This window comes from Methylobacterium sp. E-046 (assembly GCF_022829625.1).
Classification (GTDB): Bacteria; Pseudomonadota; Alphaproteobacteria; order Rhizobiales; family Beijerinckiaceae; genus Methylobacterium; species Methylobacterium longum.
The window spans coordinates 113,787-154,808 of the sequence record NZ_JAKSYP010000159.1 but is presented as its reverse complement, the minus strand read 5'-3'; the positions used below and the strand labels follow the sequence as shown (position 1 = coordinate 154,808).

33 protein-coding genes (1 of these 33 cut by a window edge) are annotated in these 41,022 nt (G+C 71.6%); 20 read left to right on the top strand and 13 right to left on the bottom strand.

The window, feature by feature from the left end:
* A partial coding sequence (locus tag MKK82_RS14025) for a carbonic anhydrase (protein ID WP_279602991.1) occupies positions 1-283 on the top strand: 283 nt, incomplete at its 5' end.
* A gap of 96 nt (positions 284-379) precedes the next feature.
* Here MKK82_RS14025 and MKK82_RS14020 read toward each other — a convergent pair.
* A complete protein-coding gene (locus tag MKK82_RS14020; RefSeq protein WP_243986076.1) occupies positions 380-1,084 on the bottom strand; it encodes a DUF4142 domain-containing protein in 705 nt (234 codons plus the stop codon).
* A 442-nt stretch (positions 1,085-1,526) separates the two neighbouring features.
* Between MKK82_RS14020 and MKK82_RS14015 the strand changes: the two genes are divergently transcribed.
* The 5 genes from MKK82_RS14015 to nudC all read left to right on the top strand — a co-directional run bounded on the left by MKK82_RS14015 (position 1,527) and on the right by nudC (position 5,679).
* Entirely contained in the window at positions 1,527-2,675 is a 1,149-nt protein-coding gene (locus MKK82_RS14015) for an acyltransferase family protein (RefSeq protein WP_238287523.1), read from the top strand.
* Positions 2,676-2,699: 24 nt separating this feature from the next.
* Entirely contained in the window at positions 2,700-3,563 is an 864-nt protein-coding gene (locus MKK82_RS14010) for a universal stress protein (RefSeq protein WP_238287525.1), read from the top strand.
* A gap of 101 nt (positions 3,564-3,664) precedes the next feature.
* Positions 3,665-4,270, top strand: a complete 606-nt coding sequence (locus MKK82_RS14005; RefSeq protein ID WP_238287527.1) for a hypothetical protein — start codon at positions 3,665-3,667, stop codon at positions 4,268-4,270.
* Between the two features lie 79 nt (positions 4,271-4,349).
* Positions 4,350-4,769 (top strand): HIT domain-containing protein, encoded by a 420-nt coding sequence (locus tag MKK82_RS14000; protein WP_238287529.1) that lies wholly within the window; start codon positions 4,350-4,352, stop codon positions 4,767-4,769.
* Between the two features lie 7 nt (positions 4,770-4,776).
* Entirely contained in the window at positions 4,777-5,679 is a 903-nt protein-coding gene (gene nudC, locus MKK82_RS13995; RefSeq protein ID WP_238287538.1) for an NAD(+) diphosphatase, read from the top strand.
* Positions 5,680-6,023: 344 nt separating this feature from the next.
* Here the strand turns inward: nudC and cysG are convergent, their stop codons facing one another.
* The 7 genes from cysG to MKK82_RS13960 all read right to left on the bottom strand — a co-directional run bounded on the left by cysG (position 6,024) and on the right by MKK82_RS13960 (position 17,539).
* The gene (cysG, locus tag MKK82_RS13990; protein ID WP_238287540.1) at positions 6,024-7,496 is read right to left on the bottom strand and encodes a siroheme synthase CysG; all 1,473 of its coding nucleotides are present in this window, start codon (positions 7,494-7,496) and stop codon (positions 6,024-6,026) included.
* A gap of 108 nt (positions 7,497-7,604) precedes the next feature.
* Entirely contained in the window at positions 7,605-10,301 is a 2,697-nt protein-coding gene (locus tag MKK82_RS13985; RefSeq protein WP_238287549.1) for a nitrate reductase, read from the bottom strand.
* A 174-nt stretch (positions 10,302-10,475) separates the two neighbouring features.
* The gene (locus tag MKK82_RS13980; RefSeq protein WP_238287551.1) at positions 10,476-12,080 is read right to left on the bottom strand and encodes a sulfite reductase subunit alpha; all 1,605 of its coding nucleotides are present in this window, start codon (positions 12,078-12,080) and stop codon (positions 10,476-10,478) included.
* Complete coding sequence (locus MKK82_RS13975) at positions 12,077-13,894, bottom strand: NirA family protein (protein WP_238287552.1); 1,818 nt, start codon at positions 13,892-13,894, stop codon at positions 12,077-12,079. The genes MKK82_RS13980 and MKK82_RS13975 overlap by 4 nt, the downstream gene beginning before the upstream one ends.
* Positions 13,895-13,904: 10 nt before the next feature.
* Complete coding sequence (locus MKK82_RS13970; RefSeq protein ID WP_238287553.1) at positions 13,905-15,173, bottom strand: NAD(P)/FAD-dependent oxidoreductase; 1,269 nt, start codon at positions 15,171-15,173, stop codon at positions 13,905-13,907.
* 780 nt (positions 15,174-15,953) lie between these two features.
* A complete protein-coding gene (locus MKK82_RS13965) occupies positions 15,954-16,955 on the bottom strand; it encodes a CmpA/NrtA family ABC transporter substrate-binding protein (protein WP_243986075.1) in 1,002 nt (333 codons plus the stop codon).
* Positions 16,952-17,539, bottom strand: coding sequence for an ANTAR domain-containing response regulator (locus MKK82_RS13960; protein WP_238287555.1), 588 nt, complete (start codon positions 17,537-17,539; stop codon positions 16,952-16,954). The genes MKK82_RS13965 and MKK82_RS13960 overlap by 4 nt, the downstream gene beginning before the upstream one ends.
* A gap of 257 nt (positions 17,540-17,796) precedes the next feature.
* Between MKK82_RS13960 and MKK82_RS13955 the strand changes: the two genes are divergently transcribed.
* The 7 genes from MKK82_RS13955 (at position 17,797) to MKK82_RS13925 (ending at position 28,848) form a co-directional block, all read left to right on the top strand.
* On the top strand, positions 17,797-18,453 hold the full coding sequence (locus MKK82_RS13955; protein WP_238287556.1) for a hypothetical protein: 657 nt from the start codon (positions 17,797-17,799) through the stop codon (positions 18,451-18,453).
* A gap of 161 nt (positions 18,454-18,614) precedes the next feature.
* A complete protein-coding gene (locus MKK82_RS13950; RefSeq protein WP_238287558.1) occupies positions 18,615-20,504 on the top strand; it encodes a glycoside hydrolase family 15 protein in 1,890 nt (629 codons plus the stop codon).
* Positions 20,501-22,576 (top strand): transketolase, encoded by a 2,076-nt coding sequence (gene tkt, locus MKK82_RS13945; protein WP_238287561.1) that lies wholly within the window; start codon positions 20,501-20,503, stop codon positions 22,574-22,576. Before MKK82_RS13950 ends, tkt begins: the two co-directional genes overlap by 4 nt.
* A 235-nt stretch (positions 22,577-22,811) precedes the next feature.
* On the top strand, positions 22,812-25,658 hold the full coding sequence (locus tag MKK82_RS13940) for a bifunctional transaldolase/phosoglucose isomerase (protein WP_238287562.1): 2,847 nt from the start codon (positions 22,812-22,814) through the stop codon (positions 25,656-25,658).
* 277 nt (positions 25,659-25,935) lie between these two features.
* Positions 25,936-26,913, top strand: coding sequence for a phosphogluconate dehydrogenase (NAD(+)-dependent, decarboxylating) (gene gnd, locus MKK82_RS13935; protein WP_238287572.1), 978 nt, complete (start codon positions 25,936-25,938; stop codon positions 26,911-26,913).
* Between the two features lie 11 nt (positions 26,914-26,924).
* Positions 26,925-27,650, top strand: coding sequence for a 6-phosphogluconolactonase (gene pgl, locus MKK82_RS13930; RefSeq protein WP_238287574.1), 726 nt, complete (start codon positions 26,925-26,927; stop codon positions 27,648-27,650).
* Between the two features lie 493 nt (positions 27,651-28,143).
* Positions 28,144-28,848 (top strand): HD-GYP domain-containing protein, encoded by a 705-nt coding sequence (locus tag MKK82_RS13925; RefSeq protein ID WP_243986074.1) that lies wholly within the window; start codon positions 28,144-28,146, stop codon positions 28,846-28,848.
* A gap of 47 nt (positions 28,849-28,895) precedes the next feature.
* On the opposite strand, the gene MKK82_RS13920 is transcribed toward MKK82_RS13925, so the two are convergent.
* Entirely contained in the window at positions 28,896-30,035 is a 1,140-nt protein-coding gene (locus tag MKK82_RS13920) for a 2'-deoxycytidine 5'-triphosphate deaminase (protein ID WP_243986073.1), read from the bottom strand.
* Between the two features lie 274 nt (positions 30,036-30,309).
* On the opposite strand from MKK82_RS13920, the gene apaG reads away from it, so the two are divergent.
* From apaG to speG, 3 genes are read left to right on the top strand one after another with little or no spacing between them, the layout of a single operon-like run.
* Positions 30,310-30,702 carry a Co2+/Mg2+ efflux protein ApaG gene (gene apaG, locus MKK82_RS13915; RefSeq protein ID WP_238287582.1) on the top strand — a complete coding sequence of 131 codons (393 nt, stop codon included), beginning with the start codon at positions 30,310-30,312 and terminating at the stop codon, positions 30,700-30,702.
* A 36-nt stretch (positions 30,703-30,738) separates the two neighbouring features.
* Positions 30,739-31,908, top strand: a complete 1,170-nt coding sequence (argE, locus tag MKK82_RS13910; protein ID WP_238287584.1) for an acetylornithine deacetylase — start codon at positions 30,739-30,741, stop codon at positions 31,906-31,908.
* A 14-nt stretch (positions 31,909-31,922) separates the two neighbouring features.
* Positions 31,923-32,474, top strand: coding sequence for a spermidine N1-acetyltransferase (gene speG / locus MKK82_RS13905; RefSeq protein WP_283206434.1), 552 nt, complete (start codon positions 31,923-31,925; stop codon positions 32,472-32,474).
* Between the two features lie 194 nt (positions 32,475-32,668).
* Here speG and MKK82_RS13900 read toward each other — a convergent pair whose 3' ends face one another.
* The 4 genes from MKK82_RS13900 to MKK82_RS13885 form a co-directional block, all read right to left on the bottom strand.
* Entirely contained in the window at positions 32,669-33,946 is a 1,278-nt protein-coding gene (locus MKK82_RS13900) for a hypothetical protein (protein WP_243986072.1), read from the bottom strand.
* Between the two features lie 169 nt (positions 33,947-34,115).
* On the bottom strand, positions 34,116-35,147 hold the full coding sequence (locus MKK82_RS13895) for an Hsp33 family molecular chaperone (RefSeq protein WP_238287589.1): 1,032 nt from the start codon (positions 35,145-35,147) through the stop codon (positions 34,116-34,118).
* Between the two features lie 344 nt (positions 35,148-35,491).
* Positions 35,492-36,472 (bottom strand): ornithine carbamoyltransferase, encoded by a 981-nt coding sequence (gene argF / locus MKK82_RS13890; protein WP_238287592.1) that lies wholly within the window; start codon positions 36,470-36,472, stop codon positions 35,492-35,494.
* Between the two features lie 169 nt (positions 36,473-36,641).
* Positions 36,642-37,832 (bottom strand): aspartate aminotransferase family protein, encoded by a 1,191-nt coding sequence (locus MKK82_RS13885; protein ID WP_238287593.1) that lies wholly within the window; start codon positions 37,830-37,832, stop codon positions 36,642-36,644.
* Between the two features lie 334 nt (positions 37,833-38,166).
* On the opposite strand from MKK82_RS13885, the gene MKK82_RS13880 reads away from it, so the two are divergent.
* The 4 genes from MKK82_RS13880 to MKK82_RS13865 all read left to right on the top strand — a co-directional run.
* Positions 38,167-38,640 (top strand): RidA family protein, encoded by a 474-nt coding sequence (locus MKK82_RS13880; RefSeq protein ID WP_238287595.1) that lies wholly within the window; start codon positions 38,167-38,169, stop codon positions 38,638-38,640.
* 2 nt (positions 38,641-38,642) lie between these two features.
* Positions 38,643-39,392: a glycerophosphodiester phosphodiesterase family protein gene (locus tag MKK82_RS13875; RefSeq protein WP_238287598.1), complete on the top strand. Its 750-nt coding sequence runs from the start codon at positions 38,643-38,645 to the stop codon at positions 39,390-39,392.
* A 363-nt stretch (positions 39,393-39,755) separates the two neighbouring features.
* Positions 39,756-41,018, top strand: a complete 1,263-nt coding sequence (locus tag MKK82_RS13870; protein WP_243986071.1) for a GNAT family N-acetyltransferase — start codon at positions 39,756-39,758, stop codon at positions 41,016-41,018.
* 3 nt (positions 41,019-41,021) lie between these two features.
* Position 41,022, top strand: partial view of a M20 aminoacylase family protein gene (locus MKK82_RS13865; protein WP_238287602.1) — a 1-nt sliver only. The gene runs 1,160 nt beyond the window's last position; a 1-nt sliver of its 1,161-nt coding sequence is all that appears in the window; only part of the start codon is in view: it crosses the right edge, with 1 base visible at position 41,022; its stop codon lies beyond the right edge, outside the window.

Genomic DNA, 41,022 nt, shown 5'->3' with positions numbered 1-41,022 from the left:
GGTGTCGCTGGTGGCGCCGGCCGAGGCGAAGGCGGGCGATTCCAGCGCGCCCGACTACCTGACCCGGATGGAGCACGCCATGGTCAGCCAGAGCATGGAGAACCTCCTGACCTTCCCGTTCGTGAACGAGCGGGTCGCGGACGGCCGGCTCCAGATCCACGGCGCCCATTTCGGCATCGGCAACGGCGTGCTGCTCGTGCGCCAGCCGGAAACCGGCGATTTCCACCCGGCCATCGACACGGCCGGCCGCCGGATCCTCCCCACGGCGGTCGCCTGCAGCTGACCGGGGCGGACCGGGCATGAAAAAGGCGGCGGGCTCGCACCCGCCGCCGGTCATCCGGCCCGGCGTGGGCCGGGCCGTTCGCTGTCGGGATTCCGCTTACATCGCGCCCGGCAGGCGCTGGGCGTGGTCGTAGTGCATCTGCAGGGCCGGCAGGGCCTGCTGCGCGTAGTTGCGCAGCGCCGGGTTCGGGCCACCCTGGGCGTAGGCCTGAGTCATGGCGATGATCATCTGGTGCGCCTGGAGCTGCTGGGTCGCGTACAGACGATCGAAGCGCGGCCCGGCCGGGGTCGCCGACAGCTCGGCCAGCATCGCCTGCTGCTCGGGGTTCGGCTGCACCATGGTCGCGCCGCCCGTGGCCGCCACGTCGCCGCGACCGATCTGGCCGCCCGCCGCGGCGCCGCGCGCCGCGCCGGCACCCGCGCCCTCGAGGCCGCCGACCGGGCCGCCCGACAGGGTGCCGCCGACGACGCCCGTCGCCGCGCCGACACCGGCACCCACGGCGCTGCCCGCCACTGCGATCGGCGCGGTGATCAGGCCGCCGAGGCCCGGGTCGCCGCCGGCCATCGCACCCGGCTGGCCGCCGGCCAGGGCCACGTTGGCGGCGCGGTGGTCACGCATCGCCTCCTGGGCGTAGGACCGGACCCGCGGGTTGCGCGACTTGGACAGGGCGATCTGCGAGGACTGGATCTCGAAGGCGTTCGCCTGCATCGACTGGAGGCGGAAGTCGTTGGCGCCCTGCGCGAGCGCGGGGCTCGACAGCGCCAGGACCAGCGCGGAGGCGGCAGCATAATTCTTCAGCATCGGAACCTCTGGTTCGAAAGGGATGCGCGAACCGGCATGGTGCAGTCCATGCGGCGCGGCGAGACGTCCCGCCGGCGCGTTCGCCAATTGGTGCGTCAACGAGGCCATGAGCTTATGGTTCCTGCGGTTTTCGCTTCGAACCGGGCCGGGACCGACGTGGAGTGCGGGGTTTGGTGAGCCTGTATCCCCCTGCGGATCCCCGTCCTCGACCGAACGGCGGGGCCGCGTGCCGCCGGCCGAAACCCGCCGATGGGCGCCCGGCCCCGGGCCGTTCCGAACGCCGCCGCGCCACCGCCCCGGACTCACGCAGGGGAGCCCCGGATCCCGATTGGCCGGCGCGCCAAGGGCCTTCCCGCGGGCGCCGAGTCCGGCGCCAAGTCCGGCGCGAGGTCCGACAGCAAGTCCGGAACGGGGGAAGCCGGCCGGCCGGCACGGCCGCCCCATGATCCTCGTCGGAATCCAGATCCTGCGTGCCGTCGCCGCCCTGATGGTGGCGTGGCACCACGCGCGGCACGAGGCGGAGCTGCTGGCGAGCCGCGGGGCCGGGGCGGCCCTCGATCCCCACGCGCTCCTGCCCTGGTGGGGCGGCGTCGACCTGTTCTTCGTGATCTCCGGCCTCGTCATCGTCCACGCGAGCGGCCGCCTGTCCGGGATCCCGGGCGGCCAAAAGCGGTTCCTCGCCCACCGCATCGCCCGCATCGCGCCACTCTACTGGCTGGTCAGCCTCCTGTTCCTGATCCTCGCGCTGGCGCGCCCCGAACTCCTCGGGGACGCCGCGCGCCTCGTGCACGATCCCGGTGCGCTGCTGGCCGGGTTCCTGTTCTGGCCGTCGGCCCGGCCGGACGGCACCGTCCAGCCGCTCTACGGCCTGGGCTGGACCCTGAACTACGAGGCGTTCTTCTACGTCCTCTTCGCCCTCGGCCTGGGCTTCGGCCGGCGCGGGGCCGTCGCGTGGCTGGTCGCGGTCCTGACGCTCCTCGTGGCCGCCGGGGCCGTCGCGGCGGACCTGCCCGTGCCGCTCCGCTTCTGGGCGGATCCGATCGTCCTCGAGTTCGCCGCCGGCGCCGGGCTCGCCCTCGCCTACCGGGAGGGCTTCCGGCCGTCGGCGGCAATCCGGATCGCGTCGGCGATCCTCGGCGCCCTCGGCCTGCTGCTCTCGGCCCGCACCCTGGCGGGCCTCGACGGCGCCGACGGGTTCCTGCGCCCGCTCCTCGTCGGCGTGCCGGCGGCCCTGCTGGTGGCCGCCGCCCTCGGGCCGGAGCGCGCCGCGGGGCAGGTCGCGCGGCTGCCCGCCCCGGTGCGCGGCCTCGTGGTCCTCGGGGACGCGTCCTACGCCCTCTACCTCGTGCATCCCTTCGCCCTGCGCCTCGTGCGGGAGGCCCTGCTCCGGTTCGGCCTCGCTCCGGCCGCGCACCCCTGGACCGGCATGGTGCTGATGCTGCTGGCGAGCGTCGCGGCCGCCCTCTTGGTCCACCGCTGGGTGGAGCGGCCCCTGACCCGTCGGGCCCGGGCCCTGCTCGCTCCGGGCGGCGGGCAAAACCGTGTGGGCGCGGCCGCTTCCCCGGTTCCCCAGGGGCGCCGCCCGGATTAGCCTGCGGGCGAGGAGGACGCCGCCATGAAGACCCTGCTCGTACCCGTCGCGATGCACGATGCCCTGCCCTCCGTCTTCGAGACGACGCGGCTGGCGGCGGCGCGCTTCGGCAGCCTGATCGAGGGCGTCTCCCTGCGCCCGGCGCTGGCTGAATACGTCCCCGTCGACATGGTCGGCGGCATGACGTGGCTGCGGGACGAGGAGGCCGACCGGGCCGAGGCCGAGGAAGCGGGCGGCCGCTTCGTCGCGTTCATGGACGCGGCCGGCATCCCACGCCACGCCCGCGACGGCCTGTGCATACCGGACCGGGTGGCCGATGCGGGCCCACGCTACCGCTGGCGCCAGGACGTGCCCACGGGCGACGCGTTCCTGGGCCAGTACGCCCGGCTGTTCTCGGCCACCGTGGTGGGACGCCCGGGCACCACCGACAACGCGCCGCGCATGACCACCTTCGAGACCGCCCTGTTCGAGAGCGGCCGGCCGATCCTGCTCGCGCCGCCGGAGCCGCCCGCGAGCCTCGGCACGGCGGTGCTGATCGCCTGGAACGGATCCACCGAGACCGCCCGGGCCGTGGCCTTCGCCATGCCGTTCCTGCGCCGGGCCGAGCGGGTGCTGGTGCTGAGCGTGGAGGGCGGCATGGTGCCGGGCCCGACCGCACAGGATCTCGCCCAGGCGCTCGCCTGCGAGGGCGTGGACGCGACGTACCGGGCCCTGCCGTCGGGCCGGCGCGTCCCCGGCGAGACGTTCCTGGCCGAGGCCAAGGCCTTCGGCTGCGACCTGCTGATCAAGGGCGCCTACACCCAGAGCCGCCTGCGGCAGATGATCTTCGGCGGCGTCACCAGCCACGTGCTCGCCCAGGCCGACATGCCGGTGCTCATGGCGCATTGACGGGGGCGCACCCGCGATGGCCGGCCTGCCGGCCTCGGGGGCGCGGGAACCGCGGCGCCAGCTTGGCGTTCGGCACCCGGACCCGAGCGACGAGGAGCCCCGTGACGAGCCCCGTGAAACGTCTACTTCTGGCCGCCCTGCTGTCGATGTCTGCCACCTGCGCCGTCCAGGCGGAGCCGGTGCAGGTGCGTTTCCGGGGAACCGTCGTGCGCGCCGAAGCCGACCGCCTCGAGATCCGGCGGCCCAGCGGCAGCACCCTCGCGATGCGGATGACGCCGAAGACCCGCGTCTATGCCGTCAACGAGGCGACCGTGCGGGCCATCAAGCCGGAGAGCTACGTCAGCGTGGTCGGCATGCCCGGCTCGGAGCCGCGGCGTGCCCGGGCGGTGACGCTGTACTCCCCCTCCGAACGGGGCTTCGAGGCGGGCAGCCAGCCCTGGGACAGCGAGCCCGGCGCGACGCTGACGGCCGGCTGGGTCTCCGATCTGCGGGCCGGCACCCCGCTGCGGCTGGCGCTCGCCTATCGCGACGGTCAGTCGGCCTTCGAGATCCCCGCCGGCACCCCGGTGACCCAGCTCTCGCCCGGCGAGAAGGCGCTGCTCGAACCCGGCGCCGCCGTGACGGTGTTCGCGCGCTCGGACGGGGACGGCGCCCTCGACGCCGGAACGGTCGCGGTGGGCCGCCGGGGGGTCGTCCCGGGCCTCTGATCCCGGCGGCTCGGGCTGCGTCACCGTTCCCGACGCCGGACCGCGCGCCGGCGCGCGAGCTGCGCTAAACCGGTGCGCGATGAGCGACTCGGATTTCACCCTCGACCCGCGCCTGGCCGCCGACACCGTCGAGGTCGGCGACCTCGCCCTGTGCCGCGTGCTGCTGATGGACGATGCCCGGTTCCCCTGGCTGATCCTGGTGCCGCGCCGCCCCGAAGTCAGCGAGATCACCGACCTGTCCGAGGCCGATGCCGCGGCCCTGTGGCAGGAGATGCAGCTCGCGACGCGCGTGATGCAGGCTCTGGCAAAGCCCGACAAGGTGAACGTCGCCGCCCTCGGCAACGTGGTGGCGCAGCTCCACGTCCACGTGGTCGGCCGCTTCCGCTCGGACCCCGCTTGGCCCGGCCCGGTCTGGGGCTTCGAGACGCGCAAGCCCTACCCGCCCCACGCCCGCGCCCAGCTCCTGGAGCGCGCCGGTGCCCTCTTCACCGCGGCCTGACCCTCGCATGACCGATCCCCGCGACACCCTCGGCTTCGTCAGGAACCGCCTCGACCGGCACTCGGCCGAGCAGCCCGAGGAGGCTGTGCCCCCCTTCGATGCGCCGGACACCCGCCTCGTCCTGATCTGCGGCGACCGGATCGTGCTGCGCGGACCGACCGCGCTGATCGCCCCCGCGGACGCTGCCGGCGCCACGGACGGGACCCGCATCTTCCTCGGCCGCCGGGACGGATGCCCGGTCTTCGCCGCCGCCGCGCCCGCCGAGACCGCCGAGCGGTTCTCCGACGACCGGTCCCGCACCCTCGACCTGCGGTCGATCGCGACCGAATCCGCCGTGGAGCCCGAGGAACTCGGCCTGCTGGCGGTTGCCAAGTCGATGCTCGACTGGCACGCCCGCCACGGCTTCTGCGCCGCCTGCGGCACGGCCACCGTGGCGAAGGCCGGCGGCTTCCGGCGCGAGTGCCCCAGCTGCTCGGCCCACCATTTCCCCCGCGTGGATCCGGTGGTCATCATGCTGGTGCGCCGGGCCGATTCCTGCCTGCTCGGCCGCGGCCCGCACTTCCGGCCGCACATGTACTCCTGCCTCGCGGGCTTCCTCGAGCCCGGCGAGACGATCGAGGACGCGGTGCGCCGGGAGGTGTTCGAGGAGACGCGGATCCGCGTCGGCGCGGTCACCTACCGGACGTCGCAGCCCTGGCCCTTCCCGTCCTCGCTGATGCTCGGCTGCGCCGCCGAGGGTCTCGACGACGCCATCGTCACCGATCCGAGCGAGCTGGAGGATGCCCGCTGGTTCACCCGGACCGAGGTCGCCGCCATGCTGGAGGGCACGCATCCCGAAGGTATCCAGGCACCGCCGCCCATGGCGATCGCCAATTACCTGATGCGGGCGTTCGTGGCCGGGGAAACTTGATCCTGAGCGGCGAGCCGGGCTAGCCCGCGCCCGAACGGGCCGGAGCCGTCGACCGGACGCGCCGCCGGCGCGTCGGTCGTCCGGAGCGAGTGCGGCATATGTCCTCGGGGCGGTCGACGAAGCCCCCGCCCTCAGCGCCGAACCCTCAGCCTTGTCCGGTTGCGCCCATGCGCGTGGTGGACGGACCCTGCGAGGACCGTCAGGGGCTTGGGGTGCGTGTGCGGCGCGGTCACCGTGTTGGCCGGGCCCTTCAACCGCCGCGCGACCGCGCTCCCGGGCATCGCGCCGCCCTGGACCGCTTCGGATCGTGCGTGAGGGCGGAGCAGGTGCTTCCGGACCCCCGGTCAGACCGCCACGCGGCTTCGCTCGACCTCGGCCTGGACGGCCCGCCGCGTCTCGGAAAACGCCTCACCCACCATCAGGAGCGCCGGGCCGTCGAGGCCCGCCGCCTCGACGCGGTCGGCGAGGTCGGCGGCCGTACCGCGCAGGGCCTGCTGGTTCGGGCGGGTGGCGTTGAACACCAGCAGCGCCGGGGTCTGGGGTGCCAGCCCCTCCTCGACCGCGCGGGCGAGGAGCGCGCGCAGGGTCCGCTTGGGCATGTAGACGACGGTCGTCACGCTCGGATCGGCGAGCGCCCCCCAGTTCAGGTCGTCCGGCAGCGCCCCCCTGCGGTCGTGCCCGGTGACGAACTGGAGGCGCCGCGCCGCGTCGCGGTGCGTCAGCGACACGCCGAGGGCCGCCGCCGCTCCCTGCGCGGCCGAGATCCCCGGCACCACGGTGACCGGGATGCCGGCGGTCCGGCAGGCCTCGATCTCTTCGCCGGCCCGGCCGAAGACCAGCGGATCGCCGGATTTCAGCCGCACCACCTGCTTGCCCGAGCGCGCGAGCTGAACCATCAGCGCGTTGATGTCGTCCTGGCGGCAGGACGGGCCGTGTCCGGTCTTGCCCACCAGCATGGTGCGGGCCTCGCGGCGGGCGTAATCCAGGATCTCGGGGGCGACGAGGTCGTCGTACAGGATCACGTCGGCGCTGCGCAGCGCCCGCAGCGCCTTCAGGGTCAGAAGCTCGGCGTCGCCGGGACCGGCCCCGACCAGGGTGACCGCGCCGCCCCTGGGCGCGGCTTCCGTCTCGCCGAGCAGCTCCGCGAGATCCGATTCGGACGGCGCCCGGTCGGGCTCCGCGAAGGCGCGGTCTGTGAAGCGTTCCCAGAAGATGCGCCGTTCGGAAAATCCATGGAAGCGGGCCGTGACGCCGTCGCGCCAGTCGCGGGCCGCCGCGACCCAGCGACTGAACCCCCGCGGCAGCATCGCCTCGATCCGGGCGCGCACGGTCTGTCCGAAGACCGGGGCGGCGCCCTCCGTGGAGATGCCGACCACGAGCGGCGAGCGGTTGACGATGGCACCGAACTTCACGTCGCACAGGTGCGGCCGGTCCACCGCGTTGACGATGGCGCCGGCCCCGCGGGCGGCGGCCACGAAGGCGACGCACTCCGCCTCGTCCTCCAAGGCGCCGATGCAGAAGGCCGCGCCCCAGAGGTCGTCGGGGGTCCAGGAGCGTTCGTGCAGGATCACCTGCCCGTCGACGATCTCGCCCGGCACCCCGCGCAGCTCCTCGCCGGGCTCGGGGGCGTAGACGTCGACATGGGCGCCGGCCGCGGCGAGGACCTTCACCTTCCAGGGGGCACCGCCGGACGAGCCGGCGAGCACCACCCGCTTGCCGCGCAGGGGCACGAAGACGGGCAGCACCGCCAGCGGCTCCAGGCCAGCGGCCTTGGTCTCGCGGGGCGCGCGGGCGGCGCGCAGGGGTGTATCGGTCACGGGTGCGTCCTGAATCGTCCTGCTCCGGCTCGTTCCCCCGAACCCCCTCATCCGGAAGGGATCTGGATGGCGACGCCGGTCTGTCTTCTGCCGGGAGTGTATCAGAAATCAGGCGGCGCAGGCTGTCTGACCGGCCAGCATCTTGCGGATCTCTGGGATGCACGAACCGCAATTCGTGCCGGCCTTGCAACCGGCGCCCACGGCCTCCACGGAGCCTGCCCCCCCGGCGATGGTCGAAGCGATCACGTCGGCGCCGACGCCGTGGCAGGCGCAGACCACTGGACCGGCCGAGGCCGTGGCGGCGCGACCCGAGAGCAGCGCCCGGCGCTCGGCGGCCTCCGGCGCCTCGGTGGCGAACAGGATTTTGGCGGCCTCCCAGTCGGGCCTCGCCTCCGCGGGTGCGTAGGCGAGGCAGGCGACCAGCCGTGTGCCGTCGTACACGGCGCAGCGGTAGCGGTCCCGGGCATGGTCGGCGTACTCGGCCAAGTCGCAGCCCGGCAGCGCCGCGCTCTGGATCAGGCCACGGACCATCAGCGCGACGCCGCGGGAACTCGCATCCGTGGCGAATTGCAGGCCCCAGCCCCCCGTGACCGCCGCCCGCGCCCACCACCAGCCGTCCGGCAGCGCCACCTGCCGCCGCGACAGCAGGAAGCCCCGGGCCCGGTAGGCGACCGACGCGATGGAAGCCGGCGTCGCCTTCAGCTCGGGCTGGCCGGATACCGGGTCCGGCATGCCCCGCACCAGGGCGCCGACCCGGGCCTTCGACGCGAAGGCGCCGCCCCAGTGCATCGGCATGAACAGGCTGCCCGGCACCACCGCGTCGGTGACCGTCACCTCCAGTTCGGCCTCGCCGTGCGCGGTCGTCACCCGGGCGAGGCCGCCGTCGGTGAGGCCCTGGGCGGCGGCGTCCTCCGGGTGAACCTCCACGAACGGAACGGCCCGGTGCGCCGACAGGCGCTGGCTCTTCCCGGTGCGGGTCATCGTGTGCCAGTGGTCGCGGACCCGGCCGGTGTTCAGCACGAAGGGGAATGCCTCCGAGACCGCCTGGGCGAGGCCCGGCGGCTGCACCGCCACGAAGCGGGCGCGCCGGTCGAAGGTGTAGAACCGGCCGTCCCCGAACAGGCGCGCCCTGCCCTGTTGCCCCCCTCGGAAGCCGGAGCGCTTCGGCAGAGGCCACTGCACCGGCGGGGCGGCGTCGTAGGCGGCATCGCTGAGATCGGTCAGGGCCCCGAGGTCGAAGTCGCGCGTGCCGTTGTTCTCGTAGGCCGAGAGCCCGGCATGCTCGCGGAAGATCGCCGCGGCGGAGTCGAACGCGAAGGCCCGGCCGTGCCCGAGGCGGCGGCCGACCTCCGCCAGCGCCGCCCAGTCCGGCCGGGCCTCCCCGGGGCTCGCGAGGAAGCGGCGCTGGCGCGTGATCCGCCGCTCGGAATTGGTGACCGTGCCGTCCTTCTCGCCCCAGGCCTGGGCGGGCAGCAGCACGGTGGTCCTGGCCCGGCCCTGGGCCGTGTCGGAATCCGCAACCGCCTCGGACACCACGTAGAGGTCGAGGCCGGCGAGGGACTCGCGGATCGCGTCGGCCCGCGGCATCGAGACCAGGGGGTTCGTGCCCATCACCCAGAGGGCCCTGATCTTGCCCCGGCTGACCGCCTCGAACAGGGCCACCGCCTTCATGCCCTCGCCGGTGACGATCCGCGGGGCGCCCCAGTAGCGGCGCACCCGGTCCACCTCCTCGGGGCTGAAGTGCATGTGGGCAGCCAGCATGTTGGCCAAGCCCCCGACCTCGCGCCCGCCCATGGCGTTGGGCTGTCCGGTGAGGGAGAACGGCCCCATCCCGGTCTCGCCGATGCGGCCGGTGATGAGGTGGCAGTTGATGATGCTGTTGCCCTTGTCGGTCCCTTGAGCCGACTGGTTCACCCCCTGCGAGAAGGCCGTGACCACCCGGCGGGTGCTGGCGAACAGGGCGTAGAAGGCCGCGATGTCGGCCTCCGGCACGCCCGTCGCGGCGGCGACCGCGGTCACGTCCGGGGCGATCTGGCGGGCGCGGTCGAGGGCGGTGTCGAGGCCGGCCGTGTGCGAATCGATGAAAGCGCGATCGCGAAAACCGGTGTCGGACAGGTAGACCAGCAGGCCCGAGAACAGGGCGGTGTCGGTGCCCGGCCGGATCCCGAGGAACAGGTCGGATTCCTGCGCAGTCTGGGTCCGGCGGGGGTCGATGACCACGAACTTGGTGCCGCGGCGCTCCTTCGCGTCGGCCATGCGGCGGAACAGGATCGGGTGGCACCACGCCGTGTTCGAGCCGACCAGCACGATCAGGTCGGCCTCATCGAGATCCTCGTAGCAGCCCGGGACCGTGTCGGAGCCGAAGGCCCGGCGATGAGCCGCAACCGCGCTTGACATGCACAGCCGGGAGTTGGTGTCCACGTGCGGCGTGCCGATGAAGCCCTTCGCGAGCTTGTTGGCGACGTAGTAATCCTCGGTGAGGAGCTGGCCCGAGAGGTAGAAGGCGATGGCGTCCGGCCCGTGCTCCGCGGCGACCGCACGCAGCTTCTCGGCCACCGTCTCGAGCGCCGCGTCCCACGAAACCTGTGCGCCGTCGACCTGCGGGTGCAGCAGGCGGTTCTCCAGCGACAGGGTCTCGCCCAGCGCCGAGCCCTTCGAGCACAGGCGGCCGAAATTCGCCGGGTGCTCGGTGTCGCCCGCGATCGCGGCGCCGCCCTGCCCGTCCGGCGTCGCGAGCACGCCGCATCCGACCCCGCAATAGGGGCAGGTGGTCCGCACCGTCGGCGCCGCCACTGGCTGGGTCATGGCTCGAATCCTCGAAGGGTCGTCCCGGGCAGGAGCAAGCTTCGCGCCGCCGCTTCCCCCCCCTGTGGGGAGGGGTTCGGGGTGGGGGTGGTGCAGAAGGCACCGCCCGAGCCCCATCCAGCGCCACCCCACCTCCGGCTCCTCCCCACAAAGGGGAGGAGAGCACGTTGCGGTTCAGTACACGTCGGCCTGATACCGCCCGGCCTTCCTGAGCGCGGCGAGGTAGGCCACCGCGTCCTCGGGGCTCTTGCCGCCGAACTGCGCGGCCACGTCGATGATCGCCCGCTCGACATCCTTCGCCATGCGCTTGGCGTCGCCGCAGACATAGAAATGCGCGCCGCCCTCGAGCCACTTCCAGAGCTCGGCGCCGTTCTCGCGCATCCGGTCCTGGACGTAGGTCTTCTCCTTGCCGTCCCGGGACCAGGCCAGCGACAGGCGGGTGAGCACCTTGTCGTCCTTCAGGCTGTTCAGCTCGTCCTTGTAGAAGAAGTCCGAGGCCTGCCGCTGGTGGCCGTAGAACAGCCAGTTGCGGCCCTTCGCCTGCGTGGCGGCGCGCTCGCGCAGGAAGGCCCGGAACGGCGCGATCCCGGTGCCGGGGCCGCACATGATCACGTCCTTCGACAGGTCGGCCGGCAGGCCGAAGCCGTGCGCCTTCTGGAGGTAGACCTTCACCTTGGTCTGCTCGGGCAGGCGCTCGCCGAGATGGGTCGAGGCGACGCCGAGCCGCAGTCGCGAGCGGTGGTTGTAGCGCACCGCGTCCACGGTCAGCGCCACGCGGCCGACATCCATCTTGGGCGAGGAGGAGATCGAGTAGAGGCGCGGCTGCAGCTCGTCGAGGGCTTCGAGGAAGACCTCGGCGTCGGGCCGCGCCCCCGGGAACTTGTGGAGCGCGCCCAGCACGTCGAGATAGGCGGCGTCGCCGTCCGGATCCTCGCCGGAGGCCAGGGCCTGCGCCTTCTTGCGGGCCGCGCCCGAGGTGAGCAGCGACAGGAGCTGGTAGAGATTGTCGGGCGCCGCGCCCAACGCGTAGTTGATCAACAGGTGTTCGCGCAGGGTCTTGTCGCCGATCACCCGCTCCGGACGGGCTCCCAGCTCGGCGATCACCGCGTCCACCAGCGCCGGGGCGTTGGCGGGGAACAGGCCGAGCGAGTCTCCGACGTCGTACTGGATGGGCGTGCCGTCCAGCCCGATCTCGACGTGCCACGTCTCCTTCTCGCCGCCCGGATCGTTGAGGCGGCGACGGGACAGGAACAGCGCCTCCACCGGGTTCTCGCGGCAATAGCCGAGCGGACCGAGATCGGCCGCCGCCCTCGGGGCTTCGTCGTCCGCCTTCGGGGAGGCGGGCGTGCCGCCGGCGGCACCGAACTCCTCGTCCAGCTTCTTGAGCATGCGCAGGGTCTCCTTGCCACCGGGCTGGCAAAGATTCAGGCGCGCTTCGCTCTTCAGGAAGATCGCGTTGGCGTAATCGGCGCAGTTGTAGCCGCATTGGCCGCAATCCTGCTGGGCCATGGCGGCCATCAGCTTCTGCGGTTCGGGCCGGTCCTTGGCCATCGCCATCCGTTCGCCGATCGGAACGGAGGGATCGTGCCAGGGGGCGTCGTCGTTGTCGGCGAGCTTCGGGCCGGTCGCCGGCGCCTCGCCGGGCGCGAGTGCCGTGGCGCCCCCGACGGCGGGGCCCAGCAAAGCCGCGAAGTAGCCCGAGAGCCAGGCCCGCTGGTCGGCGTCGAAGGGCGCGGTCTCGGGGATCAGGACGAGGGGCGGCGGGACGTGCTGGGTCATGCGGCGGCCTTCAGGGCGGGCTGTTCCTCGGCGGCGTCGCGGAGCGCCTCCGCGCCGGTGCGGCTGGTGAAGGCCTGGAAGCTCTCCTCGGGCCCCTGGCGGCGGGCGAGGTAGGCGCGCAGCAGCGCCTCGACGCGGGAGGGGGCGTCCTCGGCCTTGACGGCCTTCCAGATCTCCGTCCCGATCTTCGGGTTCTCGGCGAAGCCGCCGCCGACCACGATGTCGTAGCCCTCGACGGTGTCGCCCTCTTCCGAGACGATCACCTTGGCGCCGATCAGCCCGATGTCGCCGATGTAGTGCTGGGCGCAGCTGTGGTGGCAGCCGGTGAGGTGGACGTTCACCGGCACGTCGAGGTTCGGCAGGGCCGTCTCGATGTGGTCGGCGATGATCAGGGCGTGGCCCTTGGTGTCGGAGGCGGCGAACTTGCAGCCCCTCGCGCCCGTGCAGGCCACGAGGCCGGAGCGGATGCCGGCGGCCTTGGTGGTCAGGCCCAGCGCCTCGACCCGCGACTCGACCTCCGCCACCTTGGCGTCCGGCACGCCCGAGAAGATGAAGTTCTGCCAGACGGTGAGGCGGATCTGGCCGTCGCCGCACTCGGCCGCGATCGTGGCCAGCGCCCGGACCTGATCGCTCGTCATCTTGCCGACCGGCAGGACGACGCCGATCCAGTTGAGGCCCGGCTGCTTCTGGGCGTGCACGCCGACATGGGCGAAGCGGTCGGTGGGCTTGCGCGGCGCCACGTGCTCCGGCGCGACGCGGTCGAGCGTGCGGCCGAGCTTCGCCTCGACGGCGGCGAGGTACTTGTCGAAGCCCCAGGCGTCGAGGACGTATTTCATCCGGCTCTTGTTGCGGTTGGTCCGGTCGCCGTTCTCGATGAACACGCGGATGATCGCGTCGGCGACTGCGTTGCAATCCTCCGGCTTCAGGACGATGCCGGTGTCGCGGGCGAGATCGCGGTGGCCCGAGATGCCGCCGAGCACGAGGCGCATGTAGATGCCCGGTGGCACGGATGCGCCGTCCAGCACCTCCACGGCCTGGAAGCCGATGTCGTTGGTCTCCTCCAGGGTCGGCATCACGCCGCTGCCGTCGAAGGCGACGTTGAACTTGCGCGGGAGGCCGTAGAGCGACCGGTCGTTGAGGATCCAGTTGTGCCAGGATTTGGCGAGCGGGCGCGTGTCCAGCAGCTCCTGCGCGTCGATGCCGGCGGTGGAGGAGCCGGTGACGTTGCGGATATTGTCGGCGCCCGCCCCCCGGGCCGTGAGGCCGATATCGGTGAGCCCGTCGAGGAAGGGCTGGGCGTGCTCGGGGCTGATCTCCCGGACCTGCAGGTTCGCCCGGGTGGTCACGTGGACGTAGCCGCCGCCGTGTTCATCGGCGAGGTCGGCGACGCCCGCGAACTGCCAGTGGTGCAGGATCCCGTTCGGGATGCGCATCCGGCACATGTACGACATCTGGTTCGGCGCGACCCAGAACAGGCCATGGTAGCGCCAGCGGAAATTGTCCTCGGGCTTCGGTTGCTTGCCGGCGGCCGCCTCCTGGATCAGCCGGTTGTGACCGTCGAACGGATTTTCGGCCCGCTTCCACTTCTCCTGCTCGCAGAGCTTGCCGCCGTCCTTGACGGTCCGGTCCTGCGCCTTGATGTGGGACGCCTCCGGCCCGGTAGGCTCGGCGGGCGGCCCGGCCGCACCGGCCCCGCCGGTCGAGAGGCCGCCGGTCAGGCGGACGGCGGCGATGCCGGAGGCGAAGCCTTCGAGGTAGCGCGTCTGCTCGGCGTCGAAGGCGCCCGCGCCGGTCTGGGTGAGGGTCTCGGACATCCGTGCCTCCTTAAGCCGCCAGCGGTTGGGGCGCGGTGCGCCCGAACATGAGGTCGTCCACGTTCTCGATGGGGTCGCCGGAGCGGATCAGGCCCTTGCAGGCGCCCTGCTCGGCGATGTCGCCGACGAACACCGCGCCGATCAGCCGATCCTCCCGCACCAGCAGCTTGCGGTAGAGGCCGGCGCCGGGGTCGGAGAGCACGATCGCCTCGGCGTCGTCCGGCGTGTCGACGATGCCCGCCGAGAACACGGGCAGGCCGGACACCTTGAGGCTGGTGGACAAGGCCGTGCCCCGGTACTCGGCCGGCTGTCCGGCGAGATGACGCGCCAGCGTGTCGGCGTGCTCGTAGGCGGGCTCGACCAAGCCGTAGATCATGCCGCGATGCTCGGCGCATTCCCCGAGCGCGAAGATGCCCGGGTCCGAGGTGGTCATCCGGTCGTCGACCGTGATGCCCCGTCCGATCGACAGGCCCGCCGCCTGGGCCAGCGCCACCGACGGACGCACGCCCACCGACATCACGACGAGGTCGGCGGCGAGCACGGTTCCGTCCGCCAGGACGAGGCGTTCGACCCGGCCGTCGCCCTCGACCCGAGCGGTGTCGGCCTGAAGGATCACCTTCACGCCGCGGGCTTCCATGGCGCGCTTCACCAGCCCGGCGGCGTGGTGGTCGAGCTGGCGCTCCATGAGCCGGTCCATGACGTGGAGCAGCGTCGTGTCGACGCCGAGGCGCGCGAGGCCGACTGCGGCCTCAAGCCCGAGCAGACCGCCGCCGATGACGATCGCCCGGGCGTGCTGGACGGCAGCCCTCCGGATCGCCGCCACGTCGGCGAGGTCGCGGAACGTGATGACGCCCGGGAGGTCTATGCCGGGCTTCGACAGGCGGATCGGTACGGATCCCACCGCCAGGACCAGCTTGTCGTAGGGCAGGACGTGGGTCTCACCGACTCCGACCAGAGCGTTCGCCCGGTCGATCTCCGTGACCGGTGCGCCGGTGATCAGGCGGATGCCGTGGGCGGCGTACCAGTCCAGGTCGCGGAACTCGCAGGCCGCCTCGTCGACCTCGCCACCGAGCAGCGACGAGAGAAGGACCCGGTTGTAGGCAGCCCGGGGTTCGGCGCCCACACAGGTGACGTCGTAGCGATCGGGGCAGCCTTCGGTCAGCCGCTCCAGGAAGCGCAGCGAGGCCATGCCGTTGCCGATGACGACGAGCCTCTCGCGCGGGAGGCTGGTCTCGGCGCGTGCATCGTGCACGCGGAGGTCGATAGAAGATGTCGCCATCGCTCGATCGCGTCTGGAACCTCGAGTGCAGGATCGTCGGCGGACCGCCCACGAAAAAGCCGCTGCCGGTCGTCTCCCGGCGGGCTTCAGCCTCAGGAGAACCGGATCAGCGGCCTCGCTGACGGCGCTGCCCGTCGCCGTTGACGGACTTCAAGACCCGAGCAGGTTCTGTGCCACGCCGGCATGTCAGGATGAAGTCGTTGCTGTTGTTCGGGAAAATGACGGTCGCCGCGTGGCCGCGCGGCGGCTGGGGACGACAAGTGCGCTGCACAAAAATGAGGCTTCAGACTGACAAAACATCAGTCCAGGGGCGTCAGACTGGCTTTATGGGCAGGCGTTTCGGGAGCGAGGAGGCTGCGGAAGGTTCACGCAGGCATGCGGCACGGGCCGGTGCAGGCCTTGGCGGCCGCGCGGGCAGACCGCACGCCGCAACGCCTGCCCCGCGCGGGGTGAGCACTCGGAGGGGTGAGCGCTCAGATCAGGGAGGACAGAGCCGCCAGAAGACCCAGCGTCGGTACCGCGCCGACCGCGAGGACCCAGTACCAGGCATGCCTGGCGCCGGGTCGGCGATTGTCGTTGCAGGCGCGGGGAACCCGCCCTCCGCGACAGACATAGCGTCGAAGTTCGATCCGCGTGCGCGGATGCGACGTCAACGATCCAGTATCGAGTCTACGGCATCCGGGCATGGCGGAATCATAACGAGCGAGGCCGGTCGTCGTTCCGGCCTTCTCCCGGCCGCCGCAGCGAGACGATGACGAAAGTTTTGAGCTGTTTTCGGCCTCAGAGATCCGTCGTCGCGTGGCGATACAGGTCGGGCCGGAAGACGGTCGCGACCCCCGCGTCCTGAACGTCCGGCGCGGCGATCTGCTGGGAGAGCCGCATCTGCCGCAGGATCCAGCGTCCGCAGCGCAGGTCGGGCTCCTGGATGGCGGCGCCGAACCTCAGGTGCACGCCGGCCGTCGTCTCCGCGGATGCGTCCTGGGCGAACGCCGCGCCGACCAGCGTCGCGTCGAGGTCGAGGTAGTTCCGCCGGATGAGGCGGTGGACCAGCTCCGTCCGGTTGTCCGGATCGGCGCACCAGCGTCCGGCGCGGGCCACCGCCCGGATCAGCGGCGGCAGGGCCCCGTCGAGCCGCTCGGACACCGCCAGAACCTTCTCGGGTGCGTCCGGAGCCAGCAGGCTCCCGAGCACCGCGACGTGCCCATGGCCCGCCGCGGCCGCGACCGCGTTCCACGGGGCGCCGGCGCAGAAGCCGTCCACGAGATTCCGCGCGAGGGCCTCGACGCTGTGCTGGGGCGGGACCACCACGGTGCGGAACGCCGACGGGTCCAGTCCGCCGGCCTCGGCGAAGAGCCTCAACTGGTAGGTGTGGCACGAGAAGGGATGGACGGTGCCGAGCGTCAGGGGTCGACCGGCCTCGCGCCGGACCTGGGCCACCCGTGCGAAGGCGCGGGCGATCGCGTCGAGCGTCGTGCCGGCGGGCTCCATCTCCGCCCAGAGGCCGTGCGACAGGGTGATCGCGTTGCCGTCGCGGCTCAGCTGCAGCGGCACGATCAGGTCGGAGGGCGGCCCCGACAGAGCGAACCGGCTGGCGAGCGCCAGCGGCGCCAGCATGTGGGCGCCGTCGAGATGCCCGAGTGCCAGACGGTCGCGCAGGGTCGCCCAGGACGGCTCAGCGCTCAGATCGAGATCCAGCCCTTCGGCGCGGGCGAAGCCGAATTCGTGCGCGACGATCAGGGGCGCGGCGTCGCAGAGCGGGACGTAGCCGAGCTGGAGCCTCATCCGAGCAGATCCGCGGTCGTCACGATGGCGCGGGCGATGTCGGCGATCTTGCGCTTCTCGTTCATGGCCTTCCGGCGCAGCTGCTTGTACGCCTCGTCCTCGGAGAGGCCCTTCAGGCTCATCAGGATGCCCTTGGCCCGCTCGATCAGCTTGCGGTCGGCGAGTTCGCCACGCGCCTCCGAGAGCTCGCGCTGGAGGCGCGCGAAGGCGTTGAAGCGCAGGATCGCGATGTCGAGGATCGACTTGATCCGCTCCGCCCGCAGCCCGTCGACCACGTAGGCCGAGATCCCGGCATCGACGGCGGCCTGCATCATGGTCGTGTCCGAGCGGTCGACGAACATCGCCACCGGCCGCTCGACCTGACGCGAGACGCCCGACATCTGCTCGAGGATGTCCCGGCTCGGGCTCTCCAGGTGGATGACGACCACGTCGGGCTTCAGGGCGGTCACGCGTTCCGTCAGGTCGGCGGTGTCCGGCAGGACCACGACGCGGCCGACGCCGGCCGCGCGCAGGCCCTCCTCCAGAATCGCCGCGCGGGCGCGGCTCGGATCGATCACGGCGACGGTGAGGTTGGTTTCGGTCATCTGAGCCCGGTTCGGGGCGGATCATCGCGGCGGACGCCCCGGTTCGGGCATCCCAACCGAAGCACCGGACCCAAGCAAGGGATATGCCCCCCGCCGGCAGGTGCCGGGAAGCCCGCCCGCGGTTCCATCCCGTCCCGTGTTCATCCCGTCTCACGCCGGCATTCGGCAATCGGCGCGAAAAGAAACGGTCCAGCTTCCGCCGCAATGCTGGCCGCATCCTGCGGATCTCGGAGCGGTCAGGGAGATCGGTGATTCGGATGCGCAGGCCAGGTCAGCCCGCCTTCACGGACGCCGGCACCGGCCGCGTCTCCATGCCGTTCCTGCCGACGCTGGGCGTCGTCGCCCTGCTGGGCGTGGCCTCGCTCTACTGCCCGTCGTCGAGCCCGCCGAAGTCGCGGCCGCCGCTCGCGCAGCTGGATCCGCTCACGACGGCCTCCCTCGCGGCCGCACCGGTCACAGCTCCCTCTCTGGCAGCCTCCCCGACCGCCTCCCCGACCGCCTTCGCGCGGGCGGCGACCGGCCCGGCTGTCCCGGGCCGCATGCCCGCCTCCCTGGCCTTCGCCGAAGCTTACCCGCTCGACGGTTCGGCGCCGAAGGCCCCCGCAATCCACGCCGGAGGTCCGGTCCGGGCGGCACCGCGGCTGGCCGTCGCGAGCCGCCGCCCCTGCCCGGGCCGTCGATGCCCGGAGGCCCCGCAGCGCGCCGCCGATCCGTTCGCCGCCGCGCACGCCGACACCGCGGAGCCGGTCGAGGACGGGGCGGTACCGCAGCCGGCCCTGCCTTTCGCCGACACGGTCGCCCAGACCCTGGCGCCCGCCGCCCGGGTCGTGGGCGATGCGGCCGACCTCGTGCGGACCGGCGCCGCGGCAGTCCGGGGCACGGTGTCCCTGGCGGTCGCCGACTGCCTGCGCTGACCGCAGGCTGACCCGGAGCCCCGGCTGTCATCCCGCTTCCCGCCACCGCCTGGTGGAACGCGCGGTCCCGGCGGCGTTCCTCTGGATCTCCCGACCGGCCGTCCTAGGTGCGTTGCAGCGGACGGTCCGGGCAGCCGGCCGCCGACCGGAGTCGGGACCGGATGGCTGCACGCATCGAGGATTACGCGCTCGTCGGGGATTGCCGCAGCGCCGCGCTGATCAGCCGGCAGGGCAGCGTCGACTGGCTGTGCTGGCCGCGCTTCGACGCGGCAGCCCTGTTCACCAACCTGCTCGGGACCGAGGCGCACGGCTTCTGGAAGATCTTTCCCGAGGCCGAGCACGTCGAGACCCGCCGGTCCTACCGTCCGGGAAGCCTCGTCCTCGAGACCCGGCACACGACCCGGCAGGGCGAGGTGCTGGTCACCGACTTCATGCCGGTCGGCGACGGATCGCACCTCGTGCGCCTCGTCGAGGGCGTGCACGGGCGGGTCGCCATGCGGATGGAGATGGCGGTCCGCTTCGATTACGGCTCGGCCGTACCGTGGGTGTCCCGCTCGGAACTCGGCGACCTGCGGGCCGTATCGGGTCCCCACAAGGTGGTGCTGCGCACCGATGTCCACCTGAAGGGCTCCGACGCGCAGACGACCGTGGCCGAGTTCACGGTCCATGCCGGGGACCGGCACCGCTTCGTCCTGAGCTACGGCCCCTCCCACGAGGACGATCCCGTGGCGATCGAGCCCCGCAAGGCGCTCGAGGCGACGGATCAGCACTGGTGCGACTGGTCGAGCCGCTGCGCCGGCGGGACCGCCTGGGACAGGATGCTTCAGCGCTCCCTGCTGACCCTGAAGGCGCTGATCTACGAGCCCACCGGCGGCATCGTGGCCGCGCCCACCGCCTCCCTGCCGGAGGGACTCGGCGGCGAGCGCAACTGGGACTACCGCTACTGCTGGCTGCGCGACTCGACGCTGACGCTGATCGCCCTGATGGATGGCGGCTACATCGACGAGGCGCGCAACTGGCTCGACTGGCTGCAGCGGGCAGTGGCCGGGAACCCCGAGCAGGCGCATATCCTCTACGGGATCGGCGGCGAGCGGCTGCTGCCGGAGATCGAGCTCGACTGGCTGCCCGGCTACGAGAATTCCAAGCCGGTCCGCATCGGCAACGCGGCGGCCAACCAGTTTCAGCTCGACGTCTACGGCGAGCTGTTCGACGCGCTCTATCAGGCCCATGCCCGCGGCTTGCCGGTGAGCAAGGACGGGTTGAGGGTCGGGCTGGCGATACTCGGTCACTTGGAGCAGGCGTGGCGCCGGCCCGACGAGGGGATTTGGGAGGTGCGCGGCGGCCCGCGCCACTTCACGCACTCGAAGGTGATGGCCTGGGTGGCGTTCGACCGGGCACTGCGCATGCACGAGATGCACGAATCCGGTGCCACCGAGGAGCACGCCAGGCGCTGGCGCGCAGTCCGGGACGCGATCCACGCCGAGGTCTGCGAAAAGGGGTTCGATCCCGACCTGAACAGCTTCGTCCAGTCGTACGGCTCGAAGGCGCTCGACGCGAGCCTGCTGCTGATCGCCCATACCGGCTTCCTGCCGCAGGACGATCCGCGGGTGGTCGGTACGGTCGAGGCGATCGGCAAGGGGCTGATGCGCGACGGCTTCATCCTCCGCTACGAGACGGAGGGGCAGACGACCGACGGACTGTCGGGCAATGAGGGCGCGTTCCTGCCCTGCACGTTCTGGTACGCGGACAACCTGATCGGCCTCGGACGCCGGGACGAGGCGCGGGCGATCATCGAGCGCCTCGTCGGCATCTGCAACGATCTCGGCCTCGTCAGCGAGGAATACGACGTGCAAGCCAAGCGTCTTGTGGGTAACTTCCCCCAGGCGTTCACGCATGTCGCGCTCGTCAACACGCTCCTCAGCTATACGCGCGGCGAAGGGCCGGCGGATCGGCAGGGTGGTAAGGCCAACGGAGCTCCTCCCGCCGTCCTACGGCAGCGCGAAGCCGCGAAGCGGACCGCGAGAGGCGAACTGGAAGACGCAAAATCATGAGCGGTGCTGACACTCCCGCCAAGGCGGCCCTGGCTGAGATCGATACGCTCAGCATCAACACGATCCGCACGCTGGCGATCGACGCGGTGCAGAAGGCCAATTCCGGCCATGCGGGTGCGCCCATGGCCCTCGCGCCCGTCGCCTACACCCTCTGGAACCGCTACCTGCGCTTCGATCCGGCGCATCCGCACTGGCCGAACCGCGACCGGTTCGTCCTGTCCTGCGGCCACGCCTCGATGCTGCTCTACGGGCTCCTGCACCTCGCCGGCGTCGCCGAGAACGACGGCGGCAACGCCCCGGCGGTGTCGCTGGAGGACATCAAGAAGTTCCGCCAGCTCGACAGCCGGACCCCGGGCCATCCGGAATACCACTTCACCACCGGCGTCGAGACCACAACGGGTCCGCTGGGCCAGGGCGTGGCCAACTCGGTCGGCATGGCGATGGGCAGCCGCTTCCTCGGCCAGCACCTCAACCGGCCGAACCTGGCGCTGTTCGACTACAACGTCTACGCCGTCTGCTCGGACGGTGACCTGATGGAGGGCGTGGCCTCGGAGGCCGCCTCGCTCGCCGGCCACCTGCGGCTCGCCAACCTCTGCTGGATCTACGACGACAACACCATCACCATCGAGGGCCACACGGAACTCGCCTTCGGTGAGGAGGTGGCGACCCGGTTCCTGGCCTATGGCTGGCAGGTGCTGCGCGTCGCCGACGCCAACGATCTGCACGCGCTGGCGGGCTCCATCGAGACGTTTCTCGCCACGAACGACCGGCCGACGCTGATCATCGTCAAGTCGGTGATCGGCTACGGCGCGCCGAACAAGCAGGGCACCCCGAAGGCGCACTCGGACGCGCTGGGCCCGGACGAGGTCAAGGGCGCCAAGCGCGCCTATGGCTGGCCGGAGGACGCGCAGTTCCTGGTGCCGGACGGGGTGCTGGAGAACTTCCGCGACGGCATCGGCAAGCGCGGCGCCGCCCTCCACGCTGCGTGGCAGGGCCTGCTGACCCAGGCCAAGGAGGCGGATGCCGGCCACGCCGAGGACCTGGACGCCCTGCTGGAGGGCCGCCTGCCGGAGGGCTGGGACAGGGATATCCCGGTCTTCGAGCCGGACGCCAAGGGCCTGGCCACCCGCGAATCCTCCGGCAAGGTGCTCAATGCCATCGCCCAGCACGTGCCGTTCCTGCTCGGCGGCTCGGCGGATCTGGCGCCGTCCAACAAGTCGAACCTGACCTTCGAGGGCGCGGGCTCCTTCGGGCCGTTCTCGCCGGGGGGGCGGAACCTGCATTTCGGCGTCCGCGAGCACGCCATGGGCTCGATCGTGAACGGGCTGGGCCTCTCCGGGCTGCGGGCCTACGGGGCGACCTTCCTGGTCTTTGCCGACTACATGCGTCCGCCGGTCCGGCTGGCCTCGCTGATGGAACTGCCGATCTTCCACATCTTCACGCACGATTCGATCGGCGTCGGCGAGGACGGACCGACCCACCAGCCGGTGGAGCAGCTCCTGTCGCTACGCTGCATCCCGGGCCTCGTGACGCTGAGGCCGGGCGACGCCAACGAGGTCGCCGAGGCCTACCGGGTGATCTTCTCGCTCAAGAACCAGCCGGCGGTGCTCGCCCTCTCGCGCCAGCCCCTGCCGACCCTCGACCGAACGAAGTACGGCGCCGCCTCCGGAACCGCCAAGGGCGGCTACGTGCTGGCGGAGAGCGACGGCACGCCCGACGTCATCCTGCTGGCCTCCGGCTCCGAGGTTCAGCTCTGCGTCGGCGCCTACGAGGCGCTGAAGGCCGAGGGCGTGAAGGCCCGAGTCGTGTCGATGCCGTCCTGGGACCTGTTCGAGCGGCAGGACGAGGCCTACCGCGACTCAGTCCTGCCGCCCGCCGTGAAGGCGCGGGTGGCGGTCGAGCAGGGCAGCGTCATCGGCTGGGACCGCTACGCCGGCTCCGAGGGCGCGATCATCGGGATGCACACTTTCGGGGCTTCGGCGCCGATCAAGGATCTCCAGACCAAGTTCGGTTTTACCCCTGAGAAGGTGCTGGAGGCCGCGAAGGCGCAGGTGGCCAAGCACAAGCGGTAACGGCGGATACGCGACGGTTCCCTCCCCTCTAGGGGAGGGTGGCCCCCAGAGGGTCGGGTCGAAACCCCGCAAGGGGGAGCGACGGTGCGGAAGAAGGCGGTGGCCTTCATGAGGCTCGCGCCCCTCCCCCAGGCCCGGCTCCCCTCGCCCGACCCTCGCTGACGCGAGGGCCACCTCCCCCGCAGGGGAAGGGAGGGCGCCCGGCAAGTAGCGGCACGTGAGACGAGGATACGACATGAACGCGCTCAAGGCCCTGCACGACGAACAGGATCAGGCGGTCTGGCTCGACTTCGTGGCCCGCGGCTTCGTCCAGAAGGGTGAGCTGAAGCGGCTCGTCGAGGAGGATGGCCTGCGGGGCGTCACCTCGAACCCGTCGATCTTCGAGAAGGCGATTGGCCATTCGGACGAGTACGACGACAGCCTCAAATCCGTGCAGGCGACCGGCGACAGCCGCGTCATCGACCTCTACGAGGGTCTGGCCATCGCCGACATCCAGGCGGCGGCCGACGTGCTCCGCCCGGTCTACGAGGCGAGCGACGGCGCCGACGGCTACGTGAGCCTGGAGGTCTCGCCCTACCTCGCCCTCGACACCGAGGCGACGCTGACCGAGGCGCGGCGCCTGCACAAGGCGGTCTCGCGCGACAACCTGATGGTCAAGGTGCCGGCCACCCCGGAGGGTATCCCGGCGATCCGGCAGCTTACGGCCGAGGGCATCTCGATCAACGTCACCCTGCTGTTCTCGCAGGAAGCCTACGAGGCGGTGGCCCGCGCCTTCATCGACGGCCTCGACGCGCGGTCGAAGGCCGGCCACGACGTGTCGCGGATCGCCAGCGTCGCGAGCTTCTTCATCAGCCGCATCGACGTGCTGGTCGACAAGCTCCTCGACGAGAAGATCGCCCAGGCGAACGATCCCGACGAGAAGTTCGCCCTGGAGCAGCTCAAGGGCAAGGTGGCGATCGCCAACGCCAAGCTCGCCTACCAGCGCTACCGGCGCATCTTCGCCGAGTCGAAGTGGACGGCGCTCGCCGAGAAGGGCGCGAAGGCGCAGCGGCTGCTCTGGGCCTCCACGGGCGTGAAGAACAAGGCCTATTCCGACGTCCTCTACGTCGAGGAGCTGATCGGGCCGAACACCGTCAACACCATGCCGCCCGCCACCATGGACGCGTTCCGCGACCACGGCGTCGTGCGGGCGACGATCGAGGAGGACGTGCCCGGCGCCGAGGCCGTGATGGCCAAGCTCGCCAGGACCGGCATCGACATCGAGACGATCGCCGAGCAGCTGGTGCGCGAGGGCGTGCAGCTCTTCATCGACGCGGCCGACAACCTGCTCGGCGCGGTCGCGGGCAAGCGCGCGGCCCTGCTCGGCCAGCGCCTCGACGGTCAGAGCCTCGTCATGGACGACGCCCTCGCGGCCGAGGCGAAGAAGGCGGTCGAATCCTGGCGCGCGAGCGGTTCGATCCGCCGGCTCTGGGCGGGCGACGCCTCGGTCTGGTCCGGCCATGACGAGGCCAGCTGGCTGGGCTGGCTGCACATCGTCGAGGAGGAACTGGAGAAGGCCGCCGATTACGCCGCCTTCTCCGACTGGGTGAAGGCGGAAGGCTTCACCGACGCGGTGGTGCTGGGCATGGGTGGATCGAGCCTCGGCCCGGAGGTTCTGAGCCTCACCTACGGCCAGCGCGAGGGATTCCCGAAGCTCCAGATCCTCGACTCGACCCACCCGGATCAGGTCCGTGCCCTGGAGGCGAGCGTCGACCTGGCCAGGACGCTGTTCATCGTCGCGTCGAAATCGGGCTCGACTTTGGAGCCCAACGTCTTCCGCGACTACTTCCTGGCCCGCGCCAGGGCGGTGCTCGGCGACCGGGCCGGCGACCACTTCGTGGCCGTGACCGATCCGGGCTCCGACATGGAGCGCGCCGCCAAGGCGGATGGGTTCAAGAAGATCTTCTACGGGGTGAAGCAGATCGGCGGGCGCTACTCGGTGCTCTCGGCCTTCGGCCTCGTTCCGGCGGCCGCCATGGGCCTCGACGTCAAGGCGCTCCTGGAGACGGCCCGCGTCATGGTCCGTTCCTGCGGCCCGGCCGTGCCGCCGGCCGTGAACCCGGGCGTGCTGCTCGGGACTGCCATGGGGGCGGCGGCGCTCGCGGGCCGCGACAAGGTGACGATCGTCGCCTCCCCGGCGATCGCCAGCTTCGGTGCCTGGGCCGAGCAGCTGATCGCCGAATCGACCGGCAAGCAGGGCAAGGGTCTCGTCCCGGTCGACGGGGAGCCGGTCGGCGTGCCGGCGGTCTACGGTCACGACCGGTTCTTCATCTACCTGCGTCTCGACGGCGGCGCCGAGGCGGCGCAGGACGAGGCCCTGCGCGCCCTGGAGCGGGACGGCCACCCGATCGCCCGCATCACCCTCGACCGGGTGGAGCAACTGCCGCAGGAGTTCTATCGCCTGGAGATGGCGACCGCGGTGGCGGGTGCGGTGATCGGCATCAACCCGTTCGACCAGCCCGACGTCGAGGCCAGCAAGGTCGAGACCAAGAAGCTGTTCGCGGAGGCCGAGGCGAGCGGCGCCCTGCCCTCCGAGGACCCCCTCTTCGCCGACGAGGCGATCGCCCTCTACGCCGATCCGCGGAATGCGGACGGGTTGAAGCAGGCGTCCGACGGCCTGGAGGTCGCGCTCAAGGCGCAGCTCGCCCGACTCAGGGACGGCGACTATCTGGGGCTCCTCGCCTACGTGCCGCGCGACGCGACGACGGCGGCGATCCTTCAAGAGGCCCGGATCGCCGTGCGCGACGCGCGCAAGGTGGCGACCTGCCTGGAATTCGGTCCGCGGTTCCTGCATTCCACGGGGCAGGCCTACAAGGGCGGCCCGGATAGCGGCGTGTTCCTTCAGATCACCGCGGATCCGACCCAGGATCTGCCGATTCCCGGCCGGAAGCTCGGCTTCGCCACCGTGGTGGCCGCGCAGGCGCGGGGCGATTTCGCGGTGCTTGCCGAGCGCGGCCGGCGGGCGCTGCGGGTCCACATCAAGGGGGACCTCGAGGCCGGGCTGAAGCGCATCGCGTCGGCGCTGAAGGCGGCGGTGGCCTGACACGAGGGACGGCGGGGCGGTCATCACCGCCCCGTTCGCGTTCGGGGGAGCGTCGACGGAATGCGACCCGAGATCTGCCGCGAGGGGACGCACAGCGTCCGAAGGGATGTCGCTGAGCGTCGGTGCCGCGTTGCGGCACCGCCCTCGCAGGGTCCCGGATCACCGGCCACGGCGTTCCCGGTATCCGGGCAGGGGTCGCGTCTCGTGTGCGCGTCGGCGGTGAAGCCGTAGGGAGCCGGACCTCGTCCGCGGGGTCGATCGGGAAGGAAGGGCAGCAATGCAACTCGGCATGATCGGCCTCGGCCGGATGGGCGGCAACATCGTCCGGCGTCTCCTGCGGGATGGGCACACAGCCGTGGTGTTCGACCAGAACCCGGAGGCCGTCGCGGCCCTGGTCGAGGCCGGGGCCGTCGGCGCGTCGAGCCTGGAGGATCTCGTGTTCAAGCTGGAGGTGCCGCGCGCGGCCTGGGTGATGCTCCCGGCGGGCGCGATCACCGAGGAGGCCGTCCAGACGCTCTCGGGGCTGATGCAAGCCGGCGACTGCGTCATCGACGGCGGCAACTCCTTCTACGGCGACGACGTCCGCCGCGGCATCGCGCTGAAGGCGCAGGGCCAGCACTACGTCGATGTCGGCACCTCCGGCGGCGTCTGGGGCCTGGAGCGCGGCTACTGCATGATGATCGGCGGCGACCCGGAGACGGTCGATCGCCTCGACCCGATCTTCAAGACCCTGGCGCCGGGCATCGGCGACATCCCGAAGACCCCGAACCGCGACGGACGCGACCCGCGGGCCGAGCAGGGCTACATCCATGCCGGGCCGACCGGCGCCGGCCATTTCGTCAAGATGATCCATAACGGCATCGAGTACGGCCTCATGCAGGCCTACGCGGAGGGCTTCGACATCCTCCGCCATGCCAATTCCGAGTCGCTGCCGGCCGAGCGCCGGTTCGACCTCAACATGGGCGATATCGCCGAGGTCTGGCGCCGCGGCAGCGTCGTCTCCTCGTGGCTCCTCGATCTCACCGCCCAGGCCCTCGCGGGCGACGAGCAGCTCACCGACTTTTCCGGCTACGTGGAGGATTCCGGTGAGGGCCGCTGGACCATCAACGCCGCCATCGAGGAGAGCGTACCGGCGACGGTGCTGTCCGCGGCGCTGTACCGCCGCTTCCGCTCCCGCGAGCACGAGAGCTACGCCGACAAGCTCCTGTCGGCGATGCGCAAGGGCTTCGGCGGCCACCAGGAGCCGAAGACGTAGGGGCGCGTCCCATGAGCCTTCCCGCCGGCACCCACGTCCTGAAGGACCCGGAGGCGGTCGCCCGCGAGGCGGCCGAGCGGCTGATCGTGGCCTGCGGCGAGACCCGATCCGAGCGGATCGCGATCTGCCTGTCCGGCGGTTCGACCCCGAAGGTGCTGTACGGCCTCCTCGCGGGGCCGGACTATGCGAGCCGGATGCCGTGGGAGCGGGTTCACTGGTTCTTCGGCGACGACCGAGCCGTCCCCTGGGACGACGAACGCAGCAACGTCCGCATGGTCCGTGAGGCCTTCGGCCATGGCGGCCGGGTCCCGCCGAGCCACCTGCACTTCATCCCGTCGGATGAAGGCGCGGAGGCGGGGGCCCGCGCCTACGAGCGCACGCTCCTGGACTTCTACGGGGCCGACCGCCTCGATCCCGACCGGCCGCTGTTCGACCTCGTGCTGCTCGGCCTCGGCGAGGACGGCCATACCGCCTCGCTGTTCCCGGGCAAACCGGCCGCGGGGGAGATCCGCCGTCTCGTCGTTCCGGTGCCCGAGGCCGGCCTCGCCCCCTTCGTCCCGCGGATCAGCCTGACCCTGACGGCGCTCGCCTCCTCCCGGCACGTGCTGTTCCTGGTCACCGGGGCGGGCAAGCGGGCAGCCCTGACCCGCCTCGCCGCCGGAGAGGATCTGCCGGCCGGCCGGGTGACCAGCACGGGCGCGGTGGCGTGGCTGCTCGACGAGGCCGCGGCGGGCTGACGGCCCCGGGGACGCGACGGGCGCGTTACGGTCTGGCAAGGTCGACGTGCTAACCGGAGCCATCGCTCGCGCCGGTCGGACGTGCCGCGGCGGGGACGTCGCTAAAAGAGCCAGATGCCTGCGGGTACCCTCGTCCTCTACACCGACCAGCCCGCGCGCCGCGCCGATCTGCTGCGCGCGCTTGAGCAGATCGCCCCGTGCACGACACTGGGTGCCGCCGAACCGCCGCCCTCGGCCACCTGCATCGCCCTCGTCGCCGACCTCGACCTGCTCGTGCCCGCGCCCCTCACGGGGCTGCGGTCGCTGATCGCTTCGACGCCGGACCTGCCGCGCGTCTTCCTGATGCGCAGCATGGGCACGCGCAGCCTGTCCGCCGCGCGCGGGCTCGGGGGGGCGCCTCTGCCTGCCGGCCGAAACCCCGGTCGGGACCGTCGTCGAGGCGCTGCGGGCGCAGATCCGGCCACCGGCCGCGCCGCCGAAGCCCACGGCGCCGGTGGCCGGCTCCGCGCCCGGCGTCCCGCTCGTCGCCCAGGCGGCCGACCGGGCGGGCGCCGTCATCGCCAGCCTCCTCGAATCCGCGCGGGCATCCGGTACCGTCGACGCGGCGCTGGTGAATGAGAGTCTCGATCCGATCCTCGGCGCGATCGGCGTGGGTGGCCTGACCGCGTGGCTCGAGACCGTGCGTGCCTACGACGACGCCACGTACCAGCACTGCCTGCTGGTGGCGGGCCTCGCCGCGACCTTCGCGATCGACCTCGGCTTCTCGGCGACGGATCGTCAGCTGCTCGTCCGCGCCGCCCTCGTCCACGACGTCGGCAAGGCCAAAATCCCGCTGGCGATCCTGAACAAGCCCGGCCCCCTCGACCCGGCGGAGCGGACGGTGATGTGCACGCACGCGGCCCTCGGCCATGAGATCCTGGTCAAGGCCGGCGGGTTCGACGAGACGGTCCTCGCCGTGGTGCGTCACCACCACGAGATGCTCGACGGCTCGGGATATCCGGACGGGCTGAAGGGCGACGCCATCCCGGACATCGTCCGGCTGATCACCGTCTGCGACGTCTACGCGGCGCTCGTGGAACGGCGTCCCTACCGGCCACCCCTGCCGGCCGCGGAGGCCATGCGGATCCTCCACGGCATGAAGGGCAAGCTCGACGGATACCTCGTGCGCGCCTTCGAACGCTCGGTTGCGGGCACCTGAACCGAGGGCACCGCGGCTGCGGTCGCGCCTGGTCCTCCGCGTCCCGGCTAGAGGACGAAGTGCTTGGAGAGTTTCAATCCCTGCGCCTGGTAGTTCGAACCCGCGCCGGCGCCGTAGAGCGTCTCGGGCAGGTCGAGCATGCGCTCGTAGACGAGGCGGCCGACGATCTGGCCGTCCTCCAGCAGGAACGGCACGTCGCGCGAGCGGACTTCCAGGACGGCGCGGGCGCCCGCGCCGCCGGCCCCGGCATAGCCGAAGCCGGGATCGAAGAAGCCGGCGTAATGCACCCGGAATTCGCCCACCAGGGGATCGAACGGCACCATCTCGGCGGCGTGGTCGGGCGGGACCTGGACGGCTTCCTTCGAGGCCAGGATGTAGAACTGGCCGGGATCGAGGATCAGGCTGCCCGATCCGTCGGCCGCCAGGGGCTCCCAGAAATCCGCGGCCCGGTGCCGGCCCGGCGCGTCCACGTCGACGAGGCCGGTGTGGCGCTTCGCCCGGTAGCCGATCAGCCCGTCGAAGCCGGCGAGGTCCACCGACACCGCCACGCCGCCCTGGAAGGACGGGCTCGGCGCATCGACCAGGGCCGAGCGGGCGTGGAGCTGGCCGAGTTCGGTCTCGGTCAGACGCGGCGCACCGCGGCGGAAGCGGATCTGCGACAGTCGTGAGCCGGTCCTGACGAGGACCGGGAAGGTGCGGGGTGAGATCTCCGCGTAGAGCGGTCCGGTATAGCCGGGCTCGACCTGATCGAAGGCTTCGCCCCGGTCGGTGATGACCCGGGTGAACACGTCGATGCGTCCGGTGGAGCTCTTCGGGTTCGCCGCGGCCGCCAGATCGCCCGGCAGGGCCAGGCTCTCCTGGAGTTCGGCGATGTAGACGCAGCCCGTCTCCAGGACCGCGCCGGGGCGCAGGTCGATGGTGTGGAGCGACAGCCGCTCGACGCAGGCCTGAACCGTGCGCCCGGCGCCGGGCAGGAAGCTGGTGCGCACCCGGTACGCGGTATCGCCCAGGCGCAGGTCGAGGCTCGCGGGCTGGATCTGGTCGGCCGCGAAGGGCCGCGCGATCTGGATGCCGCCCGCCTCCGCGAGGGCGGCGATCGCCTGTGCCGGCAGGATCCCGATGCGGCTTGCTGCGCCCGAATCGGCGCCCCCCTTGCCTGCGCCCCCCTTGCCTGCGCCCGCGTTCATCGCGCCCCTGCCTCCTCCGCGCGCCACCGGCCGGTCCGCGTCCGCGATCCGTTCTCGCCGGGACTGGCTAATGCCGGCTTAACCGGCCCGGAGGCCGACGTCATGTCGCGCTCGGCGTCCAGGTCATGGCCGGGGGCCGGATGGGCGGATCGGGGTCCCGCGAGGTAGTCAGCCGCAATTGACGGCGATTCCGGCGCCTACTACCACCGCCCGTGAGACGCGTTCCATTCGGCTTCACCGAGTCGTACCGTCCGAAGAAGGGCCTTATAGGGCGATGTACAAGGCCGAGACGCGAGGAATTAGCGTGACGGTTCAGTCCCGCTTCGTCGAGGAGGAGTCCTCGCCGAACGAGAGCCGATACTTCTTCGCCTACACGGTCGAGATCGTGAACAACGGCAGCGAGCAGGTGCAGCTGCGCGCCCGGCACTGGCGCATCATCGACGGCTACGGATCCTGCCAGGAGGTCCGCGGGACCGGTGTGGTCGGCAAGCAGCCGGTGCTGGAGCCCGGGGAGTCGTTCTGCTACACGAGCGGCTGCCCGCTCAACACGCCCGACGGGCTGATGGCCGGTAGTTACACCATGGCGACGGTGGCCGGTGAGAGCTTCGAGGCCGAGATCCCCGCCTTCTCCCTCGACAGCCCGCACGTCCGCCGCAGCCTGCACTGAGGTCCCGGCAACCCGGGCCTCGTCCCGGAGGAAGTCATGTCCGCGACCGGCGAGCGGCTGAGCCCGCTCGACATGCTCGCCCGCCTCGTGTCCTTCGACACCGAGAGCGACAAGTCCAATCTCGCCCTGATCGACTCCGTCTGCGCCTATCTGGACGGCTGGGGAATCCCGTACCTCCGCCTGCCGAACGCCGTGGGCGACAAGGCGGCCGTCCTCGCCACCGTTGGCCCGATGGTCGACGGCGGCGTCGTGCTCTCCGGCCATACCGACGTGGTGCCGGTGGCCGGACAGGCGTGGTCCAGCGACCCGTTCACGCTGCGCGTGGCCGACGGCCGGGCCTACGGGCGCGGCGCCGTCGACATGAAAGGCTTCGACGCCCTGGCGCTGGCGCTGGTGCCCGACATGCTGGCCGCCGGCCTGAAGAGGCCGATCCACATCCTGCTCTCCTACGACGAGGAGACGACCTGCCTCGGCTCGATGGACGGGATCGCGCGGTTCGGCGTCGACCTGCCGCGGCCGGGCGCCGTGATCGTCGGCGAACCCACCGGCATGGAGGTGGCGGACGCCCACAAGAGCATCGTCACCTGCCTGACCACCGTCCACGGCCACGAGGCCCACTCGGCCCGGCCCGCGCTCGGAGCGAACGCCGTGACGGCCGCCTGTGATCTCGTCGCGGGCCTCAACCGGATCGCCGATCTGATGATCGAGCGCGGCGATCCCTCGGGCCGGTTCGATCCGGCGGCCACCACGGTCCATGTCGGCACGATCAACGGCGGCACCGCCCGCAACATCCTGGCGAAGGTCTGCCGCTTTCATTGGGAGTACCGCAGCCTGCCGGACCTCGATCCGGGCGAGATCCCTCGGCTCTTCGCCGCCGAGGTCGAGCGGGTGACGCGCGAGCGCCTGAACCGCTACGGCGCGTTCGGGCGGATCGAGACGCTGGAGGAGGTCGACATCCCCGGCCTCGCCCCCGAGCCCGGCTCGGAGGCCGAGCGGCTCTGCCTGCGGCTCGCCGGGCGCAACCGCACCGTCGCGGTGCCCTACGCCACCGAGGCCGGGCAGTTCCAGGCGGCCGGCATCCCGACCGTGGTCTGCGGGCCCGGCGACATCGCGCAGGCTCACCAGCCCGACGAGTTCATCACCCTGGATGCCTTCGGCCAGGGTGAGCGGTTCCTGCGCAAGCTGATCGAGGCGTACGCGTCATGAACGCAATCACCGGAATCACCATCAAGCTGCGGCCGCTCGAGCGGGAGGACCTGCGCTTCGTCCACCAGCTCAACAACAACGACAGCATCATGCGCTACTGGTTCGAGGAGGCCTACGAATCCTTCGCCGAACTTCAGCAGCTCTACGAGCGCAACATCCACAACCAGACGGAGCGCCGCTTCATCGTGGCCGATCCGGGCGGCGAACCGGCCGGGCTGATCGAGCTCGTCGAGATCAACCATCTCCACCGGCGCTGCGAGTTCCAGATCGCCATCCATCCGAGCTTCCAGGGGCGCGGCTACGCTTGGCAGGCCACCCGGATCGCCATGGACTACGCCTTCAGCGTGCTCAACATCCACAAGCTCTACCTGCACGTGGACCGGGACAACGCCCGGGCGGTGCGGATCTACGAGCGCTGCGGCTTCCGACCCGAGGGTGTCCTCAAGGACGAGTTCTTCGTGAACGGGCGCTACCGCGACGCCGTGCGCATGTGCCTGTTCCAGCCCGATTACCTGCGGGCGCGGGGTGGCGGCGGCGACATCGCCGAACCCGTGCTCAAGGTCTGAACCGCTCGTGGGGCACGGCGGCGCGGATCCGGCCGGCTGCTTCGTGACGAGCGCCGCCGCGTAACTCCGGACAGGGCGCCATCGACCGGGGTGGTGCTGCCCCATCCCTTCGGTCTGGTCGCAGAGGCAACCCAGCAGCACCCGGCGAGATGCGGTGCGGGGAGGAGCCCGACGGCTCCTCCCCGCGCATCCACTCAGTTGCGGCCGGCACCCGGCTGGCCGCCGGCCCGGCCGGCACCCTGGGCGCCGCCGCCCATGCTGCCGTTGCCGCCGCCATTCGCGCCACCGCTCATGCCACCGCTGGCGCCGCCGCGCTCGCCGCCGCCCGCCCGGCCGCCTTCGGTACCGGCCTTCATGCCACCCTGCATGTTGCCGCGATCGGAGGCGTTGCGGATACCGTCCTGCTGGCCGCCGCGCATGTCGCTGTTGCGCATGCCGTCGGTCTTGCCACCGCTCTTGGCGTCGGTCCGGCCGGCCGTCCGGTCCATGTTGCGGTCGTTGGCGCGATCCATCCGGCCCTCATTGCGGTCCTCATGGCGGCCCTCGGTGCGCGAGGTGTTCCGGATGCCGTCCCGGCCCCCGCGATTGTCGAAGCGCGCACCGGCGCGCTGCTCGGAGCGGAAACTCGCGCTGACCGCACCTCCGCCGCTCAGGCGACGATACTCGTCGGATCCGTAGCGGACCCGTTGGCCCCGGATCGTGACGAAGCGGTCTTCCTGGACCGTGACGAGGCGGCGGTATTCGGGCGAGCCGTACCGCACGCGCTGGCCGCGGACGACGACGTAGCGCTCGCGCGGGCCCGTCTCACGGACGCTGACGAGGCGGCGGTATTCGGGCGAGCCGTACAGGACGCGCTGGCCACGGATCACGACGTAGCGCTCGCGCGGACCGCGGTTCTCGGTGACGATCAGGCGGCGATACTCGGGCGAGCCGTAGACCACCCGGCGGCCGCCGATGACCACGAAGCGGCCCTCGCGGCGGAAGCCGCCCTCGACACGGTTGCTCCGGATGTCGGTCCGGCTGCTGACATCGGTACGCCCGCGCCCGTCGATGCGATCGCCACGGCGGTCGCCGCGCTCTGCACGGTCGCCGCGCTCTGCACGGTCGCCGTTCCGGTCGCCGCGCTCGTTCCGCTCGGCCCGCGCGCCGTCTCGGGCCCCGTCACGATCCCCGCGCTCTGCACCGGCGCGACCGCGATCCTGCGCCATCCGGCCCTCGCCACCGGCGTCCCGACCTTGAGCCGAGCGATCCTGGCCGGACCGACCCGTCTCGGATCCGCCGCGCTCCGTCGCCGCCTGGCTGCCGCCCTGCATGTTGCCGCGCTCGCCCCCGCCGGCCTTCATGCCGGACTCGGCGCCGCCCTGGCCGCCGCGCCCGCCCATTGCGGCTCCGCGCTCGGCGCCACCCTGCTGCTGCGCATAGGCCGAGGTGCTGATCAGCAGCGCGGCCAATCCGATCGATAGTCTCCGCATGGCGAATCCTCCAATGTTGAATCTGCCACGCAACGTCGAAAGTCGCGGAACGGTTCAGCCTGGAGGATTCAAAAATTTACGCAACGAATACCGAGCGGACCGCGTTTCGCGCGGACAATCTTGGCCGTAAGGCGGGTTATACTGGTCGCAGGGTCGCGTGGCCGCCGCTCTACTGGCGTGGCTGCCCGGCGATCTCGGCTTCGACCTCCTGCGGATCAAGGTCGTAGCGCCGGGAGCAGAATTCGCAGGTGATGACGATGCGCCCGTCATCCGCAACCATGTCGCGCCGCTCCTGCGGGGCGAACGAGCGGATCATGCCCATCACCCGCTCGCGCGAGCAGCGGCAGGTTTCCTGGACCGGCTGCCGGTCGAAAACCCGGACCCCCCGTTCATGGAAGAGGCGGTAGAGCAGGGTCTCGCTCGACACGTGGGGATCGACCAACTCGTGGTCCTCGACCGTGGACACCAGAGAGCGCGCCTCGACCCACGCATCGTCCTCCGGGGCTTCTCCGGAGAGATGCCGGTGCCCCTCGGGGATGTCCCCCGGCGGCAGGTCGGCGAGGCGGGCCCGGTCCACCGACTGGGGCAGGAACTGCACGATCAGGCCGCCGGCCCGCCAGCGCCCGTCCCCCTCCTCCACGGCTTCGGCCACGGCGAGGCGCACCTGCGTGGGGATCTGCTCCGACTGGCGGAAATACTGGTGTGCCGCCTCCTCCAGGCTCTGGCCTTCCAGGGCGACGACGCCCTGGTAGCGGCTGGCCGCAGTGCCCTGGTCGATGGTCATGGCCAAGTGGCCGGTGCCGATCAGGTCGGCATCCTTGAGCGGACCGGAGCCGAGGGCGGCCACCCGCTCCGGCTCGAACCGCGCGGTGGCGCGCAGACGGTCGGGCGCCTCGAAATCGACCACGATCATCGCCACCGGACCGTCGGTCTTGGTCTGAAGCTGGAACCGGCCCTCGAACTTGAGGGAGGAGCCGAGCAGCACCGTCAGTGCCGCCGCCTCGCCGAGAAGCCGCGCCACCGGATCCGGATAGCCATGGCGGCGCAGGATCGTGTCCACGGCGGGACCGAGCCGGACGATGCGGCCGCGCACGTCCAGCGCCTCGACGGCGAAGGGCAACACGGTGTCGTCCGCGCCGGCGTGGCCGTTGCCGCCGGACTGGGTCTGCGGCTGGGATGGCGACTGAGTTCCTGAGGACATGCCCGCTCCGATCGATGCGTCCGGCGCCCGAGGCGATCCGTCTCCGGATCAGGCGCCGACCCGGTGCGGCAGGGAACCGTCTTCCGGACGGGCCGGCCGGCGTGAGGGACTGACCGTGATGCGGCGATCGGATCCCTCACCCCGCCCGCGCCCATGCGGGAGAGGCGGCGCAGCGCGCCACGTCCGTCGCCGGGATGCCGCCCGCCGGCGGCCGTGATAGGGAGACGGACGGCGTCGGCCGTCCGCTCACACCTATATGGGATAGGGAGCCCAAGTTCGCGAGCCCAAGTTCGCCAGCCCAAGTTCGCGAGCCCAAGTTCGCGGGCTCGGACGCGAAGACCGGATCAGAGCCCGCCGGCGCGCAGGCACCAGGCCAGGATGCCCTTCTGCGCGTGCAGGCGGTTTTCGGCCTCGTCGAACACCACCGAGCGCGGCCCGTCCATCACCTCGGCCGTGACCTCCTCGCCCCGGTGCGCCGGCAGGCAATGCATGAAGATCGCGTCCGGGTTGGCCGCCGCCATCAGCTTGGCGTTGACCTGATAGGGGCTGAGCAGGTTGTGCCGGTGGGCCTCGTCGTCGTCGCCCATCGAGACCCAGCAATCCGTGACCACGGCGTCCGCGCCCTGAACGGCCGCGAACGCATCCGTGGTGACGTTGATGTCGGCACCTTCCTGCTTCGCCCAGGCGAGCAGGGCGGGCGGCGGCGCCAGCTCCGGCGGGCTCGCGACGTTCAGGGTGAAGTCGAAGCGCGCGGCGGCGTGAACCCAGCTCGCCAGCACGTTGTTGGCATCGCCGGACCACGCCACGGTGCGGCCCTGGATCGGCCCGCGATGCTCCTCGAAGGTCAGCACATCGGCCATGATCTGGCACGGGTGCGAGACCTTGGTCAGGGCATTGATCACCGGGATGGTGGCGCATTCGGCCAGCTCCAGCATCTGGCCGTGGTCGAGGATGCGGATCATGATCGCGTCGACGAAGCGCGACAGCACCTGCGCGGTGTCGCCGACGGTCTCGCCGCGCCCGAGCTGCATCTCGGAACCGGTGAGCATCAGCGTCTCGCCGCCGAGTTCGCGCATCGCCACGTCGAAGGAGACGCGGGTGCGGGTCGAGGGCCGGTCGAAGACCATCGCCAGGGTCTTGCCGGTGAGCGGGCGCTCGGCGGCGACTTCGCCCTTGCGGCGGCGCGCCTTGATGGCTGCGCTGGCGTCCAGCACCCGGCGCAGCTCCGCGCCCGAGAGATCCTTGAGATCGAGGAAATGGCGAGGGCCGACACCGTTCAGGTGCCTGGCCGGGGCCTGGGCCCGGCCGTCAATCTGGGCTTTCATCGCGTCACAATAACTAGAGTCTGCTCAACGATCACCTGATCATGAACGGTACTCTACCTCCTGGCAGGGGCATTTCCGTCACGCGCGGCGGGACGAGCCGCACCCGGAAACGCTTCGGGCCACCCGCCGGAACCCGGAGGGCGGTGTTCGGAACTCTGGGGTTGAAGCGTTACTCGGCAGCGCCCCGCACGCCCTCGAAGCCGAACGCGGCCGCGTCCAGGCGCTGGACCGCCGCGTCGATCTCGGCCTCGCCGATGGTCAGGGGCGGCAGCAGGCGCACGATGTTGTCGCCGGCCGGGATCACCAGCAGATGCGCGTCCCGCGCGGCGGCCGCGAAATCGGTGTTCGGCACTGCGAGCTTCAGGCCCAGCATCAGCCCCTCGCCGCGGATCTCCTCGAAGACGTGCGGGTGCCGGTCGCGCAGGGCGGCGAGCTTCTGCTTGAGCAGCAGCCCGGAATGGGCGACGCGGTCGAGGAACCCGTCCGCCAGAACCACGTCCAGCACCGCATTCCCCACCGCCATGGCCAGCGGATTGCCGCCGAAGGTGGTCCCGTGCGTGCCGGCCGTCATGCCGCGGGCAGCCTCGCGGGTCGCCAAGCAGGCGCCGAGGGGGAAGCCCCCGCCGATGCCCTTGGCGGCGCTCATGATGTCGGGCGTGACGCCGGACCACTCGTGGGCGAACAGCCGGCCGGTGCGGCCGACGCCGGTCTGGACCTCGTCCATGATCAGCAGCAGGCCGTGCGCGTCGCAGATCTCGCGCAGCCGGCGCAGCTCCCCGTGGGGAATCACGCGCACGCCGCCCTCGCCCTGGATCGGCTCGATCATCAGGGCCGCCGTCTCGGGCCCGATCACGGCCTCCAGTGCGGCGAAATCGCCGGCGGCGACCTGATCGAAGCCCTCCACCTTCGGACCGAAGCCCTCGATGTATTTCTGCTGGCCGCCCGCCGCCAGCGTCGCCAGCGTCCGCCCGTGGAAGGCACCCGCGAAGGTCACGATCCGGTAGCGCTCCGGATGGCCGCCTGCCGCGTGGTACTTGCGGGCGATCTTGATCGCCGCCTCGTTGGCCTCCGCGCCCGAATTGCAGAAGAACACCACGTCGGCGAACGTCGCCTCGACCAGCCGCTGGCCCAGGCGTTCACCCCCGGGAATCTGGAACAGGTTCGAGGTGTGCCAGATCCGATTCGCCTGCTCGGTCAGCGCGCCGACGAGGTGCGGATGGGCATGCCCGAGGGCGTTCACTGCGATTCCGGCGCCGAAGTCGAGGTATCGCTCCCCGCCCTCGGTCACGAGCCAGGCGCCCTCACCGCGCTCGAAGGCGAGGGGCGCGCGGACGTAGGTCGGCAGCAGGGCTGAGGTCACAGGTCCCAACTCCGTTTCTCGCAGGAGCCCGGAGCTGGCGTGAGCCGGCTCCAAATGAAAGTGCCGCCTCAGTCAGGGGCGGCACGCGCGCGATTACTATGAATGCGCCGCGCCCTGTCAACGTTTCGATGAACCCCCGGCGCGCGCGGCAGCTCTGCGCGATGATCCGGCGACCGCCTCTGCGGACGTCGCCGGCCTCCCGGCCTCTCGCCCGACTTTCTCGCCCGACCCTCTCCCCTGATCCTCTTGCACGACCCTCTTGCGCGACCCTCTTGCGCGACTTGGGGTGCCATGCTCCTGCTCCGGCCGATCTGAGACGCCGAGGGAGAACCCGATGAGCACGGTCAAGGAACGTCTGGAGGCGCTCGGCCTCGCCCTGCCGAAGGCCGCCGCGCCGGTCGCCAACTACGTGCCGTTCGTGCGCACGGCCAACCTCGTGGTGATCTCCGGGCAAATCTGCTTCGGCGCGGACGGCAAGATCGCGGCCGAGCACACGGGCAAGGTCGGCGGCCCCGTCTCGGCGGAGGCCGGCAAGGCCGCGGCCCGGCTGTGCGCACTCAACGTCCTCGCCCAGCTCGAGGCGGCGGTGGGCGACCTCGACCGCGCGGTGGTCCAGTGCGTGCGGCTCGGCGGCTTCATCAACGCCGCCCCGGGCTTCTCGGCGGTGGCCGGGGTGATGAACGGCGCCTCCGACCTGATGGTCGAGCTACTGGGCGATCGCGGACGCCATGCCCGCTCCACCGTCGGCGTCGCGGAACTGCCCCTCGACGCCGCCGTCGAGGTCGAGGCGATGTTCGAGGTCCGCTGACCATGGCCGCACCCGACTGGCTCACCGCGCGGCCGATCGCCCATCGTGGTCTGCACGACCGGGCGGCGGGCCGGCCGGAGAACACGCTGGCGGCGGCCCGGGCGGCGGTCGCGGGCGGCTTCGCCATCGAGTGCGACGTCCAGATGAGCGCCGACGGCGAGGCGATGGTGTTCCACGACGCCGCCCTCGGACGTCTGACCAGGGCGAGCGAGGCCGTGGCCGACAGGTCGGCGGCAGAACTCGGGGCGCTCACTGTCGCCGGATCCGCGGAGACGATCCCGACGCTGCCGGCATTCCTGGCGGCGGTGGCCGGGGCCGTGCCGGTGGTGATCGAGGTGAAGTCCCGCTACGACGGGGACCTGAGGCTCGCCACTCGCGCCGCCGCGGTCGCTGCGGCCCATGCCGGGCCGGTGGCGGTGAAATCCTTCGATCCGCAGGTGGTCGTGGCCCTGCGCGATCTCTGCCCGCCGACGATCCCGCGGGGCATCGTCGCGGAGACCACGCAGGACGATCCGGTCTACGCGGCGCTGCCGCCGAGCGCGCGACTCGCCCTGTCCGACCTCCTGCACTTCGCCGAGACCCGTCCGGACTTTCTGTCCTGGCGGGTGGACGACCTGCCCTGCGCGCCCACCTACCTCTGCCGGCTGCTCGGGCGGATGCCCGTGATGGCCTGGACGGTGCGGACCGAGGAGCAGCGCGCTCGCGCGAGCGCACACGCGGACCAGATGGTGTTCGAGGGGTTCACCCCGTAGGTCGTCGTGCGAGGCGACCGTCGGGGACGGCCCCGGGTTTCAAAGGCCGGACTCCGGAGACCCCCGCGGCCTCTATCCCTGCCGGCCCGGCGCGGTGACGGGTTTCGTCCCGGGCACGTTTTCGCCCGGCGCGTCGCGGTTTCGCGCCTCGCAGCGAGCCGCTTCCGCGAACGCGTCCGGCCGACGTCGGTCGGCGGCCGTGCCGATCCCCGGGGCCGCACCGCGTCGCGCGATCGTGATGCGTCCCCTCCCCGGATCCGGCGACCGGACGGTGTGACGATGGCGGCCGTCTGACAAGGCGATCAGGGCGGCCGCGCGCATCCGCCCGCTTGCTCCTCCCCGGGCACCGGCTAGACTCGAACCATGAAGCAAGCACCCGGGCCGACGCCGGACTCCCCCACGCTCACCGTGCGGGCTCTGCCCGGATTGAAGGAGATCGGCGCGGCGGACTGGGATGCCTGCGCCTTCTCTCCCGAAACCCTCGCGGCCGGCGACGAGACCCACAATCCCTTCGTGTCGCACGCCTTCCTGTCGGCGCTGGAGGATTCGGGCTGCGTCTCACGCAAGACCGGCTGGCTGCCCCTCCACGTCTCCGTCGAGCGCGACGGCGCCCGCCTCGGAGTGGTGCCCTGCTACCTGAAATCGCACAGCCAGGGCGAGTACGTGTTCGATCACGGCTGGGCCGACGCCTACGAGCGGGCCGGCGGCTCCTACTATCCCAAGCTGCAGGTGAGCATCCCGTTCACCCCCGTGACCGGCCCGCGCTTCCTGATCGCCCCGGGCGCCGATCCGGACGAGGCGACCGCGGGGCTCGTCGCGGGATTGCGGGCGCTGCGGGGCGAGACCAAGGCCTCCTCGATCCACGTCACCTTCATGCGCGAAGCCGAGTGGGACCGGGCCGGCGAGGCGGGTTTCCTGCAGCGCACCGACCAGCAGTTCCACTGGGAGAACGACGGCTACGCGACCTTCGACGACTTCCTCGCCGCGCTCGCCTCGCGCAAGCGCAAGACCATCCGCAAGGAGCGCCGCGACGCCCTCGCCCCCGGGATCACGGTGGAGCACCTGACCGGCGCGGACATCACCGAGGCCCACTGGGACGCGTTCTACGCCTTCTACATGGACACCGGCTCCCGGAAGTGGGGGCGCCCCTATCTCAACCGCCGGTTCTTCTCGCTCCTGTCCGAGCGCATGGCCGAGCGGGTGCTCCTCGTGATGGCCCAGCGCGAGGGCGCCTACATCGCCGGCGCCATCAACCTGATCGGCGACGCGGCGCTCTACGGGCGTAACTGGGGCTGCATCGAGGACCACCCGTTCCTGCATTTCGAGGTCTGCTACTATCAAGCGATCGATTTCGCGATCGCCCGGGGCCTCAAGCGGGTCGAGGCCGGCGCCCAGGGGGAGCACAAGCTCGCCCGTGGCTACCGGCCGGTCCTGATGCACTCGGCCCACGACATCGCCGACCCCGCCCTGCGCCGGGCGGTGGCCGATTATTTGCAGCGGGAGCGCGCCCACGTCGCCGAGGCCGTGGATGTCCTCGATACGCTCACGCCGTTCCGGCGTACCAATGAGGGCGACGCCGCCGACGGCGCTGCGCGTTCCACCACATCACCCCCCGAGAGCCCCTGAGACA

Bases quoted from the DNA above. Each gene is read 5' to 3' on its own strand.
- gnd (WP_238287572.1), top strand. From the start codon at position 25,936: ATGCAACTCGGCATGATCGGCCTCGGCCGGATGGGCGGCAACATCGTC.
- tkt (WP_238287561.1), top strand. From the start codon at position 20,501: ATGAGCGGTGCTGACACTCCCGCCAAGGCGGCCCTGGCTGAGATCGAT.
- apaG (WP_238287582.1), top strand. From the start codon at position 30,310: ATGTACAAGGCCGAGACGCGAGGAATTAGCGTGACGGTTCAGTCCCGC.
- MKK82_RS13875 (WP_238287598.1), top strand. From the start codon at position 38,643: ATGGCCGCACCCGACTGGCTCACCGCGCGGCCGATCGCCCATCGTGGT.
- MKK82_RS13870 (WP_243986071.1), top strand. From the start codon at position 39,756: ATGAAGCAAGCACCCGGGCCGACGCCGGACTCCCCCACGCTCACCGTG.
- MKK82_RS13960 (WP_238287555.1), bottom strand. From the start codon at position 17,539: ATGACCGAAACCAACCTCACCGTCGCCGTGATCGATCCGAGCCGCGCC.
- nudC (WP_238287538.1), top strand. From the start codon at position 4,777: ATGACCGATCCCCGCGACACCCTCGGCTTCGTCAGGAACCGCCTCGAC.
- argE (WP_238287584.1), top strand. From the start codon at position 30,739: ATGTCCGCGACCGGCGAGCGGCTGAGCCCGCTCGACATGCTCGCCCGC.
- MKK82_RS13880 (WP_238287595.1), top strand. From the start codon at position 38,167: ATGAGCACGGTCAAGGAACGTCTGGAGGCGCTCGGCCTCGCCCTGCCG.
- MKK82_RS13900 (WP_243986072.1), bottom strand. From the start codon at position 33,946: ATGCGGAGACTATCGATCGGATTGGCCGCGCTGCTGATCAGCACCTCG.
- MKK82_RS14000 (WP_238287529.1), top strand. From the start codon at position 4,350: ATGAGCGACTCGGATTTCACCCTCGACCCGCGCCTGGCCGCCGACACC.
- MKK82_RS13965 (WP_243986075.1), bottom strand. From the start codon at position 16,955: ATGAGGCTCCAGCTCGGCTACGTCCCGCTCTGCGACGCCGCGCCCCTG.
- MKK82_RS13970 (WP_238287553.1), bottom strand. From the start codon at position 15,173: ATGGCGACATCTTCTATCGACCTCCGCGTGCACGATGCACGCGCCGAG.
- MKK82_RS13985 (WP_238287549.1), bottom strand. From the start codon at position 10,301: ATGACCCAGCCAGTGGCGGCGCCGACGGTGCGGACCACCTGCCCCTAT.
- argF (WP_238287592.1), bottom strand. From the start codon at position 36,472: ATGAAAGCCCAGATTGACGGCCGGGCCCAGGCCCCGGCCAGGCACCTG.
- MKK82_RS13920 (WP_243986073.1), bottom strand. From the start codon at position 30,035: ATGAACGCGGGCGCAGGCAAGGGGGGCGCAGGCAAGGGGGGCGCCGAT.
- MKK82_RS13980 (WP_238287551.1), bottom strand. From the start codon at position 12,080: ATGACCCAGCACGTCCCGCCGCCCCTCGTCCTGATCCCCGAGACCGCG.
- MKK82_RS13975 (WP_238287552.1), bottom strand. From the start codon at position 13,894: ATGTCCGAGACCCTCACCCAGACCGGCGCGGGCGCCTTCGACGCCGAG.
- MKK82_RS14010 (WP_238287525.1), top strand. From the start codon at position 2,700: ATGAAGACCCTGCTCGTACCCGTCGCGATGCACGATGCCCTGCCCTCC.
- MKK82_RS14015 (WP_238287523.1), top strand. From the start codon at position 1,527: ATGATCCTCGTCGGAATCCAGATCCTGCGTGCCGTCGCCGCCCTGATG.
- MKK82_RS13940 (WP_238287562.1), top strand. From the start codon at position 22,812: ATGAACGCGCTCAAGGCCCTGCACGACGAACAGGATCAGGCGGTCTGG.
- pgl (WP_238287574.1), top strand. From the start codon at position 26,925: ATGAGCCTTCCCGCCGGCACCCACGTCCTGAAGGACCCGGAGGCGGTC.
- MKK82_RS14020 (WP_243986076.1), bottom strand. From the start codon at position 1,084: ATGCTGAAGAATTATGCTGCCGCCTCCGCGCTGGTCCTGGCGCTGTCG.
- MKK82_RS13955 (WP_238287556.1), top strand. From the start codon at position 17,797: ATGCGCAGGCCAGGTCAGCCCGCCTTCACGGACGCCGGCACCGGCCGC.
- MKK82_RS13895 (WP_238287589.1), bottom strand. From the start codon at position 35,147: ATGTCCTCAGGAACTCAGTCGCCATCCCAGCCGCAGACCCAGTCCGGC.
- MKK82_RS13950 (WP_238287558.1), top strand. From the start codon at position 18,615: ATGGCTGCACGCATCGAGGATTACGCGCTCGTCGGGGATTGCCGCAGC.